This window comes from Streptomyces sp. NPDC048565 (genome assembly GCF_040650935.1).
Classification (GTDB): domain Bacteria; phylum Actinomycetota; class Actinomycetes; order Streptomycetales; family Streptomycetaceae; genus Streptomyces.
In genome coordinates this window covers 115,343-173,013 of record NZ_JBEZIH010000004.1, presented here as the reverse complement: position 1 = coordinate 173,013, position 57,671 = coordinate 115,343, and the positions used below count along the sequence as shown (strand labels likewise).

The 57,671-nt window shown below is 69.1% G+C and carries 49 protein-coding genes and 3 tRNA genes (2 of these 52 running past the window's edge); 30 read left to right on the top strand and 22 right to left on the bottom strand.

All coding sequences use genetic code 11. The features are described from left to right. Positions 1-1,140 carry the 3' portion of a DUF6571 family protein gene (locus AB0C75_RS06995; protein WP_362887844.1) on the top strand. The gene continues 90 nt to the left of window position 1, outside the view, so 1,140 of the gene's 1,230 nt are visible here — the last part of the coding sequence; its start codon lies beyond the left edge, outside the window; the stop codon is at positions 1,138-1,140. A gap of 2 nt (positions 1,141-1,142) precedes the next feature. Then, the gene (locus AB0C75_RS06990; RefSeq protein ID WP_362887843.1) at positions 1,143-1,730 is read left to right on the top strand and encodes a hypothetical protein; all 588 of its coding nucleotides are present in this window, start codon (positions 1,143-1,145) and stop codon (positions 1,728-1,730) included. A 430-nt stretch (positions 1,731-2,160) separates the two neighbouring features. On the opposite strand, the gene AB0C75_RS06985 is transcribed toward AB0C75_RS06990, so the two are convergent. The 3 genes from AB0C75_RS06985 to AB0C75_RS06975 form a co-directional block, all read right to left on the bottom strand. Continuing rightward, on the bottom strand, positions 2,161-2,613 hold the full coding sequence (locus AB0C75_RS06985) for a hypothetical protein (RefSeq protein WP_362887842.1): 453 nt from the start codon (positions 2,611-2,613) through the stop codon (positions 2,161-2,163). Positions 2,614-4,636: 2,023 nt separating this feature from the next. Beyond that, entirely contained in the window at positions 4,637-4,909 is a 273-nt protein-coding gene (locus AB0C75_RS06980) for a PH domain-containing protein (protein WP_362888104.1), read from the bottom strand. Positions 4,910-6,142: 1,233 nt separating this feature from the next. Then, on the bottom strand, positions 6,143-7,177 hold the full coding sequence (locus AB0C75_RS06975) for an RHS repeat-associated core domain-containing protein (RefSeq protein ID WP_362887841.1): 1,035 nt from the start codon (positions 7,175-7,177) through the stop codon (positions 6,143-6,145). Positions 7,178-7,936: 759 nt separating this feature from the next. Here AB0C75_RS06975 and AB0C75_RS06970 point away from each other — a divergent pair. Then, positions 7,937-8,257, top strand: a complete 321-nt coding sequence (locus tag AB0C75_RS06970; protein ID WP_362887839.1) for a transposase — start codon at positions 7,937-7,939, stop codon at positions 8,255-8,257. 871 nt (positions 8,258-9,128) lie between these two features. On the opposite strand, the gene AB0C75_RS06965 is transcribed toward AB0C75_RS06970, so the two are convergent. The 5 genes from AB0C75_RS06965 to AB0C75_RS06945 form a co-directional block, all read right to left on the bottom strand. Then, positions 9,129-11,540: a glycoside hydrolase family 3 C-terminal domain-containing protein gene (locus tag AB0C75_RS06965; RefSeq protein ID WP_362887838.1), complete on the bottom strand. Its 2,412-nt coding sequence runs from the start codon at positions 11,538-11,540 to the stop codon at positions 9,129-9,131. 574 nt (positions 11,541-12,114) lie between these two features. Further along, complete coding sequence (locus AB0C75_RS06960) at positions 12,115-14,685, bottom strand: family 78 glycoside hydrolase catalytic domain (protein WP_329228596.1); 2,571 nt, start codon at positions 14,683-14,685, stop codon at positions 12,115-12,117. Positions 14,686-14,755: 70 nt separating this feature from the next. Further along, a complete protein-coding gene (locus tag AB0C75_RS06955; RefSeq protein ID WP_329228598.1) occupies positions 14,756-15,664 on the bottom strand; it encodes a carbohydrate ABC transporter permease in 909 nt (302 codons plus the stop codon). Between the two features lie 5 nt (positions 15,665-15,669). Beyond that, positions 15,670-16,554, bottom strand: a complete 885-nt coding sequence (locus tag AB0C75_RS06950) for a sugar ABC transporter permease (RefSeq protein WP_362887835.1) — start codon at positions 16,552-16,554, stop codon at positions 15,670-15,672. 109 nt (positions 16,555-16,663) lie between these two features. Next, the gene (locus tag AB0C75_RS06945; protein ID WP_329228602.1) at positions 16,664-17,980 is read right to left on the bottom strand and encodes an extracellular solute-binding protein; all 1,317 of its coding nucleotides are present in this window, start codon (positions 17,978-17,980) and stop codon (positions 16,664-16,666) included. A 251-nt stretch (positions 17,981-18,231) separates the two neighbouring features. Here AB0C75_RS06945 and AB0C75_RS06940 point away from each other — a divergent pair, with 251 nt between their 5' ends. Then, a complete protein-coding gene (locus AB0C75_RS06940; RefSeq protein WP_362887833.1) occupies positions 18,232-19,281 on the top strand; it encodes a LacI family DNA-binding transcriptional regulator in 1,050 nt (349 codons plus the stop codon). 87 nt (positions 19,282-19,368) lie between these two features. Continuing rightward, entirely contained in the window at positions 19,369-20,394 is a 1,026-nt protein-coding gene (locus tag AB0C75_RS06935) for a LacI family DNA-binding transcriptional regulator (protein WP_329228606.1), read from the top strand. Positions 20,395-20,403: 9 nt separating this feature from the next. On the opposite strand, the gene AB0C75_RS06930 is transcribed toward AB0C75_RS06935, so the two are convergent. Next, positions 20,404-21,567 (bottom strand): MFS transporter, encoded by a 1,164-nt coding sequence (locus tag AB0C75_RS06930; RefSeq protein WP_329238590.1) that lies wholly within the window; start codon positions 21,565-21,567, stop codon positions 20,404-20,406. A gap of 282 nt (positions 21,568-21,849) precedes the next feature. Then, complete coding sequence (locus AB0C75_RS06925) at positions 21,850-22,779, bottom strand: LysR family transcriptional regulator (protein ID WP_329228608.1); 930 nt, start codon at positions 22,777-22,779, stop codon at positions 21,850-21,852. A 127-nt stretch (positions 22,780-22,906) separates the two neighbouring features. Between AB0C75_RS06925 and AB0C75_RS06920 the strand changes: the two genes are divergently transcribed. The 14 genes from AB0C75_RS06920 (at position 22,907) to AB0C75_RS06855 (ending at position 36,230) form a co-directional block, all read left to right on the top strand. Beyond that, a complete protein-coding gene (locus AB0C75_RS06920; RefSeq protein WP_329228610.1) occupies positions 22,907-23,908 on the top strand; it encodes a fumarylacetoacetate hydrolase family protein in 1,002 nt (333 codons plus the stop codon). Then, positions 23,905-24,867: a cyclase family protein gene (locus tag AB0C75_RS06915; RefSeq protein ID WP_329228612.1), complete on the top strand. Its 963-nt coding sequence runs from the start codon at positions 23,905-23,907 to the stop codon at positions 24,865-24,867. Before AB0C75_RS06920 ends, AB0C75_RS06915 begins: the two co-directional genes overlap by 4 nt. Positions 24,868-24,890: 23 nt before the next feature. Continuing rightward, positions 24,891-26,021, top strand: coding sequence for an FAD-dependent oxidoreductase (locus AB0C75_RS06910; protein ID WP_362887830.1), 1,131 nt, complete (start codon positions 24,891-24,893; stop codon positions 26,019-26,021). Then, positions 26,018-27,016 carry an amidohydrolase family protein gene (locus tag AB0C75_RS06905; RefSeq protein WP_329228615.1) on the top strand — a complete coding sequence of 333 codons (999 nt, stop codon included), beginning with the start codon at positions 26,018-26,020 and terminating at the stop codon, positions 27,014-27,016. Before AB0C75_RS06910 ends, AB0C75_RS06905 begins: the two co-directional genes overlap by 4 nt. Before the next feature lie 23 nt (positions 27,017-27,039). Further along, complete coding sequence (locus AB0C75_RS06900; protein WP_329228617.1) at positions 27,040-27,978, top strand: VOC family protein; 939 nt, start codon at positions 27,040-27,042, stop codon at positions 27,976-27,978. A 104-nt stretch (positions 27,979-28,082) separates the two neighbouring features. Continuing rightward, complete coding sequence (locus AB0C75_RS06895; protein ID WP_329228618.1) at positions 28,083-29,147, top strand: MBL fold metallo-hydrolase; 1,065 nt, start codon at positions 28,083-28,085, stop codon at positions 29,145-29,147. Between the two features lie 23 nt (positions 29,148-29,170). Next, positions 29,171-30,142, top strand: coding sequence for a fumarylacetoacetate hydrolase family protein (locus AB0C75_RS06890; protein WP_329228620.1), 972 nt, complete (start codon positions 29,171-29,173; stop codon positions 30,140-30,142). Then, positions 30,139-30,906, top strand: coding sequence for an SDR family oxidoreductase (locus AB0C75_RS06885; protein ID WP_329228621.1), 768 nt, complete (start codon positions 30,139-30,141; stop codon positions 30,904-30,906). The genes AB0C75_RS06890 and AB0C75_RS06885 overlap by 4 nt, the downstream gene beginning before the upstream one ends. Beyond that, on the top strand, positions 30,903-31,658 hold the full coding sequence (locus tag AB0C75_RS06880) for a CoA transferase subunit A (protein WP_329228623.1): 756 nt from the start codon (positions 30,903-30,905) through the stop codon (positions 31,656-31,658). The genes AB0C75_RS06885 and AB0C75_RS06880 overlap by 4 nt, the downstream gene beginning before the upstream one ends. After that, a complete protein-coding gene (locus AB0C75_RS06875; RefSeq protein ID WP_329228624.1) occupies positions 31,655-32,314 on the top strand; it encodes a CoA transferase subunit B in 660 nt (219 codons plus the stop codon). Before AB0C75_RS06880 ends, AB0C75_RS06875 begins: the two co-directional genes overlap by 4 nt. A gap of 185 nt (positions 32,315-32,499) precedes the next feature. Continuing rightward, positions 32,500-33,714: an FAD-dependent monooxygenase gene (locus AB0C75_RS06870; RefSeq protein ID WP_329228626.1), complete on the top strand. Its 1,215-nt coding sequence runs from the start codon at positions 32,500-32,502 to the stop codon at positions 33,712-33,714. A gap of 23 nt (positions 33,715-33,737) precedes the next feature. Continuing rightward, positions 33,738-34,778, top strand: a complete 1,041-nt coding sequence (locus AB0C75_RS06865) for a cupin domain-containing protein (protein ID WP_329228628.1) — start codon at positions 33,738-33,740, stop codon at positions 34,776-34,778. 36 nt (positions 34,779-34,814) lie between these two features. Further along, on the top strand, positions 34,815-35,681 hold the full coding sequence (locus AB0C75_RS06860) for a fumarylacetoacetate hydrolase family protein (protein WP_329228630.1): 867 nt from the start codon (positions 34,815-34,817) through the stop codon (positions 35,679-35,681). 99 nt (positions 35,682-35,780) lie between these two features. Beyond that, positions 35,781-36,230: a MarR family transcriptional regulator gene (locus AB0C75_RS06855; RefSeq protein WP_329228632.1), complete on the top strand. Its 450-nt coding sequence runs from the start codon at positions 35,781-35,783 to the stop codon at positions 36,228-36,230. A 437-nt stretch (positions 36,231-36,667) separates the two neighbouring features. Here AB0C75_RS06855 and AB0C75_RS06850 read toward each other — a convergent pair. The 3 genes from AB0C75_RS06850 to AB0C75_RS06840 all read right to left on the bottom strand — a co-directional run bounded on the left by AB0C75_RS06850 (position 36,668) and on the right by AB0C75_RS06840 (position 37,106). Beyond that, positions 36,668-36,744 (bottom strand) — tRNA-Ile (locus AB0C75_RS06850). Between the two features lie 211 nt (positions 36,745-36,955). Then, positions 36,956-37,028 (bottom strand) — tRNA-Asn (locus AB0C75_RS06845). A gap of 5 nt (positions 37,029-37,033) precedes the next feature. Beyond that, positions 37,034-37,106, bottom strand: a tRNA-Asn gene (locus AB0C75_RS06840). Between the two features lie 182 nt (positions 37,107-37,288). On the opposite strand from AB0C75_RS06840, the gene AB0C75_RS06835 reads away from it, so the two are divergent. The 5 genes from AB0C75_RS06835 (at position 37,289) to AB0C75_RS06815 (ending at position 43,228) form a co-directional block, all read left to right on the top strand. Beyond that, entirely contained in the window at positions 37,289-37,591 is a 303-nt protein-coding gene (locus tag AB0C75_RS06835) for a YtxH domain-containing protein (protein ID WP_362887825.1), read from the top strand. A gap of 94 nt (positions 37,592-37,685) precedes the next feature. Further along, positions 37,686-39,131 (top strand): FGGY family carbohydrate kinase, encoded by a 1,446-nt coding sequence (locus tag AB0C75_RS06830; RefSeq protein WP_362887823.1) that lies wholly within the window; start codon positions 37,686-37,688, stop codon positions 39,129-39,131. Between the two features lie 178 nt (positions 39,132-39,309). Beyond that, positions 39,310-41,043, top strand: a complete 1,734-nt coding sequence (locus AB0C75_RS06825; RefSeq protein ID WP_362887821.1) for an ABC transporter ATP-binding protein — start codon at positions 39,310-39,312, stop codon at positions 41,041-41,043. Next, positions 41,043-42,968, top strand: coding sequence for an ABC transporter ATP-binding protein (locus AB0C75_RS06820; protein ID WP_362887819.1), 1,926 nt, complete (start codon positions 41,043-41,045; stop codon positions 42,966-42,968). Before AB0C75_RS06825 ends, AB0C75_RS06820 begins: the two co-directional genes overlap by 1 nt. A 41-nt stretch (positions 42,969-43,009) precedes the next feature. Continuing rightward, entirely contained in the window at positions 43,010-43,228 is a 219-nt protein-coding gene (locus tag AB0C75_RS06815; protein ID WP_362887817.1) for a hypothetical protein, read from the top strand. Positions 43,229-43,250: 22 nt separating this feature from the next. Here AB0C75_RS06815 and AB0C75_RS06810 read toward each other — a convergent pair whose 3' ends face one another. The 5 genes from AB0C75_RS06810 to AB0C75_RS06790 all read right to left on the bottom strand — a co-directional run bounded on the left by AB0C75_RS06810 (position 43,251) and on the right by AB0C75_RS06790 (position 50,164). Further along, positions 43,251-44,327, bottom strand: a complete 1,077-nt coding sequence (locus tag AB0C75_RS06810; RefSeq protein ID WP_362887815.1) for an RNA polymerase sigma factor — start codon at positions 44,325-44,327, stop codon at positions 43,251-43,253. Between the two features lie 189 nt (positions 44,328-44,516). Next, positions 44,517-46,424 (bottom strand): DNA primase, encoded by a 1,908-nt coding sequence (gene dnaG, locus AB0C75_RS06805; protein WP_362887813.1) that lies wholly within the window; start codon positions 46,422-46,424, stop codon positions 44,517-44,519. A 97-nt stretch (positions 46,425-46,521) separates the two neighbouring features. Next, entirely contained in the window at positions 46,522-47,781 is a 1,260-nt protein-coding gene (locus AB0C75_RS06800; protein WP_362887811.1) for an FAD-dependent oxidoreductase, read from the bottom strand. A 118-nt stretch (positions 47,782-47,899) separates the two neighbouring features. Beyond that, positions 47,900-49,219 carry a deoxyguanosinetriphosphate triphosphohydrolase gene (locus AB0C75_RS06795; RefSeq protein ID WP_362887810.1) on the bottom strand — a complete coding sequence of 440 codons (1,320 nt, stop codon included), beginning with the start codon at positions 49,217-49,219 and terminating at the stop codon, positions 47,900-47,902. A 36-nt stretch (positions 49,220-49,255) separates the two neighbouring features. Then, a complete protein-coding gene (locus AB0C75_RS06790; protein WP_362887808.1) occupies positions 49,256-50,164 on the bottom strand; it encodes a sirohydrochlorin chelatase in 909 nt (302 codons plus the stop codon). Positions 50,165-50,367: 203 nt separating this feature from the next. On the opposite strand from AB0C75_RS06790, the gene AB0C75_RS06785 reads away from it, so the two are divergent. Beyond that, the gene (locus AB0C75_RS06785; protein ID WP_362887806.1) at positions 50,368-51,066 is read left to right on the top strand and encodes an ElyC/SanA/YdcF family protein; all 699 of its coding nucleotides are present in this window, start codon (positions 50,368-50,370) and stop codon (positions 51,064-51,066) included. Here AB0C75_RS06785 and AB0C75_RS06780 read toward each other — a convergent pair. Genes AB0C75_RS06780 through AB0C75_RS06770 form a run of 3 tightly spaced genes read right to left on the bottom strand, consistent with a single transcriptional unit; the run spans position 51,023 to position 52,532 of the window. Further along, positions 51,023-51,562: a gamma-glutamylcyclotransferase family protein gene (locus AB0C75_RS06780; RefSeq protein ID WP_362887804.1), complete on the bottom strand. Its 540-nt coding sequence runs from the start codon at positions 51,560-51,562 to the stop codon at positions 51,023-51,025. The genes AB0C75_RS06785 and AB0C75_RS06780 overlap by 44 nt on opposite strands. Beyond that, entirely contained in the window at positions 51,559-51,897 is a 339-nt protein-coding gene (gene cutA, locus AB0C75_RS06775; RefSeq protein ID WP_362887802.1) for a divalent-cation tolerance protein CutA, read from the bottom strand. Before cutA ends, AB0C75_RS06780 begins: the two co-directional genes overlap by 4 nt. Before the next feature lie 56 nt (positions 51,898-51,953). After that, the gene (locus AB0C75_RS06770; RefSeq protein ID WP_362887801.1) at positions 51,954-52,532 is read right to left on the bottom strand and encodes an NAD(P)H-dependent oxidoreductase; all 579 of its coding nucleotides are present in this window, start codon (positions 52,530-52,532) and stop codon (positions 51,954-51,956) included. Positions 52,533-52,600: 68 nt separating this feature from the next. On the opposite strand from AB0C75_RS06770, the gene AB0C75_RS06765 reads away from it, so the two are divergent. The 4 genes from AB0C75_RS06765 (at position 52,601) to AB0C75_RS06750 (ending at position 55,691) form a co-directional block, all read left to right on the top strand. Further along, entirely contained in the window at positions 52,601-53,395 is a 795-nt protein-coding gene (locus tag AB0C75_RS06765) for an aminotransferase class IV (RefSeq protein WP_362887799.1), read from the top strand. Between the two features lie 45 nt (positions 53,396-53,440). Then, positions 53,441-53,896 (top strand): DUF5990 family protein, encoded by a 456-nt coding sequence (locus tag AB0C75_RS06760; protein WP_362887797.1) that lies wholly within the window; start codon positions 53,441-53,443, stop codon positions 53,894-53,896. 363 nt (positions 53,897-54,259) lie between these two features. Further along, entirely contained in the window at positions 54,260-55,036 is a 777-nt protein-coding gene (locus AB0C75_RS06755; protein WP_362887795.1) for a hypothetical protein, read from the top strand. A gap of 22 nt (positions 55,037-55,058) precedes the next feature. Beyond that, complete coding sequence (locus tag AB0C75_RS06750) at positions 55,059-55,691, top strand: class F sortase (RefSeq protein ID WP_362887793.1); 633 nt, start codon at positions 55,059-55,061, stop codon at positions 55,689-55,691. A 77-nt stretch (positions 55,692-55,768) separates the two neighbouring features. Here AB0C75_RS06750 and AB0C75_RS06745 read toward each other — a convergent pair whose 3' ends face one another. Next, positions 55,769-56,560, bottom strand: a complete 792-nt coding sequence (locus AB0C75_RS06745; RefSeq protein WP_362887791.1) for a TSUP family transporter — start codon at positions 56,558-56,560, stop codon at positions 55,769-55,771. Between the two features lie 283 nt (positions 56,561-56,843). Here AB0C75_RS06745 and nirB point away from each other — a divergent pair, with 283 nt between their 5' ends. After that, positions 56,844-57,671: the beginning of a nitrite reductase large subunit NirB gene (gene nirB, locus AB0C75_RS06740; RefSeq protein ID WP_362887789.1), read on the top strand. It continues 1,761 nt past the right edge of the window; 828 of the gene's 2,589 nt are visible here — the first part of the coding sequence; the start codon lies at positions 56,844-56,846; its stop codon lies off the right edge, out of view.

Below are 57,671 nucleotides of genomic sequence, written 5' to 3'. Positions count from 1 at the left end.
CAGGCATTCCTGACCGAAGTCGGCGACACCATCCGTGAGTGGGAGACGGACAACGACGACGCCTACGACGGCGTCATGAAGAACTGGCAGGGCACACAGGAAGACCCGATGAAGGGTCTGATGAACGCGATGAGCCGCGACCCCTCCGCGGCCACCGGCTACTTCGACCCGAACACCACGGACAACCTCAAGTACTTCCTCGAGGACCGTGACTGGCCGGGCGGCGCTGTCGAGGACGAGACGCCCGACGAGCTGAAGCAGACCTCGGCCCGCACCGAGTTCGGCGCCGCTCTGGAGGCTGCCGCCACCGGCCGCGAGCCGGGCAGCCCGCTGCACGCCGTCCACACCCACCACGACGGCGCGGAGACCGCGGTCTTCGAGCGGATCCTCAAGGAATACAGTGGCGAGGACGCGCCGAAGAACCAGAGCTCCGTGCCCCTGCCCATGCGCACGAGCATGGGCAACATGATCGGTGACTACGCCTCGGACGTGCACCAGATCCTCGGCAAGAACATGGACGGGCCGACCGACTTCAACAACCTCACGATCGAGCGGGGCGACCTCACCCGTCTCATGCGCGGCGTCGCCGAGGACCCCAAGGCGTTCGGTGTCATGCACCACTCGCAGAGTGTGGTGATCGCCGAGGGGCTGAACGGCTTCCCGCCGGACTCGTACCGCAAGGAGGATCCCGAGATGCGCGCCTGGGTCAAGCAGTCGGCGTCGGTGCTCGGCCACCTCGACGGCGTGCGCGGCGACGTCATCTACGACCTCGGTCAGGCAGAGAAGGACACCAACGCCTGGAACCAGAGGATGAACTACCACGCCATCGGCGCACCCCTGACGGCCATCCCCATCGTAGGCGACGCGCTCCAGCGCACGGTCGACGCCGGCACGGCCGGGTACATGAACGAGCTCAACGCCAGGGTCGACGAGGAAACTCGTAAGAACATGGTCAACCACTTCGAGAACGGCGAGAACCAGATGAACGCCATGATGCGGGAGATGGCGACCGAGAAGGGCCTCACGAAGGAGGAGCTGGACGCGAGCCCGGGCGAGTACGAGGACGGTCTCCAGACGACTGCCGAGAACTGGTACCAGCAGGGCATCGAGGACGCCCAGAAGAAGATGGGACAGCCGTAGACATGGACAGGAAGTGGCTGCCGCTGACCATCGTGCTCGGCGCCGCCGGGGTGGCCGTCGTGACGGCGAGCTTCTGGCCTGACGGGGAGAAGCCGCCGCTGCCGCAGACGCTGTGTCATGGGGCGCTCAGCCGGCAGACGGCGGAACTGATCGACGACGGCAAGGGGGGCGAGGTCAGCGCGGAGGAGTGGGAGAGAAAGGGCAAGAGCAGCGATCACGCGGTGTTCAAGGGGTGCCAGGTGCTGCGCGCCAACGCGGACAGCGACCACCCCCGAGGGGTCTACACCCTGATCATCGAAGACAACCGGAACAACCCTCACTACAAGCCCAAGAACTCTGTCCTACTCGGCCCCGGCGTCACCGGCTGGGCGCTTCCCGACAAGGCCGAGGCCAACCTGCCCGCCGGCTGTGCCGCCCGCATGGGCTCGACGGCGCCGAACATCACGGTGGCGCTCATTGCGCCCTCGAAAAAGGGGGAAGAAGAGGAGAAGGACCTCGTCGACCGGGACGACCCCGCGATCCGCAACAATGCGGCCGTGGTGCGGGAGGCCGCCACCAAGCTCGCCAAGAAGTACGGCTGCGCCGCCTGACCGTCGCCCGACCGGTCCGCCCGCCTGCCGCCGCACCTCGCCGCCGCGGCAGGTAGGCCAGGCTCGCGGACGACACATACCGTTGACCCGATCGTCGGCGCCTGTACTGCCCCTCACGCCACCCGGAAGGCAGCGCCACCTGAAGGCCGGCGGCGACAACGGCACCGGCCCTGCCCCAGAGGGGGTGGACGGCAGTTCGAGCACGTGTCTCTTTATCGGAGCCACTGCTCCACCTCACCCAGGAGTCCTGGTCGAGGCTGAGGGGGTGTGCCCGGTAGGTGGGTGTGCCGCGGGCGCGGAAGCGGATACCAGGCAGAATCCGATTGTGACGCCGGCTCCAAGCACGGGCGATCCGGCGCGGCACCCGGAGCGCGTCCCTCCACTCTCCGCCGCAGCCGAAGCGGGCGGGCCCCGGCGCCAGCGTCTGTGATCAGATCCTTTCCACCCGGATGCGATGGCCCGCCAGGAACTTGTCCATGTCGTCGGCATCCGAGGTGAAGACGGTGACCTCGAAGCCGCGCTTCGCAGTCTTGACGGCTACGGCAGCCAGGACTGCGTCGATGGCGTCGTACTTGTGCCCATGCAGCCCAGCGGTCTTCAGAATGCCGCGGGCCAGGGAGATCACCTGATCATCAGTGTGCTCCACATCGATTCGGGACAACGCCCAGTCCCACAGCCCTTGGCGCGCACCCAGCTGAGGGTTCCACGCCTCCAGCGTGGTGAGCGCGCTGGTGACGACAGCGATGTCCAGGCGTGGAGCCGCCTTCACCAAGGCCGTCATCTGACGGTCGCCCTGGACCGTCTTCGACAGCGCTTGGGAGTCGAGGACGAAGGCGCGCCGACGCGCAGAGGGAACACCGGCGGCGCGCTTCGAACGGCTCACGCTGCGGCGCCGGGTGAGCGGTGCTCGTCATGCCAGTCCTCGATGGCCGCGATGCTTACTGGAAACATTCTCGACGCGCGAAGACCCACGTCCGCCACACCACCGTGAGGCGAACACCTAACGCAGGATGATCCCCGAAAACGCGTTTCCCCAGGTCAGATCGATTCTGCCCGGGGTCGCTCGGTGGGGCGGGTGGGACTCGAACCCAAAAGCGTGACGCCTCTCACCTGCGGAAACGCCACAGAGGCGGACATTCACATCCTGCTGGATCCCGCTGTATCCGCCTCGCCCCTTGGACACAGCACTGCCGTGCGGTACGTACCGCACGGCTACGTGGCGGCTCCTGCGCCTGTAGTGGGAGACGATCCACCCGGCGTATCTACTGCAAGGCAGGCAACCCGGCGGCTCACCCTCAGCGCATTCCGCAGACTCCGTTGCCACCCCTCCCCCTGACGGATGCAGTCACACTCCGTATCGACCGGGAGGCGCAGGCGTATCGACTCCGACTTCCCGGCCACGACGACGGCGATTCGCGCTGGCACCCGCCCCGCACTCCTCAGTGACCGGGATACGGACGTCACCGTACTGCTACTGCCAGCAGGCGGGGCATTCGAACCTGGCTCCCGTAGCTGCGTCACGCACTACCGGCGGCAGCTGGGACTGCCGCTTCTCAGTCTCGCTGACCGTGAAGGCAAAGGAGAGCGGCACTCTCAGCTCCCGGAACGGCGGTGCCGCGGGGAAGCCAGCACGACCGACAACCGAGGGGCGCCCCTTGCCCTGACCGGACGGCTGGGCATAGATCAAGCGTCTTCAGCGTGGCCACTGATCGAGGGAGGGGGCGGCGTGGGATCGGAGCGCCCAACGGGCAGGGCTTCCGTGCCGTTGAGGAAGATATTCGACGCCTCAACTTCACAACACAGAAGCCTTGTTGATTCTGCACTACCACACTCGACCTACCTCACACCCTGGTCGAGTGAGTCACGATGCTCATCGCCACCCGTGAAGGATCGAGGCCAACTACTACACCGAACTCACGAAACCCCAGGTCATCACCGCAATCCGAGATCTCACAGAACCCGGGGCGGGTCACCCTCCCGACCTTCACGCCTCCGCCTCTCCCTAACCACCCGTCCCCAAAACATCCCCACACCTATTACGACCAGAGGCCACACGGTTGCAAACCAGTCGGAACCTATTGCACCCGAAGTCACGGCAAGGGCCACCGTGAGGACCACGAGACCTACAGCAGGTCTAATCAAGTCTTTCTGAAGCCACTTCACGCGTCATCTCTTATTCACTGAATGATCTCCTCAACGATTCCCGAACCTTGCGACTCCTAGCCGGACAACTGCCAGTGCTACGCATGGAGAGCGGGACGCGCTGGCGGCGCCGGCCGGTCGGCCACCTCCGCATCACAACAATCCGGTTCTCACTTCAAGAACCAAACCGACCAGCGACAGAAACGCTACTACCCAGCCGGGGACGCGGAGCGATCTTGGTGAAGCCCGCTCAACCGGGCCCGGCAGAACAAGGAGCAAGAATTCATACACACGGTCTGCCGCGTGTCCAATATTCGCCCCTATTAGGACTCCTGCAGGGAGCATCAGACCGAAAATCACTATACTTATAAAACTCATCTCTTGGGGGCCACGACCGGCCAGCTCAAGGGCTTCCAGGTGATTCATTGCGCGCCCGCTACCACTTGAAGGGATTAAACGTTCCCACTATATCGCCTATTCGCACGAAGCACAGCGAGGCTGCCCCACCGAACCCGATACCAGCCGATCCACTGAGGCACACACCTACCGTGTCTCCGCTGGAGCTTTGCGCAACTTTCTTCCCCTTATCGGCGAACCAGCGAAGGTGCTGTCAATTAGACCAGGAGAGCTGCTCTGACTCCGAGAATTCCGGAACGCCTCTTCCAGTCGATTCAACTGCTGCTGATGCTTGAGCTCCCTTTCTTTACGGAGCGCCTCGGCCCGGCTGTACTCAGCATTAGAGCACCGGACCAACTCGCCTAATTCTACTTATATTCCATCCAATATTGATGCACGATGACAAATTTGACTTCGAACTTCGGATCAGACCTTCGGCTCGTAAATGCTCCTGGCACGACCAAAGTTCGCCCACTGGTGCGGACGATGCGCAAGTCCCACCACTCGTTACTTCGAGCCGTGTGGTGCCTCATTTCGACACCGGAAATATCTTTCCACGGAATCGACCTGCTTATCAGGAAGTAGCGAAATGATATGCCGTTCGGGGTTAGCTTGGATTGCCCCCTCCCTCGAACGGTCATGTAAGTAAAGGTGCCGAGCCACACAGCAAATATCGAGATGAGCCACCAGGTGGAATCTTCTCTCTCGATAAGAACAGCGGCAACTGCTACGCCTGCGAAAGCTGCTGTAAGCAGCCCGACCCTCTGCCGATTCCTGCGTCGCTCAGTGGAATCTAGGGAAATTACCGCATCAGTTGGCAAGATGATTCACCCTGTCTCCGGCGATAGTAGATATCCCCGTGTACATTACCGACGCACCGTCAGTCACTCGATCCACGCCCTGAGCCGCTCCAGACTGGGCCGCAGACCAAAGTTGTTGACCATAACTCCTCACTGGGGACACCGCAGCACCCCGCGTTACCCTCCAGGAATTACACGCCTCCGCAGGCCGGGCCGGCTTGACAAGGGCAGGGACAGACCTGCCTGCAAGGCTTCCACGCCAGGCCGTCCGCCTCCCATTGGGTGCACCGAAAACTATCCCTGTTTGTGTGCGCGATCACGTTTTTTGGTTCGTCGACTCTTCGGGCTTTGCAATATCCCGAGCGCAACAGCGGTCAAGACTGGCAGACTCGTGTTCCAGGGCGGGTTCAAGTCCGCGCACAACCAGAACGTCAGAGCGATTATTATGAGAGACGCAGCAACCCTAATCGCGGTCACACTCATGCCTTTCACGACTAAGCACAGAGAATCTAGCGTACCTGATCGAATTGAACCTGCCTTCTGTGACGCGATTCACCAAAATGAGTATCGCCCCCCATAGAACGACCCAGAGAATGGCTTTCCAAATGGCCCATTCATTTCTCCATGGATACATCACGAGGTAAACCAGAAAACAGGCACACAGCGCGCGAAGGAGGAGCGCCAAGTGTCTTTTTGTCGCCATCTTAAACTCGAACCTTTCAGTTCCTCCAAATGGTGGCGCGACGCACCTGCCCAGCCTCAGAGCCGTACAGGTACACGCCGCGCCTTGTCACTCAACGAGCGAGCACTCCCCTAAAGGGGGGCATGATCGGGCCGAGCAGCCCGCTCATCACACCACCGATCGTCGCCCCCTCCGTTCCGTCACCAACCAGTGCCGCGGCTCCCCCGCCTGCCGCGCCTCCCCAGAGAGCGGCCGTGATACCGCCGGCCACCAGACATCCGGCCCCTGCGGTGGCCCCACAAGCAGCGCCCACCACCATCGCCGCAGCGGAGATTGCGACGACAGTAGTTACTGTGACGATGGTCGTCTTCGCCCACTGCGGAAGGTTTCCATCAGGCAAGTCGGCCACAGTCGACACCCCTTTTCCTCCAGTGTTGTCCCATGCGTCCTCCCACCAAGGCTTGTCCTTGGGGGGGTGGGGGCGGATTCCTTAGGGCTTCGAGTTCCGCTTCGCGCTTGTTCAGGTACTGCTTGTGCTTGAGCTCCTTCTCCTGGCGAAGCTTTTCGGCCTGGCGGTACTCGTAGCCCGTGTACCGGGTGCTCGTCCCCTTGCTCTTGGTGTAGGTGTACTTCCGCCCGGTGGTCTGCTGGGCGTAGTAGTTCTTGGAGACTTTGCCACCTTGGGCGCGGGTTTCCTTTTCGTAGTTCTTGCCGAAGCTGACCTTCTTGACGTCTCCGGTGCTCTTGCCGTAGGTGCAGTTGTACTGCCCGCTGGCGCACTCTACATAGGCTTCGCCGGTGGGGTCGGCGAAAGTGGCGGGGTTGTTGTTGCCGTAGACGTACGGGTTCAGCTGTGTGGGGTCGTCGGGGATCAGGAGTGGGTCGACGGAGAGGAAGCGGCCCAGGGTGGGGTCGTATTCGCGGGCACCGAGGTGGGTGTAGCCGGTCGGGTCGCTCGTGCCGCCGACGAAGCCGCGGTCGCCCGGCCAGGAGCTGCTGCCTGTGGTGCCGCGCTGGCCGCCGAAGGGGAGCTGCTTGCGACGGGTGACCGTCTGGGCCGCGCCCATGGTTACGGCGATCAGCGCGGTGCCCTGCTGGTTGGCGAAGAGGAACTGGAAGCCGGCGCTGGTGCGGACAGCGACGGTTTCCCCACCGTGCGTGTAGTAGCGGGTGGCGGTCTTCGCCCCGGTGGAGGTCACCTTCAGCTCGTTGCCGCCGGGCAGGTAGGCGGTGGTGGAGCCGTCTGCGTTCTTCGCGAGCATCCGGTTGCCTGCCGAGTCGTAGAGGTACTCGGTGGTCTTGCCGTCCTGGACAATCTTGGCGAGCTGGCCTTCCGGGTCCCAGGTCAGGTCCTGGGCGCTCGTGCCGCCGCTGCGCTTGGCGGTGTTGCCGGCCTCGTCGTAGCTGAACGACTCCGTCCTGACCACTGTCCGGCCCGCCGGTGGTGGCGGCCGAGCGCAGCGCGTGCGGGCGGGTGTCGCCGGCCTTGCCGGTGGTGTAGGTGCGGGTGATGTCCGTGCCGCTGGCGATGGTGTGCTGGATTTCCTTGGTGCGGTTGCCTGCGTCATCGTAGGTGTAGGAGTGCCAGTACCCGTCCGGGCCACCCACCGTGTTCGCCGATGGGGCCGTGGCGCAGGTGTCGGTCGGGTTCTTGGCAGTCCAGGCTTCGGTCATGCGGCGCAGGGCGTCGAGGGCGAAGCACTGGGTGTCGGTGGTGGCGGCAGCGTCCTGGCCGGAGGTGCTGGAGATGCGGGTGGCGTTGCCGGCCGGGTCGTAGCCGTAGCGGGTGTCCTCCACGCGCAGGGCCTTGTCGCCGTCGATGGTGGAGCGGGTGAGCTGGCTGGTGTGTTCGTCGAACTCCTGGGTGCGGTACACCTTCTGCCCCAAGGTGCCGTACTCGGCGCGGATCTGGCGTCCGTAGACGTCGTAGCTGGTGTCGTTGACCAGCGTGACGGAGCCCGCGACAGTGGTGTCGGGCAGGTTGCCCTGGCCGGTCATGTGGTGCTCGGTCGGGGCGGGTGCACGGATATCACGTACGGACCGTCGCGGACGTTCCCGTTCACGCCCGTCAAGTAGTGGTCAAGGTGCTTGGTGTGTGTCCGACCCCGGGCTGCCGCCAGACGCCCCGATCACCCCAAGGAACACCAGCAGGAAGGATCGAGGCCACCACCACCGCCTGCGCGGAGATGTCTGCCCTCACCCAGCTGATCAGCGCCTTTGCCGCACTGCTGAGACCCGCCGAGGGGAACGCCGAGCAACTCAGCGCGTGGATCACCACCGCGCAAGCCGAGGAACTGCCCCACCTGCACGCCTTCGCCCGTGGTCTCGAACGAGACCGCGCCGCCGTGAACGCTGCTCTGACCAGGTCCTATCACAACGGCGGAACCGAAGGCGTCAACGACAAAACGAAACTGATCACGCGACAGGTGCACGGCCCGGCCGGATTCCTCTCCTCCGCCACCGCGTCCCACTGGGACGACTTCACCTTCCGTCACCACCGCAAGTGAGACAGAGCCGACTTCCGGACAGTCCCCCTACCTGTTCACGCGGGACGCCACAGTCACCATGGCTCGACTGCGGACGCTCCGTACGCCCGGAACCGGCCACGCGCCCCACAGAACGAGCCGCCGACACCCGCTCATCCTTGCGAGTCAGGAGGCATGAGTGACCAGGACATCTCGCCGCCCAGGCGGCCGTGGGAGCAACAACCACAACGCCCTCTCAGGCGATCGCCACAAAAGGCCAGGTCAGACGCATCTGAGGTGCGCCGGCACTCCGCGACAGCGGGTTAGTACCGCACGGCGCGCGGCCGGTACCGCACGGGAAAAAGCCCCCGAAAAACGCGTTTCCCCAGGTCAGATCGATTCTGCCCGGGGACGCTGGGTGGGGCGGGTGGGACTCGAACCCATAAGCGTGACGCCTCTCACCTGCGGCGATGCCGAAACAACGGACATAGCCACCCGTTTCCATCCGGCTGCATCCTTGTCGATCCGGCTCGACCGGGGATCGGTGCAGCGTTCGCTGCACCGCTGACACCGCGTCCCTCGCAAGCTCAGGCACCGGCCCGCAGGGGAGGCCCAGCCGCTCATCCCGGCTGCTTCTCCCCTGCCGGCCGGTGAGCTTTGCCGCTCTCGGCCGATTTCTACCCAGCCCGCAGAGTCACGATCGGTAGTCGGCGATCATGCTGTGCCTCCCCGGAGCAGGCGGATTCACTCTGGTGCATGGGGCCCACCGAGGTGTCGGCGACGGGCGCTTCGCCGCGGTGCACTTGATCTCACGCCACCGCGGGCGGCGACCGTTGTGCGCAGGCAACATATCGCGGGCCGTTCCCCGCCTGGTTCGACAGGGAACGGGCCGCGCAATCGGAACGGTCAACGCTCAGCGGATGGTCACGGTTCGCTGTGCCGTCAGGTCACGGGACGAACGTGCGGTGGCGAAGGTGTAGGAGCCCGGCACGAGGGCCCAGCCGCCCGACTTCCATACGGTCAGGTCCTGTGCCGGGATGGTGAAGGCCAACCGCTGTGAACCCGCCGTCTCCAGCGTGACCTTGCGGAAGGCGACCAGACGGCGTGGCTCCGCCGCTGCCGCTCCGGGCAGCGCGGCGTAGATCTGGACCACTTCGGTGCCCTTGCGCCGGCCCGTGTTGGTCACGTTGACGGAGAGAGTGACGTTCCTGGTCGCTTGGTCGTAGGCCGCTTCCGGCGAGCCGTGGGCGAAGGAGGTGTAGGACAGGCCGTGACCGAAGGGGAAACGGGGCTGCTGCCCCTTGGCGTCGTAGTACCGGTAGCCGATGGCGATGCCCTCGTCATGAGTGACGGCGCCGTTCGTGCCGGGGTAGGTCGCGGGCGTACTACCGGGCCCCTGGGTCGCGTCGGCGGGGAAGGTCACGGGGAGACGGCCGGTGGGATCCCTGTCGCCGAAGAGGACTGCGGCAAGGGCGGTGCCCGTGCCGCGGCCTCCGTACCATGTCTGGATCACGGCTTCCACGTCGTTGAGCCAAGGGGTGGCCACGGGGCCGTCGGTGTTGAGGACGACGATCGTGCGGGGGTTGGCTGCGGCCACGGCGGTGATGAGCTGGTTCTGGTCCCCGGGCAGGTCGAGGCCTGCGTGGTCCATGGCCTCGCCGGCGACCCGGTTGACGAAGACGACGGCGGCGTCGGCCGCCCCTGCCGCCTTGACCGCGGCGGGGATGAAGGAGTCGGGCTGCCAGCCCAGGGTCAGACCACAGGTGCCGGTCTCGGCGGTGGCGTTGGTGTAGGTCAGTTCGACGCTGACCGCGCGGCCCGCGGTCAGCTGCGTGGTGCCCTGGAGCGGGTAGTCGAACGGTCCGAGGAAGAACCTGCGCATCTGCCGGGTGCCGGAGACGACCGTGACGCCGTTGATCTTCAGTGTGGTCGTGCCGGCGGGCAGCAGGGAGAAGCGGTGCAGACCGGTGGTGGTCGGCACGAGGGTGCCGGTCCACTTCGCCGACCAGACGGCGGGCAGATCCGCCGCGGGCGCGGTGGTGAAGTCCACGGTCGCGTCGGTCTTCGTCACGACCGGGGTCCCGGTGGCATCTGCGCCCGCGAAGTACGTGGCCGCCAGGCCGGCCTTGTCCTTGCCGTCACGCAGCACGGCCGACGGCACCACAGCCAGAGGCAGGTCTCCCTTGGTCCCCTGGGAGTGAGTGACCTTGACGGAGCTTCCCGCACGGGTACGAACGGCCTGCAGAGGAGTGGTCCAGGCCCCGGGGTCGACGTAGGTCGATCCGGCAACACCGGTGAACACGTCAGTATCCGCCGGGCCGATGACGGCAAGCGACTTCACCGAGGCAGGCAAAGGCAGGGCCGCGGAGCGATTGGAGAGCAGGACCGTTGAGGCGATGGCCGCCTCGTGGGCGAGGTCCCGGTGTTCCTGGGTGCTGACGTTGTCGGCGGGAGCGGGGACAGGGGTGTCAAAGAGGCCGTTCGCGAACATCGTGACGAGGATGCGGCGCGCGGCGTCGTCCAGCCGCGCGCCCGGTATCGCTCCCCCCGTGAGTCCGCCCGGCGGAATCCTCACTGCGCCGGGGCCGAGTCCGGCCAGGTCCATACCGGCACGAAAGGCTGCGACCTGGTCATCGCCGGCCCAGAAGTCCGGCACCGTGTAGCCCTGGAGTCCGAGTCCCTCCTTCAGGTCGTCGAAGAGAGCCGGGTTCTGCGTCGCGAAAGTGCCGTTGATCTTCGGGTAGGCCATCATCACCGAGGTGGTCGGCGCGGCGACGACCACCCGGCGGAAAGGCGCCTCGTATATCTCGTGCAGGGCCCGGTCGGAGACCTTGGCGTCGATGAAGAACCGGTCGGACTCCTGGGTGTAGGCGGCGAAGTGCTTGACGGTGGCAGCCACCTGCTGGCTCTGCATCCCGACCGTGACGGCCGCTCCCAGGTACCCGGCGAGCAGCGGATCCTCCCCCATGCCCTCGGATTGACGGCCGAAGTGCCAGGTTCGCGTCAGGTCGACGGTGGGGCCGAGCATGTTGTTGAAGCCCTTCCCCCTGCCCTCCGCGCCGATGGCCCTGCCGATGCGGCCCGCCAGGCCCTCGTCGAAGGTCGCCGCCTGGGCGACGGGAACGGGGAAGGCCGTCACCCCCTTCTCGCCGCGGAGGCCGGCGGACGCGTCGACCATGGTCAGGGCCGGAATCCCCAGGTGGGCTACGGCCGCGAAGTCGCAGCGTACGAGTGCTTCCTTCTCCGTCGCCGTCATCGTGGCCAGCAGGGCGTCGGCGCGGTTCTGCGGGGCGGCGCCGGACGCGGCGGCTGCCTGTGTGGTCATGACCGGAGCCATGCTCACGGCCAATGCGGTGAGGGGGGCGGCAGAGAGAAATTTTCGTCTGTTCACAGCGGCTCTCCGAATACGTTCTGGCGGCTGCGTGACGCGCCGCCGCGGGGGGAATGGGGCCGGTCAGGAGGTCAGGTTCCTGGCCGGCCCCAACAGACGGGTAGCGCAATTGCGCATGCGTGGAACACATACAAGGTGTGCCTCATTTGCAGATTCCACCGAGATAGCTCTGCCGCATCCCACGACAGCGATACCCGATGCTCATCGACATCGACGCACGCAGCGCCTTACCCAACATGCGGAAAACTATTGCCTGTTCATACCCAGGTCAACCCTCCGACAGCACCTCTTCAAAGAAGCCTCTGACCAGCAAAGAAGCTCTCCATCCGGCTGAAATGGATTTGAAATTTTCAATCGGCGGCCAGACAAGACCACCTCCCCATCACTCCGCTGGATCCCGCCCATTCGCGAGGAAAATACAAAAACCCACGGAGGTAGCTAGATAACCTCGTGCGGCCCGACACAGGAAGTGCCTGTGTCGGGCCGCACGAGGTTATTCTTCAATAATTCAGAAGACCGCCCCAGGGATATCGGCGGTATCGAGGACGTGTTCCCCCGCGTGCAGGGTGATCGGCGCACAGCCGGGCAGTTCGGCGATGGCACGGCAGCCCTCGGGGACGGTGCAGCGCGCTGTGAGGCCGGTGGCGGTCACTTCCCAGGACAAGGACGCGGTCCCGTAAGGGGTTTCGTGCCGGGTGCGGGCCCATGTGAGGCCTCCTCCGGGCTGCGGTCGGAAGGAGATCTCCCGGTAGCCCGGGGCTGTGGCCGTGATGCCGCCGACGACCCGGTGCAGCCAGTCGGCGACGGCGCCCAGGGCGTAGTGGTTGAAGGAGGTCATGCCACCCGGGTTGAGGCTGCCGTCGGGCCGCAGGCTGTCCCAGCGTTCCCAGATGGTGGTGGCGCCCTGGGTCACGGTGTAGAGCCATGAGGGGCACTCGGTGTGGAGCAGTAGGCGGTAGGCGACGTCGAGGTGGCCGGTGTCGGTGAGTGCGTCGCAGATCAGTGGGGTGCCGACGAATCCGGTGGCGATCCGGGCGTCGTCTGCGAGGACGAGTTCGGCGAGCCGGTCGCCCGCGTGCTGCCGCTGCTGGGGGGTGAGCAGGCCGAAGACGATTCCCAGAGCGTAGGCAGTAGGGCTGTCGCTGGTCATGCGGCTGGATGGCAGGACGTACTGGCGGCGGAAGGCCTCGGTGACCTCGTCGGCCAGGGCGGCGTACCGCTCGGCGTCTGCGTCCTCTCCCAGCGCGGTCGCGGAGAGTGCGAGGTGGCGGGCGGAGTGGGCGAAGTATGCGGTGGCGACGAGATAGCGGTCGGTGATGCCGGCCGCCGGGTCCTCCGGTGGGGCGGCGGGGTCGAGCCAGTCCCCCAGCTGGAAGCCGGTGTCCCACAGACGGCTCGGCCCGGCGAGTCGTTCCATGAGGTCGACCCATGACGTGGCCATGGGGTAGTGGCGTCGGAGGAGATCGATGTCGCCGAAGCGCTGGTGGAGCGTCCAGGGGGTGAGCGTGGCGACGTCGCCCCAGGCGGCTCCGGGCTGGATCGGCGTCCACATCGGTTCGCCCGGTATGACGGGCACGTACCAGGGGATGGTGCCGTCGGGAAGCTGTTCGAGACCGACGTCGGTGAGCCAGGAGTCGAGCATGCCGGCGCAGTCGTAGAGGTAGCTCGCGGTGGGGGCGAAGACCTGGATGTCTCCGGTCCAGCCGAGGCGTTCGTCGCGCTGGGGGCAGTCGGTGGGGATGTCGACGAAGTTGCCGCGCATGCTCCAGAGGACGTTCTCGTGCAGCCGGTTGACCAGTTCGTCGCTGCACTCGAACCAGCCGGTTCGCCGCATATCGGTGTGGTAGACCCGGGCCTTCACCATGCTGGTACTCAAGTCGGCTGACCACCCGCTGACTTCGGCGTAGCGGAAGCCGTGGAGGGTGAAGCGGGGTTCCCAGGTGAGTGGGCCCCGGCCGGAGAGGATCAGGGTGTCGGTGGCGTACGCCTCGCGCAGTGGCCGCGTGGCGAGTTCGCCTTCCTGGAGGACCTCGGCATGCCGGAGGGTGACGGTGGTGCCGGCCGGTCCGTCGAGGGTGAGGCTGAGGCGGCCGACGAGGTTCTGGCCGAAGTCGAGGAGGTGGCGGCCATCGCCGGTGCGGGTGACAGAGACCGGGGGGATCTCCTCGGTGCAGCGCACCGGGGGTCCCATGGGTGCGACGAGGGTGTCGGGGTCTCGTTTGCCGGTCCGTACGGGCGTCCACGTGTCGGAGGAGGTGGGCGAGGGTGTGCACCAGTGCGGGTCGTGCAGTCGGGCGTCGAACGTCTCGCCCTCGTAGAGGCCGCTGGTCAGGATCGGGCCCGGGGCCGCTCTCCAGGTGCCGTCCGTGGCGACGACGACGGTGGTGCCGTCGTCGTACTCCACCTCCAGCTGGGCGAGCAGGGCCTGGTCGGTGCCGTAGATGTTGCGGGTGCCGCCGTCGAAGCCGTACTTGCCCCGGTACCAGCCGTCACCGAGCCAGGCGCCGATGGTGTTGGCGCCCTCGGTGAGCTGGGCGGTGACGTCGTGGGTGCGGTAGCGCAGGCGGTGCGGGTAGACCGTCCAGCCCGGGGCCAGTGTCTCGTCGCCGACGCGGTGGCCGTTGATCTCGGCTTCGTACAGGCCGTGCGCCGAGACGTACAGGCGGGCGCGCCTGAGGGGGCGGTCGAGCGCGAAGTCCTTTCGGACCCGGGCCGGGCATCGCTCGGCTTCCGGGTCCTCGTCCCATCCGGCGCCTACGGGGACCGCCTGCCAGTCGGTCGGGTCGAGGAGACCGGCTTCGACGACACGGGGTTCGCTCCACGCCGACGGCTCCCCGTCGTCCGGGGTCCAGACGCGGACCCGGACGGTCGCGCGTTCTCGCGAGGCCAGTGGCTCGCCGGGCCAGGGGGCCAGTATCTGGCCGGGGTCGTCGACGCGTCCCGTGTGGTGGAGGTTGCCGGCGCGCTCGATTTCCAGTTCGTACGCCTGCTGAACGCCGGCACCCAGTGGCAAAGTCCAGGTGAGACGGGGGGCGGCGACTCCGATGCCGAGTCCGTCCGGAAGGTGCTCGAAGAACACCGGTGAAGGCTGAGGGGGGAGCAAGAGGGGGACCTTTCATACACGTGCGGCAGCGGGGCGGGGGCGGGTCTCAGCCCTTGACCGCTCCCGAGGTGAGGCCCTTCATGACCTTCTGATTGAGGAAGAGATAGATCAGGAGGGTGCCGAACACGTTGATGCAGATGGCCGCGAACAGCGGACCGTACTGGGTTGCGCCGAAGTCGCCGGTGAAGTTGAGCAGGCCGACCTGGATGGTCCGTAGATCCTGGTTGTTGGTGAAGGTCAGCGCGATGAGCAGGTCGTTCCAGATGAAGAAGAACTGCACCAGACCGACCGTCAGCAGGGCGTTGCGGACCAGAGGCACGCTGATGGTCCAGAAGGCGCGCAGAATGCCGGCGCCGTCGATGGTGGCGGCCTCGAAAAGCTCACGAGGGACGGTGCGGTAGTACGTGGCCATCATGAAGACGGTCAGCGGCAGGCCGGTTCCGGTGTACGTGAGGATCAGTGGCCACAGGGTGCCGGACAGTCCCGTCTGGAAGTACACGGTGAACAGCGGCAGAAGGATCATCTGCGGGGGCACCATCATGCCCGCCAGGAAGACCAGCAGGGTGAGGCTGCGCCCCTTCCACACCATGACCTGCAGAGCAAATCCCGCGGCCGTTCCCAGGAGCAGCATGAGTGCCAGGGAGGGCAGGACGGCGAGGAGGCTGTTCTGGACGTAGAGGCCCAGGTGGCCGGTGGTCCAGGCCTCGGAGTAGTTGCCCCACTCCCATGTCGTCGGCAGACTCCAGGTGGAGTTGTTGAGGTAGTCGTCGTTGGACTTCAGGGACGTCAGGAACATCCAGATCAACGGGTAGATCTCGACGACCAGCAGCAGGGTGACAACGATCTTCACCCCCAGCCGGCGCGGTGCCCAGGCCCTGCGGACCGGCCCGGTGGTTCCGGAAGGAGCTCGGTGCCGGCGGCCCGCGGAGGTCTTCACAGGTGTGTCGATGGCCATGGCGCTCAGCCCTCCGTGAGGTCGCGCTGCGAGACGCGGTAGACGACCAGGCTCACCAGCAGGCAGACCACGGTCAGCAGCAGGGCGATGGTGCTGCCGTAGCCGTAGTCGCTGTAGGTGAACGACGTCTGGAACATGTACAGGGTCAGGGGCGTGGTGCCGCTGCCGGGGCCGCCGTTGGTGAGGGCGACGACGGAGTCGAAGACCTTCAGGGTGCCGTTGATGCTGAAGATGAGTGACGACATCAGCACCGGCAGGGACAGCGGCAGCACGATGTGCCGGATCAGCCGGAGCCCCGAGGCCCCGTCCAGGCGGGCCGATTCGAGGACCTCGTCGGGGATGTCGACCAGACCGGCGAAGAGCAGTACGGCGTAGAAGCCCATGGAGCGCCAGATGTCCATGCCGATCAGGACCCAGAACGCGCTTCCCGCGCTTCCGAAGAAGTCGATGGAGTCGATTCCGACCGCGTTGAGCAGCGAGTTGACCGGGCCTGTCTGCGGTGCGACCTGGAAGAACTTCTGGAACAGCAGACCCACCGCGACCGTGGGCAGCACGACGGGGAAGAAGGCCAGGGTGCGGATGAGCGCGGAGGACTTCTTGAGGAAGAAGACGTACAGCAGGGCCAGCAGATAGCCAGCGACGACCTGTCCCACCGTGACGACGGCGCCGTACTTGAGGGTGAACCAGAGCGCGTCCCGTACGGCTTCGTCGGTGAACAGGCGCTGGAAGTTGTCCAGTCCGTTGCCGGTGAAGCCGTCGATGGTGTTGCCCTTGGTGAAGGAGTAGCCGAGCGACCACACCATCGGGACGAGCATGATCAGGGAATACACGAGGAGTGCGGGACCGAGCAGGATCAGGATGGCCCTGCGGTCACCGAGGACGCGGTGCATGGGTGGTGTCCACTTCATTTCCGTTGAAGAGACCTGCCGTGCGGGACCGGGGGCGGCACACGCGGGGTGCGGGGCGTGCGAGGAGGCCGGTTGGGCCGCCCCCGGTCGGTCACTGGGCGGTCAGGGCGTCCTGCACGGTCTGCATGAACTTCTGCGGAGTCATGCTGCCGCTGACCAGGGACGCGGCGTTGGTCTGGCTGATCGTGGTGGCCTTGGTACTGAAGAGGGCCTCGAACCACAGCACGTTCTGCTTCGACCCGCCGATGGTCTCCCTGACCTGCGTGGTGACCTCGTTGGCGTCCTTGACGTCGCCGTTGACCTTGAAGCCGGAGATCGCTCCCTGGTCCTTCAGCACGGTCGCGCCGTAGTTCTTGGCGATACAGGCGGTCCAGTCGCCCGCCTTGTCGTCGAAGGACTTCCTCGCAAGGGTGATGCCCAGACCGACGTTGGACGGGTACTGGCCGATCGCGCCCTTGCCTCCGGCCACCGCGGGGAAGGGCATGAACCCGACGTTCTCGGCGCCGACCTTGTTCTGCTCGGCGTCGGAGATGTTGCTCAGTGCCCAGCTGCCCATGTAGAACATGGCAGCCTTGCCGCTGAGGAACTGGTTCATCGCCGTGTCGTAGTCGATGGAGCCGAGGCCCTTGCCGAAGTAGCCCTTCTTGCCGAGTTCGGCGACTTCCTCGGCGGCCTTGACGTACTCGGGATCGGTCAGCGCGGCCTTGCCTTCGGCGACCTTCTTGAGCGCGTCGGGACCGAGGCTGCGGTAGAGGTACCCGCTGATGAGGCGGGTGAGAGGCCAGCCCTGCTGTCCGGACGCGGAGAACGGCTGCACGCCCTTGCTCTCGAGCTTGGCAGAGGCGTCGACCAGCGCGTCCCACGTGGCGGGCTCGGATATGCCGTTCTCGGTGAAGAGCTTCTTGTTGTAGAAGATGCCCTCGATGTTGTACTCGTACGGCAGGACCGCCAGTTTGCCGTCGTAGAGCGCCTTGACCGTCGAGACGGCGGCGGGCTCGATCTGGTCCAGGACCCCGAGGTCCTTCAGTTCCTTCTCCAGGTCGGCGATCTTCCCGGATCCTTCGAGCTGGTTCGTGAGCGCCGGGGCGTTGCCTGCGGCGAACTGCACCGGAAGTGCGTCCTGACCGGCCAGGAGCTGGAGCTTCTGGTCGAGACTTGCCTGCGGAACCGTCTCCACCTTCAGCGGCAAGGCCTTGTTCTGGGCCTCGCACTCGCCCTTGGACAGGGTGGTCAACGCCGTCTTGACCGCGGTGTTCTCCGTGACGCTGAGGTAGCTGAAGTCCTTCGGTGCGGACGAGGAGCTGGCGCCGCTGCCGCCGCAGGCAGTGGCCAGGAGCGACAGTGAGGCGGCACCGGCGGTGAACAGGCTCAGGCGTGCACGGTGGGCACGGGACATACGAGGGGACACGGAAGACTCCCAAGAAGTATGGAGAGGAAGGCGAGGCTGCGGAGCGGCACGAAGGGCGACGTAGGCCCTGCCACGAGGAGAGCGTGTAAAACGTTCTCTACTAAGATTGGGCAACACCCTGCACCCCTCCATCCTTTTCCGTCAAGACACAGAGAAGTAACACTGCCGTGTTGCGGAAGACCACTTGACGGCCCACGGGGAACCTGGTGTAGACCGTTACACTCACCACTACGAGATCCGGAGCACTGACGATGGACCGGGCTGCGACACCCAGACAGAACAAGCGTGTAACCATCACCGATGTCGCCCGGCACGCGGGCGTGTCCACCGCCGCCGTCTCCAAGGTGATGCGCAACGCCTACGGTGTGAGCCCGGCTATGCAGGAGAAGGTCAGAGCGGCGATCGCCGAGCTCGGCTATCGCCCGCACGCGGCGGCGCGTGGCATGCGAGGCCGGACCTACACGATCGGTGTGCTGCTGGACAACGTGCGCAACGCGTTCTTCGCCGACATCCTCGACGGCGTCCAGGACGAACTCCGCGACAGCGAGTACACCGTGCTGATCGGCGCGGCAGGATTCTCGCCGGAGGAGCAGGCCAGGACCATCCGCTCCATGGTCGACCGACAGATGGACGGCCTGATCCTCATCGCCCCGGGGACGTCGCGCCACGAGGTGCTGGCGACGGCTGCGGACACGCCCACCGTGGTCCTCGGCCACCACGACGGATCCGACATCCACGACTCGGTCGTCGATGCCGACGACATCGGAGCCGGCCTGGTCGTCGACCATCTGGTCTCTCTGGGCCACCGCGACATCGCCCTGGTCTCGGCCCCGGGCACCAAGGCCAACCGGTGGAAGCGCACTCCCGAGATCGTGCTGACCGCCGGATACCTGGAGGCAATGGAACGGCACGGACTGTCCGAGCACGCGCAGGTGCTGCACGCCGCGTACTCGGACGAAGGCGGCTTCAAGGCGGGAATGACCCTGCTGACGGCCACACACCGGCCGACCGCCGTCATGACTGGCGCCGATGTCGCGGCTCTGGGCGTCTACCGCGCGGCCCACGAACTCGGCTTGCGTATCCCCGAGGACGTCTCTCTGGTGGGCTACAACGACACCGCTCTCGCCGCCTTGGCGACTGTTCAGCTCACCAGCGTCGACCAGGCCGGACACACCATGGGCTCCACCGCCGCCCGCATGCTCATCGAGCGGGTGGAAGGCAGACGGGACCGTGCCATGCAGACGACCATGACTCCGCGTCTCGTGCAACGCGGCAGCACCGCGGCCCTGGGGAGCCGTTGAACCATGCCTCGGCGGGCGCCCGCAACCGTTCCCACGGTGATCCCGGCACCGGGGCCCCGGCCGGATGCAGGGACGGTTCAAAAGGGCGTGGCGGCCCGCCGGACCGGCATCAAGGACGTCGCACGCGAGGCCGGCGTGTCGCTCGGCACCGTGTCGAACGTCCTCAACCGCCCGGAGATCGTCGCCGAGTCCACACGCAGGCGCGTTCTCGAAGTGATCGACTCGATCGGATACGTACGCACCGAAGGCGCACGGCAGTTGCACGGCCTGGCCTCCCGTGTGATCGCCGTCGTCGGGCTGGACTCGGCGGGCCCTTCCTTCACGGCGCTGACCACCGGCGTCGAGCAGGCCGCCCGCAAGGCGGACCTCGGCGTCATGGTGTGCACCGGCGCCCGTGACCTCGCGGAGGAAGCCCGGCACCTCGCGCTGATCACCTCGCACCAGCTTCGCGGGGCCGTGCTGATGTCCGGTGACGGAGTCGGCCGGACGGTGGCCGCGTTCCGTCGGCATGCGGTGCCCTTCGTCATGGCCGACCAGTGCGCGCCCGAACCGGGCAGGTGCTCTGTGGGTGTCGACGACGTCGCCGGTGGTCACGCGGCGGTCCGTCACCTGCTTGGGCAAGGACACCGATCCGTCGTCCACGTGGGCGGACCCGAGCGGCTCGCACCGATCCGGGACAGGCGCAGGGGTGCACGCAATGCCGTCAGCCGGTCCGGACTCCCCTCCGTCTCCCTGCACGAACTCTCGTGCCTGGACATGACGGTGAGCGCGGGCAAGGACGCCGGGCAGCGCATCCTCGGCATGCCGACGCGGCCGACCGCCGTCTTCTGCGCCGACGATCTGCTCGCTCTGGGGGTGATGCAGGCCCTGTACGAGGCCGGGCTGAGGGTGCCGGAGGACATCGCAGTGGTCGGCTACGACGATCTCGCGTTCGCCGCGTCCGCCGTCGTGCCGCTGACCACGGTACGGAGACCGACCGTCGCCATGGGACGACAGGCCGGCCGCCTCCTCATCGAGGACACCGCGCATGACGCCGCTCACGAGCATGCCCGCGTCGTACTGCAACCGGAACTGGTCGTGCGCCGGTCCACCTTGGCAGTGCCGGCGCGGTGACCTCGAAGGTCAGGGCTGCTCAGGAGCATGGCGCAGTGGGGCGGTCGGCGTCCGCCGGGCCAGGAGAAGCGGGGCAGCGGCGAGGAGCAGGGTGACCAGGCCGAGTGCTCCGACGGCCGAACCGAGGTCGCCGAGGGACTCCTTGCCGCCGAGAAGGATCAGCGGGCAGGCGAACTCGCCGAGGAAGAACGCCGAAGTCCACAGACCGGTACCGCGCCCCCGGTCTGCGAAATCGAGGCGGGACATGGCCAGCGTCAGCAGGGACGGCAACAGCAGACCCGTGCCCACGCAGTTCACCACAGCGCCCGCGATCAACAGGGGCAGGCTGTCACTCAGTCCCATCAGAAGGAAACCCGCGGCGCACAGTAGGAGGACGACGGGCAGACGGCGTTGTGGGTGGCTCGTGAGCCGGGTGAAGAGCACCGAGCCTAGGACGGTGGCCGCACTCGCGACCGCGGTGGCGGCACCTATACCTCCAGTGGAGTCGACGCCCAGGTCGTCGAGGAGGTACGACATCTCCACGGGGACGGTGTAGAAGACGACGGCACCGAATGCGGTCAACAGGCAGATCCCAGCCATCCGGCGCACCGGGAAGGGCCGCTTGTCCGCCGCGAAAGCGGCCGGCTCACGCTTCACCCCGGCTGAAGGCTGTGGCGTCGGCAGCGCGCGGGCCATGGCGGGGGCGAGCAGCAGCCCGATTCCGTACAGCCAGAACGGCGCCTGCCAGCCGGCCCCTCCAAGGGCTCCGCCGAGTGCGAAGAAGACGGTGGCGGATGCCGATGCGCACATGGTCTGAAGTGCGAGGTAGCGGTCGCGGACGCGCCCGGAGTAGTAGTCACCGATCAGCGTCGTGCACGCGGTCATGATCGCCGCCTCGGCCACCCCCACCAGCACACGGCTGACGAGAATGCCCTGCAACGAGTCCACGTACAGCGGGACCGTGCCGAACAGCGTGTACAGGAGCGTCGCCACGACCAGGAGGCGCTTGCGGCCGAGACGATCGACGATGACACCCGCGAAGGGAGCCAGCAGCGCCAACGACAGGGCGGGAACGGTCAGCACCAGGGGAACCAGCGCCGCGCTCCCGGCGACGTCTGCGAAGTGCTCCTGCATGCGGGGCAGGACCGGTGCGAGCAACACGGCGCCGAGGACTGGCAGGCAACTGCCGGCCATGAGCAGGGCGGCAGGGAGCTTTCCCTGCACGTCCGGGGAAGCGTAGGCAGGGGAAGGCGGGGCAGCGGGAGCGGACACAGCGGCACTCCAGAGCGCGAGGCGGGAAGGGGGTGTGCGTGGCGCCCGGTCCGTCCGGCGAGGACGTCGGTGCGCGGGGGCAGCGATGTGACACGACTATGCGGCCCCCTCGATGGCCTGCCCAGCCCTGCCGTGATCCGATTTTCTGATGCCATCGATCCACGCCGTGGATACCGGGATTCGGCCCTGCGCCACCGCCGCCCGTCAGGACGGCCCCGGCCTCTCCTGCGTGTCGGTCATGCGCCTGCCGACCCGGGCAGCCGTTTCACGGAGCCAGATGTGTGCGGCGTCGTGGGTGTGTACGGGGTGCCACCACATCGCCTCCTGCAGCGGCACCGCCTCGTACGGCGGCTCCACCACGCGTACGGGGGCGAGCGGTGCCAGCAGGCGGGCGAGGCGTTCCTGGATCAGGGCGATGCGCCGGGTCCCGGCCACCAGCAGCGGAAGCAGCTGGAAGCTGTCGACGGAGACCTCGACGCGCGGCTCGACGCCGAGCATGCCGAGCTGTCGCACGGCCGGGGCGTCGTACGTGCGCTGGTAGGTGACCCAGGGCAGCCGTGCCAGATCCTGGCGGGTCAGGCGGTCCTCCACGCTCGGGTGGTCGTCCGCGACGAGGAAGACCCAGCTGTCCTGGTAGAGGTCGGTGGCGGGGAAGTCGCTGACGACGCCGTGCGGCATGAGCAGGCCGTCGGTGGTGCTCAGCAGCGTGCCCGTGTCGTCGACGACGGACGTCGGGGGCTGGGTGAAGCGCAGGCGGATGCCGGGGGCCTCCTCGTGCATGACCCTGGCGAGCTCGGTGCCGAAGACGGCGACGGCGTAGTCGGACGCGATCAGCTTGAACTCCCGGCTCTCGCTCGTCGGGTCGAAGTCGGCCTGGCTGGCGAACAGGCGCTCCAGGACGTCGTAGGCGGTCGAGGTGCGGTCGAGCAGGACCTGCCCGAGGGCGGTGAGTTCGTAGTGGCCGCCGACCCGGGCGAGCAGGTCGTCGTCGAAGTGGCGGCGCAGTCGGGCCAGCGCGGCGCTCATGGCGGGCTGGCTGAGCCCGATGCGTTGTCCGGCGCGCGTGACGTTGCGCTCCTCCAGGAGAGAACGCAGCGCGACGACGAGGTTGAGGTCCAGACGGGACAGGTTCACGGGCTTTCCCCTTGCGATATGGCGCCTACCAGGGTGAATTAACACCGTGGATGGCTAGCATCCACACAATCTATTTCCATGATTGTGGGTGGCGGGTCCAGATTAGTCACATCGCAATCAGGAGGACATGTTCGTGAAACCTGCACCCGCATCCGCGCTCTTCGCCGGACCGTTCGCCCTCGCCACACTGTCGGCCCCGGAGGGACCCGCGTTCCCCGCTCTGGTCACCCCCGACGCCCAGGTGCTCGATCTGCGAGCCGCTCTCGGCGACGACCGACTTGCCGTCCGGAGTCTCCTGGAGGACTGGGAGGCCACCCTCCCTCGTCTGGAAGCACTGGCCGAGGACGGCGGACAGCAGCGGAAGCCGCTGGCGGACTTCCAGGTGCACGCTCCCGTCGAGCCGCGCCAGGTCTTCCAGTCGGGCGCGAACTACCGGCAGCACGTCATCGACCTGCACGTCGCGCACAAGGCCCCGGGCGACGAGCGTTCCGAGGAGGAGCGGCGTGCGGAGGCGGCGGAGATCATGGACCGCCGGGCGGCGGAGGACCTGCCTTACGTGTTCATCGGTCTGCCGAGCGCGATCACCGGCCCGTACGACGACGTGGTGCTCCCTGCCTGGGCCGGGAAGCCCGACTGGGAGCTGGAGCTGGCCGCGGTCATCGGCCGCCCCGCCTACCAGGTGTCCGCCGAGGAGGCGATCGATCACGTCGCCGGGTACACGATCGCCAACGACCTCACCGATCGCGCGACCGTCTTCCGCCGGGACATGCCCCAGATCGGCACCGACTGGCTGCGCAGCAAGAACGCTCCCGGTTTCACACCGCTCGGCCCCTGGATCGTGCCGGCCACGTCCGTCGCGGACACGGACGACCTGCAGGTGACGCTGAAGTTGAACGGCGAGACCATGCAGGACGAGTCCACCAAGGACATGATCTTCGATGTCGCCCGTGTAGTGGCCTACGCCTCGCAGACCGCGCAGCTCCTGCCCGGCGACGTGGTGCTGACGGGCAGTCCTGCCGGCAACGGGATGCACTGGGGCCGGCTGCTGCGCGACGGGGACGTCATGGAGGGTTCGGTCACCGGCCTCGGCGTCCAGCGCACCCGCTGTGTCGCGGAGGAGACCTCATGAGCCTCGACCGCACCGACCCCGAGCGCTCGATCGCCGAGGCCGCCACAGCCTGCTCCAACTGGGGGCGCTGGGGTGCGGACGACGTCCTGGGAACCCTGAATTTCCTGGATGAGGCCAAGCGCCGCGAGGGTGCGGCCCTCATCCGGCGGGGTGTCAGCTTCTCGCTCTCCCAGCGCTTCGACATGGACGGCCCGCAGAAGGGCTGGCGCCGGCGCACCAACCCGGTGCACACCATGCTCGACACCGGTACGGACGCCGTCGTCACGGGGCAGGGCTTCCCGCACGGGCTCGGCGGCGCCGACGACGTCATCGCGATGCCGCTGCAGTGCTCCACCCAGTGGGACGGGCTCGGGCACATCTTCGACCACGGCAAGGCCTGGAACGGGCGCCCGGCCGAGAAGGTCGTCACCTCCGAGGGCGACCTGGTCACCGGCATCGAGCACATGGCACCGCACGTCGCGGGACGGGGAGTGCTGCTGGACGTCGGCCGCGTGATGGGTGAGGACGGGGAGTTGCCCGACGGCTTCGCGATCACCACGGAACACCTGGTCGCCACGGCCGAGGCCCAAGGGGTGGGTGTCGGCCGTGGTGACATCGTGCTGGTGCGCACCGGGCAGCTCGCCCGGACCCGCCGCGACGGCTGGGGCGACTACGCCGGAGGCCCGGCCCCCGGCCTGTCCTTCACCACGGCCGGCTGGCTGCACGGCACGGAGATAGCCGCGATCGCCACCGACACGTGGGGCTTCGAGGTGCGGCCCAACGAGTTCGACCACGCCTTCCAGCCGCTGCACCAGGTCGCCATCCCCAACATCGGTCTTCTCATCGGTGAGATGTGGGACCTCGATGCACTCGCCGAGGACTGCGCGACGGACGGGGTCTACGCGTTCTGGCTCACCGCCGCGCCGCTGCCCATCACCGGCGCGGTCGGCAGCCCGGTCAACCCGATCGCCGTCAAGTAACACCAGGAACAAGGGAGTTCCCCATGAGTAGAACCCGTAAGGTCCTGGTGATCGGTGGCGGCGCGGCCGGCAACGCCATCACGGTCCTGCTGCGCCGGGCCGGCGTCGACGTCGATCTGATCGAAGCGAAGGACGACTGGAACGCCACGGCCGGGTCCGGCATCACCCTCCAGGGCAACGCCCTGCGCGTGCTGCGTGAGCTCGGCGTGTGGGAGCAGGTGGAGGCGTCGGGTTACGGATTCGGCTCGGTCGGCATCACCGCCCCGGACGGCACGGTCCTGCACGCACAGGACGACATCCGCAGCGGTGGCGACGACCTCCCTGCAACCGTCGGCATGCAGCGCCCCCAGCTCCAGCAGATCCTCATCGACGCCGTCCGCGCCAGCGGAGCCGACGTACGCCTCGGTGTCAGGGCCACCACCCTGGATCAGGACCGCGACGGCGTCGCCGTCCGCTTCACCGACGGCACCGACGGCCGTTACGACCTGGTGATCGCCGCGGACGGCCTCGGTTCCACGACCCGCGCCGCGATCGGCATCGCGGCGAAGCCGGAGCCGACCGGCATGGCCATCTGGCGCGTCGCCGCCCCACGGCCCATGGGACTGACCCGCACCGACCTCGCCTACGGCGGCCCGGCCCACATCGCCGGGTACTGCCCCACCAGCGAGACCACCCTCTACGCGTACGTGGTCGAGGCGAACCGCGACCGCGCCTCCATCCCGCCGGAGTCCTACGCCGACGAGATGCGCCGCCTGACCTCCGCCTACGGCGGCTTCTGGCCGGAGATCACCGAGACGATCACCGACCCGTCCAAGGTCAACTACACCTGGTTCGACCGCATGCTGATCGAGGGCTCGTGGCACCGCGGCCGGGTCGTCCTCGTCGGCGACGCCGCCCACTGCTGCCCTCCCACCCTCGCGCAGGGCGCCGCCCTGTCCCTGGAGGACGCCTGGGTCCTCGCGCAGATGCTGACCGGCTCCGACACCTGGGACGACTCCCTGTTCCAGGCGTACTACGAGCGCCGCATCACACGGGTCCGTCCCGTCGTGGAGGCCTCCGTACAGATCGGGCAGTGGCAGCTCGACGGGGTACGTGACGCCGATGTTCCCGGCCTGATGGGCCGCACCATGACCATGCTCCGGGAGCTGCCGTGACCACCCCGACAATCGACGTCCACGCCCACGTCCTTCTGCCCGAGGTCGAGGCACTCGTCGCCGGCCTGACCGGCCACGCCGAGGCCAAGCAGCTCGACGCCCGGCGCAACGGCCGCGCCGCTCTCGCCGTCAGCGGTCCCATGGTCGGCGAGCGGATCCCGAAGCTGACCGACGTCGCCGTACGTCTCGCGTCGATGGACGCGCAGGGTGTGGACGTCCAGCTGGTCAGCCCCTCCCCGTCGCACTACCACTACTGGGCCGACGAGGACACGGCGGAGAAGGTGTACCGGCTCGCCAACGAGGCCACCGCCGCACACTGTTCGGCGGCACCCGAGCGGCTCCACGGTCTCGGGCTCGTGCCCCTCCAGCACCCGGGTCTGGCGGTACACGCGCTCGACCACGCGCTGGAGCAGGGGCTGCTCGGGGTGGAAATCTCCAGCCACGCTCCAGGGCGCGAGCTGTCCGACCCGGCCTACGAGCCGTTCTGGGCCCGTGCGGAGGAGACGGGCGCAATCCTGTTCCTGCACCCCTTCGGCTGCACGCTCGACGAACGCCTCGACCAGTGGTACCTGTCCAACACCGTCGGCCAGCCCACCGAGAACGCCGCCGCCCTCTCCCACCTCATCTTCTCCGGGGTACTGGACCGGCACCCGGGACTGAAGCTGATCGCCGCCCACGGCGGGGGCTACCTGCCCACCCACATCGGCCGCTCCGACCACGCCTGGTCGACGCGCACCGACGCGGGCGCCGACTGCGCCCACCTGCCCAGCAGCTACCTGAAGCGGATCTACTTCGACTCCCTCGTGCACGACCCGCGTGTGCTGGGCTCGTTGATCGAGGTCGCAGGAGCGGACCGGGTCGTGCTCGGCTCCGACTTCCCCTTCGACATGGGGTCCGAGGACCCGGTCGGCGCCCTGCGCGCCGCGCGGCTGTCCGTGACCGACTTCGACGCGGTACGCGGCGGCAACGCCGCCGCCCTGCTGCGACTCGCCTGAACCTCAACGAGGAGGAAACCATCATGAGCGCACGCCTGCTCACCCACCTGCGCCACGTCGACCTGGCGGTGCCGGACTACGACAAACAGCTCGACTTCTACGCCGGCGTCTGGGGCCTCACCAAGGTCTCCGAGGACTCCGGGATCTCCTTTCTCGCCGCCGAGGGCTCCCCCGAGCAGTACGTCGTACGACTGCGCAAGGCCGAGCAGAAGCGGCTCGACCTCGTCTCCTACGGCGCCGCGAACCCGGCCGACGTGGACACCCTCGCCGAGAGGCTCCTCGCCGGCGGCGTGCAACTGATCTCGCGGCCCGGCACGGTGGACACCCCGGGCGGGGGGTACGGCTTCCGCTTCTTCGACGTCGACGGCCGCACGATCGAGGTCTCGGCCGACGTCGAGGTCCGGCAGCACCGGAAGATCGAGGAGAAGGAGGCCATCCCGGTCAAGCTCTCCCACGTCGTCCTCAACTCCCCCGACCTCAACCGCACCCGTCAGTGGTACGAGCGCCACCTCGGCTTCGCCCTTTCCGACACGCTCTCCTCACCGCACATGGGCGAGGTCATGCACTTCATGCGGATCAGCAACCAGCACCACTCCATGGCCATCGCCCAGGGTCCGCACACCGCCCTGCACCACGTCTCCTTCGAGATGCGCGGCATCGACGAGTACATGCGCGGCTCCGGCCGCGTCATGCGAGCCGGTTTCAAGAAGGTCTGGGGCCCCGGTAGGCACATGGCCGGCGACAACACCTTCACGTACTTCCTCGACCCCCACGGCAACACCGTCGAGTACACCACCGAGCTGGAGAACCTCGACGAGGACACCTGGCACCCCCACGTCTACGACTTCTCCCGGCCCGAAGTCACCGACCAGTGGGGCACCGCCAACGCCATGAACGAGATCGTCGCCAAGGAGTCCTTCAACGACCCCGACCGCGGCGTCTTCATCGCCCCGCCCGTCTGAGGCACGCCCCCGGGCGGTACGGCGGCCCGCCGTCCCGCCCGCAGGGCAAACTCCGATCCGTCTCCCCCCGCTTTCGCATCGGCGCCGATCGAAGGAACCAGCAGATGAGCCCTAGCACCACCCCGTTGTCCCGGCGCGGCCTCCTCGCCGGGGGCGCGGCAGCCACCGCTCTCGCGGTCACGCCGCAGACGGCCGCGGCCGCAGCCTCGCACCACGCGCCGGACCCGGGACGGCACCGCCTGGTGGTACATCTGCTGGGGACGGCGGGCGGCCCACCGCCGTACGGCGACCGGATGGGCATCGCCTCCGCCGTGACCGTCGGGTCGGACACCTATCTCGTGGACTGCGGCCGCGGAGCGGTGACACAGTACCTGCGGGCAGGCCTGTCGATGCCCTCCCTCAAGGGCATCTTCCTCACCCACCTGCACTCCGACCATCTCGTGGACTACTTCGACTTCCCCCTGTTGTGCGCCGGTGTGATGCCGCCCCAGCCCGGACTCGGCGGAACCGTTCGTGTCTGGGGCCCTGGACCGAGCGACACGGTGCACAGCGGCCCCGTCTCCCCCGAGCAGCCGGCGCCGGGCATCATCGAGACGACCCGACGTGCCAACGCCGCCTTCGCCGCCTCCACCAACGCTTTCGTCGCCGAGGGCTTCGGGGTCGATCCCCTGTCGATGCTCGACGTGAGGGAGCTGTCGGCCCGGCCCGGCACCGTGGTGACGGTGCTGGAGACGCCCGCGCTCAAGGTGACGGCCACCCGGGTGCCGCACGGCAACATGTCCCCTGCCTACGCCTACCGGTTCGACACCGAGCACGGCTCGGTGGTCTTCTCCGGCGACACCAGTCGCAGCGACGACCTCATCGCCCTGGCCCGGGACTGCGATCTGCTGGTTCACGAGACCATCCAGTCCGCCTGGTTCGAAGAGCAGAAGCTGCCCACGCCTGTGGTCGAGCACATGCGTCAGGTCCACACCGACATCGGTGAGATCGGAGGCATCGCTGCGGCCGCACGGGCGCGCCAGGTGGTCCTCACCCATCTCGCGCCGGCGGGCCCGCAGCAGTTCACCGACCGCCAGTGGTCCGCCGCGGCCCGGGACTCCGCCCGGGCGGCGGGCTACCGGGGCCGCATCACCGTGGGGCACGACCTTATGCGCATCCCGCTCGCCTGATCCCACCTCTCTGGAGCCGCACCATGCGTTTCGCCGCTTATGAACACCAGCACCGCCGGAGGGTCGCGGTCGTGGAGGAGGACGGCACCCTCCTCCCCCTCCCCGGGGTCACCGACCTCGCCGCGCTGGTCAGGGAGACCGGCGGACTGCCCGGCCTCCTGGAGGCCGGCGCGGCGGCCCTCGACGTACCACCGGGGCCTGACGTCTCCCAGGTGCGGCTGCTGCCCCCGCTCCAGCCCGCCTCCGTGCGGGACTTCGTCACCTTCGAGGAGCACGTCGAGGGGGTGCGCCGCGCCGTGGAGGGGACGGCCGGTGTGCCCGAACAGTGGTACGCGGCCCCGACCTTCTACTTCACCAACCCGCACGCGATCTACGGCCCGCAGGACGGCATCCCCGTGCCCCCGGGTTCGTCCGTGCTCGACTTCGAGCTGGAGGTGGGTGCCGTGATCGGCCGGGAGGGCCGCGACCTCACGCCCGCCCAGGCCCGTGACCACATCGTCGGTTACACGGTCTTCAACGACTGGTCCGCCCGTGACCTCCAGGGTGCGGAGATGAAGGTCGGTCTCGGCCCCTGCAAGGGCAAGGACACCGCCACCACCCTGGGGCCCTATCTGGTGACCGCCGACGAGCTGGAGCCGCACCGCGACGCCGAGGGCTTCCTGCGGCTCGCCATGAGGGCGGAGATCAACGGGCAGGTGGTCGGCGAGGACCTGCTGTCCAACATGAGCTGGACCTTCGAGGAGATGACCGCCTACGCCTCGCGCGGCACCCACGTGGTCCCCGGTGACGTGCTCGGTTCAGGCACCTGCGGCAACGGCGGCTGTCTGGCCGAGCTGTGGGGCATGCGCGGCGATCGGACCCCGCCGCCTCTGGTGCCGGGCGACACCGTCGCCCTCACCGTCGAGGGACTCGGCACCCTCACCAGCACCGTGGTCCCCGGTGTGGAGCCCCTCCCGCTCCCCGCAGGCCGGCGTCGCACCCGGGAACGGCCGTGAACGAGCCGCACCCCAAGAGGCTGATCGGCAAGGTCGTCGTCGTCACCGGTGCGGCCCAGGGCCAGGGCGCCGCCGAGGCTGCGGCCCTCACCCGTGAGGGCGCCCGGGTGATCACAACGGACGTCGTGGAGGCATCCGGCTGCCGGCGGCTGGACGTCACCAGCGAGGAGGACTGGGCCGAACTGGCCCGCGAACTGCGGGAGTCGTACGGTCAGGTGCACGGCCTGGTCAACAACGCGGGCATCACCTGGCGGGCCCGCGTGGGCGACGCCAGGCCGCAGGACATGGCACGCGTCCACGCGGTGAACGTCACCGGTCCGCTGCTCGGCATCCAGCACCTGGCACCGCTCATGCCGGCCGGCGCCTCCATCGTGAACGTCGGTTCCTCGGCCGCCCTCACGGGCCACTACCCGGTCGCCTACACCACCAGCAAGTGGGCGCTGCGGGGCCTGTCGAAGACCGCCGCGCTCGAACTCGGACCCCAGGGCATCCGTGTCAACACGATCCACCCCGGCTACATCGAGACCGAGATGACGGCCTCGACTGCCCCTGAGTTCCGTGAGTCCAACATCCGTGAGACACCGCTGGGCCGCACCGGGAGCGTCGAGGAGGTGACGCCCCTGGTGGTCTTCCTGCTCTCGGGCGAGTCCTCGTTCATCACCGGGGCGGAGATCCCCGTCGACGGTGGTCTCACCTCGCACGGCGGCGTCAAGTCCGTCTCCGACGCCCTGGGCCCATTCGGCCGAAAGGACATCCGCCCATGAACAAGGTCTGCGCCGGCGTCGCGGAGGCGGTCGCCGACATACCCGACGGGGCTTCGCTCGCTGTCGGAGGCTTCGGCCTGGCCGGCATCCCCGCCGTCCTCATCGACGCCGTCCACGCGCAGGGCGCGACCGCTCTGGAGGTCGTCTCCAACAACTGCGGAACGGATGACCGCGGTCTCGGCGTGCTGCTGGCCGCCGGCCGCATCACCCGCGTCACCGGCTCCTACGTCGGTGAGAACAAGGAGTTCGCCCGTCAGTACCTCTCCGGCGAACTGGAGGTGGAACTCACCCCACAGGGCACACTCGCCGAGCGGCTTCGCGCGGGCGGCGCGGGCATCCCCGCCTTCTACACCCCGGCCGGCGTCGGCACCCAGGTGGCCGAGGGTGGCCTGCCGTGGCGGTACGCACCCGACGGGACCGTCACGGTCGCATCGCCGCCCAAGGAGACCCGGCAGTTCCGTGGACGCCCCTACGTCCTGGAGCACGGCATCACCACCGACTTCGCCCTCGTACGGGCCTGGCGCGGCGACCGCCACGGCAACCTCGTCTTCCGCCGCGCGGCCGCGAACTTCAACCCGCTCGCCGCGATGGCCGGCCGCATCACCGTCGCCGAGGTCGAACAACTGGTCGAACCCGGCGAACTGGGCCCCGACGAGGTGCACCTGCCGGGCATCTACGTACAGCGGGTGGTGGAGCTGACCCCGGCCCAAGCGGGCGACAAGCATATCGAGAAGAGGACCGTACGCGCATGAGCACCACGGGCTGGAACCGCGACCAGATGGCCGCTCGCGCCGCCGCCGAACTCACCGACGGTTCCTACGTCAACCTGGGCATCGGCCTCCCCACCCTCGTCCCCGGCCACCTCCCACTTGGGGTGCACGTCGTGCTGCACTCCGAGAACGGCATCCTCGGCACCGGCCCCTACCCCACAGAAGAAGAGGCCGACCCCGACCTGATCAACGCCGGCAAGGAGACCGTGACCGTCCGGCCCGGGGCCTCATTCTTCGACTCGGCACTGTCCTTCGGGATGATCCGCGGCGGCCACATCGACACCGCTGTCCTCGGAGCCATGCAGGTGTCGGCTCAGGGAGATCTGGCGAACTGGATGATCCCCGGAAAGATGGTCAAGGGCATGGGCGGTGCCATGGACCTCGTCCACGGCGCCCGCCGCGTCATCGTCCTCATGGACCACACCGCCAAGGACGGCACGCCGAAGATCCTTCAGGAGTGCACCCTGCCCCTGACCGGCCAGAACTGCGTCCACCGGATCATCACCGACCTCGGTGTCCTCGATGTCACCGACGAGGGCCTCGCCCTCGTCGAAACCGCTCCGGGAGTGACCATCGAGGACATCACCGCGCGCACCGGCGCTCCCCTGCGCCTCGTCAGCAGCGCTGCCGTCTGCTGACCGCGGCACCGGACCGATACGCGGAGCAGCGGCTCGCGGCATGCGAGCCACCGGCCCCGTGGACCACCCATTGACATCAGGGAAACACCACCGCAATGTAATCAGTACACCAATGATTGGTGTACTGATTAAACACATCGACTCTCTCCGCAGCGTCCGCCGCTCCTTCCACGCCAGGAGGCCGTATGTCCAACACTCCAGAACCTCTCCGTATCGCCGTGGTCGGCGGCGGCATCGGTGGACTGGCCGCGGCGTTGGCAGTCGCCCGTTCCGGACACCACGTCACCCTTGTCGAACGATCGGCCCAGTTCGGCGAGCTCGGGGCCGGTCTGCAGCTCGCGCCGAACGCCTCCCTCGCCCTCGAACAACTCGGTGTCCTCCCGGCCGTTCAGGGCACGGCTGTCGCCCCGCCCCGGCTCGTCATGATGGACGCTCTCACCGGCGACCAGGTCACGTCACTGGACCTGCGCAGTGCGGCCTACACCGAGCGTTTCACCCACCCCTACCTCGTCACACACCGCACCGATCTCCACGCCGCGCTGCTGGCCGCCTGCCAGGAATACCCCTCGGTCACCCTGCGCACCGGTCACACCGTCACACACATCGACCAGAACGAATCAGGGGCCCAGCTCCACTTCGCCGAGGACCACGCAGTACTGGCGGCGGACGCGGTCGTGGCCGCGGACGGCCTGCACTCCCGCCTGCGCCAGACCCTGGTGGGCGACGGAAAGCCGGTCTGTTCCCGCTACGTGGCCTTCCGCGGAGCCCTGCCCACGGAGAAGATGACCGGCCGCATGTCGCAGCACGCCGCGTCGGAGGCCGTGATGGTGTGGGCCGGACCCCGCATGCACCTGGTGCAGTACCCCGTACGTCGCGGAGAGCTGTACAACCAGGTCGCCGTCTTCGAAAGTGACCACTACACGCCGGATTCCGACGACTGGGGCACCGAGGCCGAGCTCGAGGAACGCTTTGCCGGAACCTGCCTGACCGTGCGCGACGCGCTCCCCCTCATCTCGCGCGACCGGCGCTGGCCCCTCTACGACAGGCTGCCCATCGACAACTGGGTGCACGGCCGGATCGTCCTCCTCGGCGACGCCGCCCACCCGATGCTCCAGTACCTGGCCCAAGGCGCCTGCCAGGCCCTGGAGGACGCAGTGGCCCTGGGAGAGAGCCTCGGCCGGTTCGGCGATCCCGCGGACGCCTTCACCGCATACGCCGCGCAGCGCACGGAACGGGCGGCACGCATCCAGACCAACGCCCGCCGCTTCGGGGAAATCTGCCACCTGGAAGGCATGGGCGCCACCTTCCGCAACCAGCTCCTCGCATCCCGCAGGCCCGACGACTTCGACGACATCTCGTGGGTGTGGACCCCGGCCGCGACCACCGTTCCCACCACGTGATCCCGATACCGAAGGAGGACACCATGACGACCGACGAAACCGTCTACAAGGCCCTGGAGTCGGCGGGCGCCGCACCGCTGTGGCGCTTCTACGGCAACCTGTTCCCGGCCCAGCCGAAGAGCCGGGCGGTCCCCCACCGCTGGAGCTGGCAGGAACTGCGCCCGTACCTGCTGCACTTCTCCGAGACGCTGTCACTGCACGAGGCCGAACGGCGCGTCCTCATGCTGGTGAACCCCGGCCTGACCGATCCCCCAGCCACCGTCAACACCCTTTACGCAGGACTACAGATCATCCTGCCCGGCGAGACCGCCCAGGCCCACCGGCACACCTCCAACGCCTTCCGCTTCATCCTGGAGGGCAGCGGAGCCTGGACGACGGTCAACGGCGAGCGTGTCTTCATGTCGCCGGGCGACCTGCTGCTCACCCCCGGGTGGCACTGGCACGACCACACCCATGAGGGCGACGCGCCGATGATCTGGCTCGACGCGCTGGACTACCCACTCGTCAACACCCTGGAAGCCGGCTTCTACGAGAAGTACCCGCAGCGCCTCCAGCCCGTGACCCGCCCGGACGACGCGGGCAGCAGGCAGTTCCTGCACGGCCGGCTCAACCCGGTCTGGCTCACCCAGGACGGACCCAACTCCCCCGTGACGCGTTACACCTGGGAGGAGACCCGGCACGCCCTGGACAGCATCGCCGACACCGCCGAGGGAAGCGACGTCGACGGCATCGTCCTGGAGTACACCAACCCGTGGACCGGCGGCCCGGTCATGCCCACCATCGGCTGCCGCGTCCAGCGGCTGCGACCGGGCTTCCAGGGATCCGGCCGCCGGCACACCGCCTCCACCATCTTCAGCGTCGTCCGCGGCGAGGGCACCACGATCGTGGACGGCGAGCGGCTGGAGTGGTCGAAGAACGACACCTTCGCCGTGCCCGGCTGGGCCTCCTACCGGCACCTCAACGCCTCGGCCTCGGACGACGCCGTCCTGTTCTCCTACAGCAACGAGCCGGTCATGCGCTCCCTCGGCCTGTACCGCACGGAAGACGCCGACCCCGGCGCCTGATCCGCCACCCACCCGACACCTCACAAGGAGGCCCTGATGCGTCTGGTCCTGTTCAACAAGGGGCGGCTCGGCGTCGTCGATGGCCACGACCTCGTCGACGTCACCGAGCAGCTCGCCGGCTCCGGCACACCCGGCCCCGCCGGAGCCTTGCACCACTTCATCGAGACCACGGCCCGTGGCGGAACCGCTCAACTCGACCTCACCGGTCTCCCGCGCGTCCCGCTCACCGAGACGGCCCTGGAAGCACCGCTGCCCCGCCCTGGCAAGATCGTCGGCGCACCGGTCAACTACCTCGACCACAAAGCCGAGATGGAGTACACCACCTCCATCGCCGACCTCGGTGTCTTCCTCAAGGCCAACTCGTCGGTCATCGGACCGGGCCAGGACATCCTCCTGCCCTACACGGACAAGCGCACCGACCAGGAGGGCGAACTCGGCGTCGTCATCGGACGCACCGCCACCCACGTCAGCGCCGACGAGGCACTGGATCACGTCTTCGGCTACACCTGCGTACTGGACATCACCGTCCGCTCCGGCGAGGACCGCTCCACCCGCAAGTCGTTCGACACCTTCACCCCCCTCGGACCGTGGATCGTCACCGCCGACGAGATCCCCGATCCGGACACCCTCGACCTGCGCTGCGACGTCGCCGGTGAGACCCGGCAGCAAACCAACACCGCTGATCTGATCTTCGGTGTCCGTGAACTGATCGCCTACACGTCCTCCGTCATGACCCTCCATCCCGGTGACGTGATCGCGACCGGCACACCGGCCGGCGTGGGACCGCTCAGCCACGGCGACAGGATCGTCCTGGACATCGAGCGCGTCGGCCGTCTCGAAGTGGGCGTCGACGGCAACCGGGCCGTCCCCTACGAGCAGCGCCCCGGAGCTCGGTTCCGCTGACAGCGCCGCGGCCGAGAGGTGGTGCCGGGCACTCGTAGACTCCCAGGGCCTGCCGGCTCCCTGACCGGCACCACCTCAGAGCTCAACGAACGGAGCATCGTGGCGCGCGCACTGGAGCTGCACAACTACGTCGGACATCTCATCCGGCGCGCGGAACAGGTCCACACCGCCCTGTGGTTCCGCCACGTGTCCCGCGACATCACCTCACAGCAGTTCGCCGTCCTCAACGCCCTGCGCCAGGAACCGGGCATCGACCAGCGCACCCTCGCCCACCACACGTCCCTGGACCGCTCCACGATCAACCAGATGGTCCGGCGCCTGACGGGCCAGGGCTATCTGAGCCAGGTGCGGGACGAAGAAGACCGCAGGCGAACCCTGCTGCGCCTGACGGATGAGGGAGCCGCACTGCTCGACTCCCTCATCCCTGCCGCGAAACGCATCAACGAGCAGCTCCTGGAGTCACTGACGGAGAACGAGCGGGCGCTGGCCACGGACATTCTCCGCAAGATCGCGTCCCTGGACGACGAGCCGCTCGACGGCGCGGCGTAGCGGACCGGCACCAGCCCCGGCCTTCAGCCTGAGCCGTCCTGGGACCGGTGCCGTTCCCCTTTCCCGCACCATGCAGTCGATGACACGAGCATGGCCTGACCCACTTGGTAGAGGTCGGCACGCATCGGCCCGGAACCCTGCCGACGACACCCAGCTCACCCTCGCCGGCCTTCCAGCCGGCCCCGGTCGCCGTCGCCGCCGCGCCGATACGTCGCGGGCACGCAGCGCTCACCTCAGCGTCCGCTCGACGCAGCTACGGGTACAGAGGTGGGAGCAACCACCACGCATCCCACCGAGGAACGACCAAAATCCCAGTTCACAGACCTATGGCCTGCGCTGGGGCCTCAGAACGCTGCACGCCGCTGCACCCGATTTGAGGTTCCCGTGTCCGTGAAAACGACGTTCCCGCAGGTCAGAACGTTTCCGCAGGGTAAAACTGGTGGGGCGGGTGGGACTCGAACCCACGGCCGACGGATTATGAGTCCGCTGCTCTAACCGGCTGAGCTACCGCCCCGTTTCGGCGTGGCGCGTACAAGTGTGCGCGCCTTCTGCCGCAGCATAGCCGGTCATACGATCTCCTGCTGCGGATGGTCGGCTTCGCATGACCATGAAGACTGCGCTGCTCGCTGCCCGGTTCCCGGCCGTACGGAATCGCCCCGAAAGAGTCACGGGCACCCTCGCGCGGGCACACGAAAAAGGACCCCGAAGGGTCCTCTCCCGCATCGCTCCCCCGACTGGACTCGAACCAGTAACCCTCCGGTTAACAGCCGAATGCTCTGCCAATTGAGCTACAGGGGATCGCGCTCCCCCGACTGGACTCGAACCAGTAACCTGCCGGTTAACAGCCGGCTGCTCTGCCAATTGAGCTACAGGGGATTGCTGCGTTGCCTCGAATCGTACCTGCCTGGCGGCTGCCGAGCGGCGCACGTTCGCTGCGACACATACATTAGCGCAAGCAGGGGGGTGCTCCGCCAATCGGTATCGGCCGGGGTGATCTCCGGTGTCCTGGGGTAGGCGGGGCAGCACACGTCGGCAGGGTCGAAGGAAGGGTGACAGCCATGCGGTACCGGCTCACGTTCATCGCCGGAGTGGCGCTCGGTTACGTGCTCGGCACGCGAGCCGGGCGCGAGCGCTACGAACAGCTGAAGAAGGCCGCGCAGCAGCTGGCCGAGAATCCCGCCGTGCGGAACGCGGCGGAGTCCGCCGCGCACGGCGGCCGGGACTTCGCCGGCAAGGCGTACCACTCGGTGAGCGAGAAGGTGGGGGACAAGGTCCCCGTGTCCGTCTCCGACCGGGTGCGCTCGCTGCGGGAGCGCAACGGCCACACAGGCAGCGACGACTGGGGTACGACGAACACCTGACGAACACCTGAGACTCCTTCCGTGCCGGGCGCGCAGCCCGGCACGGGACGGTCCGGCGTACGGACCGGTCCTCGGGTGCGGCAGAATCGTGTCCATGGGCATAGTGGCCGGCTTGGACAGTTCATCCGCCTTCACGCACATCGTCGTCTGCGACACGGACACCGGTGCGGTACTGCGGCAGGGGTACGCAGCGCATCCCGTCGAGGCCAAGGCCTCCGAGGTGGATCCGCAGGCGTGGCTGCTCTCACTCGGTGAGGCGGCCTCCGGAGGGCTGCTCGAAGGTGTGCAGGCCATCGGTGTGTCCGCGCAGCAGCACGGGCTGCTGCCGCTGGACCACCAGGGCAATCTCGTGCGGCCGGCGTTGCTCGGCAACGACCGGCGGGCGCAGGCAGCCGCGGCCGATCTGGTCGACGGGCTCGGTGGGCGGCAGGCCTGGGCCGAGGCCGTGGGCGCCGTGCCGCAGGCCGCGCAGCCCGTGTCGAAGCTGCGCTGGCTGGCGCGCTCGGAGGCGGAGAACGCGCAGCGGGTCGCCGCCGTCCTCCAGCCGCACGACTGGCTGGTGTGGCAGCTGCTCGGCCGGCCCGCCCGCCGGACGACCGACCGGGGTGCCGCGTCAGGTACGGGCTACTGGTCGGCGAGCACCGGGTCCTACCGGCCGGATCTCGTGGAGCTGGCGCTCGGCCATCAGGCCGCTCTGCCCGAGGTGCTCGGCCCGGCCGACGCGGCGGGGACGACGCCGGAGGGGCTGCTGATCTCGGCGGGCACCGGCGAGACGATGGCCGCGGCCTTCGGGCTCGGTGTCGCCGTCGGAGACGCCGTGGTGTCGCTGGGGGCCTCGGGCTCGGTGATGGCCGTGCATCACGAGGCGCTGGCCGACCCCACGGGGATGATCACCTCCTTCGCCGACGCGACCGGGATGCATCTGCCGGTGGTCCACACCTCGAACGCGGTACGCGCCCTGCGCGGTACGGCCGAGATGCTGGGGGTGGACGGCCTCGACGAACTGTCCGCGCTGGCGCTGAAGTCGACGCCGGGTTCTTCGGGGCTCGTCCTGCTCCCCTATCTGGAGGGTGAGCGCACCCCGCAGCTCCCGCACACCGCAGGGACGCTGAGCGGGCTGCGGCGTGAGTCGATGAAGCCGGAGCATCTGGCGCGGGCCGCCTTCGAGGGGATGCTGTGCTCGCTGGCCGACGCCCTCGACGTGCTGCGGGACCGGGGTGTGGAGGTGAGGCGGGTGTTCCTGCTGGGCGCCGCCGCCGAACTCCCCGCCGTGCAGGCCATGGCACCCGGGGTGTTCGGCACCCAGGTCGTCGTGCCGCAGCCCGCCGAGTACGCGGCGCTGGGCGCCGCCCGGCAGGCGGCGTGGGCGCTCGGGGTCTCGCAGGGGACGCTCGACCCGCGCACTCCCCCGGCCTGGCAGGACGCCGCGGCGCAGGTGCTGGATCCGGGTGAGGAGCTCGCGGTGGGCCGCGCGGTGCGCCAGCAGTACGGCGCCACCCGCGACCAGATCCACCCCGGGGCGTTCGGCGAAACCGACTGAGGAGGCACCTGAGGAGGCGCCCGAGGAGAGCGGGGCACCGGCCGAGGAGGGCCGTGCCGGCCGAGGGGCGCGCGGCCCCGGACTTTTGACCGGGACTTGGAGAAAAGCGTTGGCAGTCGGGGTCCGGGGTGCCGGACTATGGACCGGCCTCTGCCCTTCGCCGACCCGAGAGACTCGCGTGCTCATAAAACTCCTGCGGACCTATCTGGGTCCGTACAGACGTCCCATCGTGCTGCTGGTGCTGCTCCAGCTCCTGCAGACCTGCGCAAGCCTCTATCTGCCCACCCTCAACGCGGACATCATCGACAACGGTGTCGTGCAGGGTGACACGGGCTACATCCTGGAATTCGGCGGCGTGATGATCGCCGTCAGCGTCATCCAGATCATCTGCAACGTCGGGGCGGTCTACTACGGCGCCCGTACGGCCTCCGCTCTCGGACGGGACGTGCGGGCGTCGATCTTCGACCGGGTGCAGTCGTTCTCCGCCCGTGAGGTGGGGCGGTTCGGGGCTCCTTCGCTGATCACCCGTACGACCAATGACGTGCAGCAGATCCAGATGCTCGTCCTGATGGCGTTCACCTTGATGGTTTCGGCGCCCATCATGTGTGTCGGCGGCGTCATCATGGCGCTCGGTCAGGACATCCCGCTGTCGGCGGTGCTGCTGGGCGTGCTGCCGGTTCTCGGTATCGCGGTGAGCCTCATCGTGCGCAGGATGCGGCCTCTGTTCCGCACGATGCAGGTGCGGCTGGACAAGGTGAACCGTGTGCTGCGGGAGCAGATCACCGGCAACCGCGTCATCCGTGCCTTCATCCGTGACGACTACGAGGAGAAACGCTTCCGCGGTGCCAACACGGAGCTGACGGCGGTGGCGCTGTCGACGGGGCGGCTGATGGCTCTCATGTTCCCGACGGTGATGACCGTGGTGAACCTGTCGTCCATCGCCGTGGTCTGGTTCGGCGCGCACCGCATCGACAGCGGCGGGATGCAGATCGGGGCACTGACCGCCTTCCTCGCGTATCTGATGCAGATCGTGATGTCGGTGATGATGGCCACCTTCATGTTCATCATGGTGCCGCGCGCGGAGGTCTGCGCCGAGCGCATCGAGGAGGTCCTGGGGACCGAGTCGAGCGTGGTCCCGCCCACCTCCCCGGTCACGAAGCTGCTCAAGCACGGCCATCTGGAGATACGGGACGCGGAGTTCCGCTTCCCGGGTGCCGAGGAACCGGTGCTGCGCTCGGTCGATCTCGTGGCGCGGCCCGGGGAGACGACCGCGATCATCGGGTCGACGGGCAGCGGGAAGTCGACGCTGCTCGGGCTCGTACCTCGGCTGTTCGACGCGACTGACGGCGATGTACTGGTCGACGGTACGGATGTGCGGACCCTGGATCCGGTGCTGCTGGCGAAGACCGTGAGCCTGGTCCCGCAGAAGCCGTATCTCTTCTCGGGGACGGTCGCGACGAATCTGCGCTACGGCAATCCGGACGCCACCGACGAGGAGCTGTGGCACGCGCTGGACGTGGCGCAGGCGAAGGGCTTCGTGGAGGGTCTCGAACACGGTCTGCACGCACCGATAGCTCAGGGCGGCACCAATGTCTCCGGTGGCCAGCGGCAACGGCTCGCCATCGCGCGGACGCTGGTGCAGCAGCCGGAGATCTATCTCTTCGACGACTCGTTCTCGGCCCTGGACTACGCGACGGACGCCGCGCTGCGCGCCGCGCTGTCCCGCGAGACGGAGGGGGCGACCGTGGTGATCGTGGCGCAGCGGGTGTCCACGATCCGTGACGCCGACCGGATCCTGGTGCTGGACGAGGGCCGGGTCGTCGGGACGGGCAGCCATCACGAGCTGATGGACGGCAATGAAACCTACCGGGAGATCGTGCTCTCCCAGCTGACGGAAGCGGAGGCCGCCTGATGGCTGGACCGGGCGGACGGATGATGGCCGGAGCGCCCACCGAGCGGTCCATGGACTTCAAGGGGTCCGGGAAGCGGCTTCTGCGGAGGTTCAGCAAGGAGAAGTCCTCGCTGTATCTGATGCTGGCGGCCGGCACGCTGAGCGTGGCGTTCTCCGTGGTGGGACCGAAGATCCTCGGTAAGGCGACGGACCTGATCTTCGCGGGTGTCGTCGGACGGCAGATACCGGGCGGCACGACGAAGGACCAGGCCGTCGACGGCCTGCGCGAGCAGGGCAACGGCGGGCTCGCCGACATGCTGAGCGGGGTGGACTTCACCCCGGGCGACGGCATCGACTTCGGCGCGGTGGGGCAGGTCCTGCTGGCGGCGCTGGTGGTGTACGTCGGCGCGGGGCTGCTGATGCTGGTGTCGACCCGGCTGTCGATCCGGGTGATCAACCGGGTCGTCTTCCAGCTGCGCGAGGACCTGCAGACCAAGCTGGCACGGCTCCCGCTCTCCTATTTCGACCGGCAGCAGCGCGGTGAGGTGCTGAGCCGGGCGACGAACGACATCGACAACATCTCGCAGACGATGCAGCAGACGATGGGCCAGCTCATCAACTCCCTGCTGACCATCGTCGGTGTGCTGATCATGATGTTCTGGATCTCGCCGCTGCTCGCCCTGGTCGCGCTGGTGACGATCCCGCTGTCCGTGTTCGTCGCGGCGCGCGTCGGCAAGCGCTCGCAGCCGCACTTCGTGGCGCAGTGGAAGGTGACGGGCAAGCTCAACGCCCACATCGAGGAGATGTACACCGGCCACAGCCTGGTGAAGGTCTTCGGTCGGCAGGAGGAGTCCGCGAAGGACTTCGCCGAGCAGAACGACGCGCTGTACGAGGCGGGCTTCAAGGCCCAGTTCAACAGCGGGATCATGCAGCCGCTGATGATGTTCGTGTCGAACCTGAACTATGTGCTGGTCGCGGTCGTCGGCGGGCTGCGGGTGGCGTCGGGTGCCCTGTCGATCGGTGATGTCCAGGCGTTCATCCAGTACTCGCGGCAGTTCTCGATGCCGCTGACGCAGGTCGCCTCGATGGCGAACCTGGTGCAGTCGGGCATCGCGTCCGCCGAGCGGGTCTTCGGCCTGCTGGACGCCGAGGAGCAGGCGCCCGACCCCGACCCGGCCGAGCGGCCGAAGGAGCTGCGCGGCAGTGTCGCGCTGGAGAACGTGTCCTTCAGGTACGACCCGGAGAAGCCGCTCATCGAGGATCTCTCGCTGAGCGTGGAGCCGGGTCACACGGTCGCGATCGTGGGCCCGACCGGCGCGGGCAAGACGACGCTGGTCAATCTGCTGATGCGGTTCTACGAGGTCACGGGCGGCCGGATCACCCTCGACGGGGTCGACGCGGCGAAGATGTCGCGGGACGAACTCCGGTCGGGCATAGGCATGGTGCTCCAGGACACCTGGCTGTTCGGCGGCACGATCGCGGAGAACATCGCCTACGGTGCCTCGCGCGATGTGACCCGTGAGGAGATCGAGGAGGCCGCGCGGGCGGCCCACGCCGACCGTTTCGTCCGTACGCTCCCCGACGGGTACGACTCGGTGATCGACGACGAGGGCGCCGGGGTCAGCGCGGGCGAGAAGCAGCTGATCACCATCGCGCGGGCGTTCCTGTCCGACCCGGTGATCCTGGTGCTCGACGAGGCCACCAGCTCGGTGGACACGCGTACCGAGGTGCTGATCCAGAAGGCGATGGCACGGCTGGCCCACGGCCGTACGAGCTTCGTGATCGCGCACCGGCTCTCGACGATCCGGGACGCGGATGTGATCCTCGTGATGGAGAACGGCTCGATCGTCGAGCAGGGCACGCACGACGAACTGCTGGCCGCCAAGGGCGCCTACGCCCGGCTGTACGCGGCGCAGTTCGCCGAGGCGCCGGCCGAGGTCGACTGACGGCGCCGTCCGGCAGCGGTACGAGGGGGAACGGGGCGAGGATGGCAGAGCGCGGCGGGGGAAAGAGGGCAGGCGGCGATCGCGGGACCGGCGTCGCGCTCGGAATGAGCGTGGGTACGGGGCTCGGGGTGGCGTTCGGTGCGCTGACCGGAAATCTGGCCCTGGGCGTCGGCGTCGGGATGGTCCTGGGCGTATCGGCCGGCGCTCTGCTGGGGGCAGCGGCGGAGAGGCGGAAGAAGGGCGGCGGAAGCGGTTCGTAGGGGGTTCACGAGCCGCCGCCGCTCAGTCCAGGTAGCCCCTGAGCTGGTCGGCGAAGGCGTGGCCCCGTAGCTTGTCGAGCGTCTTGGACTCGATCTGGCGGATGCGTTCGCGTGTCACGCCGAAGAGCCTGCCGATCTCCTCGAGCGTGCGGGGCCGCCCGTCGTCCAGCCCGTAGCGCAGCTGGACGACCTTCCTCTCCCGCTCCCCCAGGGTGGAGAGCACCGTCTCCAGGTGCCGGCGCAGCAGGAGGAAGGCCGCGGTCTCCACGGGTGAGGCGGCGTCGCCGTCCTCGATGAGGTCACCGAAGGCGACGTCGTCCTCCTCGCCCACGGGGGCGTGCAGGGACACGGGTTCCTGGGCGAGCCGCCGGACCTCGACGACGCGTTCGGGCGTCAGGTCGAGCTGGGCGGCGACCTCTTCGGCCGTCGGCTCGTAGCCGCGTTCCTGGAGCATGCGGCGCTGGACGCGGACGACCCGGTTGATCAGCTCGACGACGTGCACCGGGACTCTTATGGTCCTGGCCTGGTCGGCCAGTGCGCGGGACATCGCCTGGCGGATCCACCAGGTCGCGTACGTGGAGAACTTGTAGCCCCGCGCGTAGTCGAATTTCTCGACCGCTCTGATCAGCCCGAGGTTCCCCTCCTGGACCAGGTCGAGCATGGTCAGGCCCCGTCCCACGTAGCGCTTGGCCACGGAGACCACGAGGCGGAGGTTGGCCTCGATGAGCCGGCGCTTCGCCATCCGCCCCATGACCACGATCCGGTCCAGGTCGAGGGCGAGCCCGGCGTCGGGTTCCGGGGTGCCGGTCAGTCGTTCCTCGGCGAAGAGTCCCGCTTCGACCCGGCGGGCGAGGTCCACCTCGTCGGCGGCGCTGAGCAGCGGTATCCGGCCTATCTCCCGCAGGTACTGGCGGAAGAGATCGGATGTCGGGCCGCCTGTTTCCGGGCGGCCGCGCGACTCGGAGGACTCGGGAGGCTCCACCGGTTCCTCCAGCACCGGCTCGGGCGTGCCCGTCGTCTCCGGGTGACGCGTGACCCGGTTCTGCGCGGGAATCGCCGGGACATGCTCGGTCGTGGTCGGCACGGTCCGGGTCTGCACGGGGGCGACCTCCAGGTGATCGCTGCCGGATCGCGGGGGATGGAGGTCCGCCCCGGGCGGACCGGCCGCGCTCCGATGACTCAGGCACCGTCCCCCAGTGTGGGGTACGACACATCACTGCCACGAGGGGCGTGCGGTGACTTTCTGGGTCCGGAGCGTGGCGGGGCGGCCCGGGGGCCGTATATCGGGTCAGAGGGCGTCGGCGCCGTGGCTGCGCAGCGACTGGGCGTACTGCTGGAGGACCCAGACCTCGTTCTGCGCGGCCGCCAGATGATCCGGGGCGACATTGCTGCCGAGCCGGGCGAGGCTGCCCTGGACGTCGTCGATCCTGCGGTCGACGGCGCGCAGACGGACCTTGACCAGATGCTGGCCGGCGTACGACTCGTCGATGGACTTGCCGTGGAAGACCTCGACGGCGAGCTCGGTGACGAGCTTGCGCACCGTGTCGTCGGGGGTCGCGTCGAGCACCTGGACCAGATATTCGCGGGTCTCGGCGACGCCCAGCTCCGCGCCGCCGGCCTCCGCGATGCACTGGCGCACCGCCGCGTACGGCGGGGCGGTGAACTCGTCGACGCCGTACGCGTCGAACGCCGGGGAGACCAGGGCGGGCTTCTGCAGGGCGAGCTTGAGCAGCTCGCGCTCCGTGCGGTGGGCGGGGCTGCGGAGGTTGAGCGCGGGGCCCGGCGGTGCCTTCGGCGCCTGGATCTGCTCGCGCGGGGGGCCGCCCCGGGAGGGCCCGCCCCGCGAGGGGCCGCGCTCGCCCCGGTCGCGGGCCCAGCGGGCGAGCTGCCCGACGCGCTTGACCACGAACTGGGTGTCCAGGATGCCGAGCAGCCCGGCCAGCTGGACGGCGACCTCGTGCTGCGAGGAACTGTTCTTGATACGGGCGACCACGGGCCCGGCCTCGTCGAGCGCCGCGGCGCGGCCCGCCGGGGTCTCCAGGTCGTATCGGCCGACGATCTGGCGGAGCGCGAACTCGAAGAGCGGGGTGCGGGGCTCGACCAGGTCGCGGACGGCGTCGTCACCCTTGGCGAGCCGCAGGTCGCACGGGTCCATGTTGTCGGGGGCGATGGCGATGTACGTCTCGGCGGCGAACTTCTGGTCGTCCTCGAAGGCGCGCAGGGCGGCCTTCTGGCCCGCGGCGTCACCGTCGAAGGTGAAGATGACGCGGGCGCTGCCGTTGTCCATCAGGAGCCGTCGGAGGATCTTGATGTGGTCGTTGCCGAACGAGGTGCCGCAGGTGGCGATGGCGGTAGTGACCCCGGCGAGGTGGCAGGCCATGACATCGGTGTATCCCTCGACGACGACGGCTCTGCTCGCCTTGGCGATGTCCTTCTTGGCCAGGTCGATGCCGTACAGCACCTGGGACTTCTTGTAGATCGAGGTCTCGGGGGTGTTGAGGTACTTCGGGCCGTTGTCGTCGTCGCGGAGCTTGCGGGCACCGAAGCCGACGGTGTCGCCCGAGGTGTCGCTGATCGGCCACATCAGCCGGCCGCGGAAGCGGTCGATGGGGCCGCGGCGGCCGTCCTGGGAGAGACCGGAGCTGATGAGCTCCTTGTCGCTGAAGCCCTTGCCGCGCAGGAAGCGGGTGAGGTGGTCCCAGCCGGCGGGGCTGTAGCCGACGCCGAAGTGGGCCGCCGCGTCCTGGTCGAAGCCGCGTGCGGCGAGGAACGCCCGGCCGATCTCCGCTTCCGGGCCGTTCAGCTGCTCGCGGTAGAAGTCGGCGGCGATCTTGTGTGCCTCGACCAGGCGGATGCGCTCGCCGCGCTGGTGGGAGGGGTTGTAGCCACCCTCCTCGTACCGCAGGGTGATGCCCGCCTGGCCGGCGAGGCGCTCGACCGTCTCCGAGAAGGTGAGGTGATCGATCTTCATCACGAAGGCGATCGTGTCGCCGCCCTCCTGGCAGCCGAAGCAGTGGAACAGGCCCTTGCCCGGACTCACCTGGAAGGAGGGGGACTTCTCGTCGTGGAAGGGGCAGAGTCCCTTGAGGTTTCCGCCGCCCGCGTTGCGCAGCTGAAGGTACTCGGACACGACGGCGTCGATCGGGACCGCGTCCCGGACCGCCTTCACGTCGTCGTCATTGATCCTGCCTGCCACGTGTGAAGTCTACGGGTGGGGCCGGACGACCGGGACCGGCCGGCTGCGCGGGGCCCTCCCCGGGCGCCGGCCGGTCGTCCGATGCCCGGGCCGGCGCTCAGAGCAGCGAGTCCAGCGGCACCGTGGGGTCGCCCAGGGTGTCCGGATCGACCGGCTCCGCGGCCCTGATCAGCTTCTGGATGCTCTCGGTGACGTCCCACACATTGACGTTCATCCCGGCGAGCACCCGGTGGTCCTTCAGCCAGAAGGCGATGAACTCGCGCTTTCCGGCGTCGCCCCGGATGACGACCTGGTCGTACGAACCGGGCGGCGCCCAGCCGGAGTACTCCAGACCGAGGTCGTACTGGTCGGAGAAGAAGTACGGCACACGGTCGTACGGGACGTCCTGGCCGAGCATCGCCTTCGCGGCGGCGGGGCCGGTGTTCAGGGCGTTCGCCCAGTGCTCCACGCGCAGCCGGCCCCCGAAGAGCGGATGGTCCACGGACGCGATGTCCCCGGCGGCGTAGATGTGCGGGTCGGAGGTACGCAGCGAGGCGTCGACGACGACACCGCCGCCCTCGGCACGGCTCGCTGTGTCGAGCCCGGCGGCCTCGGCCAGCGAGGTGCGCGGGGCCGCGCCGATCGCGGCGAGCACGTCGTGGGCGGGGTGCTCCTCGCCGTCGTCGGTACGGGCGGCGAGGACCAGGCCGTCCTGCCCGGTGATCTCGGTGAGGCGGGCGCCGAAGTGGAAACGGACGCCGTGCTCGGCGTGCAGCTCGGTGAAGATCTGGCCGACCTCGGGGCCGACGACGTGGTGCAGCGGGGTCGCCGACGGGGCGACGACGGTGACCTCGGCGCCGTAGCCGCGGGCCGCCGCGGCGACCTCCAGGCCGATCCAGCCGGCTCCGGCGATCACCAGGTGGCCGTTGTCGCGGCCGAGGGCGGCGAGGACGTTACGCAGCCGGTCGGCGTGGGCGAGGCGGCGCAGGTGGTGGACGCCCACCAGGTCGGTGCCCGGGATGTCGAGGCGGCGGGGCTCGGCTCCGGTGGCCAGCAGCAGCTTGTCGTAGTGGACGACGGTGTTGTCGCCGAGCTGCACCGACCGGCCGTCCCGGTCGATGGAGGTGACCATCTGGCCGAGGTGCAGCTCGATGTCGGCGCCCGCGTACCAGGCGGTCTCGTGGACGAAGGTGGAGTCCCGCTCGTCCTTGCCCAGGAGGTAGCCCTTGGACAGGGGAGGCCGCTCGTAGGGATGGTCGCGCTCGTCGCCGATGAGGATCACCCGGCCGCTGAAGCCCTCCGCCCGGAGTGTCTCGGCCGCCTTCGCTCCGGCGAGCCCTCCGCCGATGATGACGAACGTCCGATGTGCGTCGACCACTTGATGCCTCCTCGGTACTGTGCTGCGCGGCGCCGCCACCTGCGAGCGTCCCGCACGCAGGGTGATGGCGAAAGAGGGTGTGCCCCGATCAGGTCACCGCCGCTGGCATGTGGCCCGGTCATGCCCCAGTCTGCCCAATGCTCGTGAGACTCCCGTGAAGGGACCGCGCGGAGGCGTCCGTCAGTGCGGCGATCTGGTCGACGAGTACCCTCTTGCGGGCCCGGTCGTCGGGGGCCGCCGTGTACAGCGCGTGGAACTGCGGCTCAAGACCTTCGGGCGCGCGGGCGGTCAGGGCGGCGGCCAGCTCGGCGATGACGATCCGCTGGTCCGCGCGGATGGCCTCCTGCTCGGCGCGCTGCATGACGTAACGGTCGGCGACGGCCTTGAGGACGGCGCATTCGTTGCGCACCTCACGCGGGACGATCAGCTCGGCGCCGTATCTGCCGAGCCGCCCAGGTCCGTACGCGGAGTGGGTCGCGGCCTCGGCCGCGAGGCAGAACCGGCCGATGAGCTGGCTCGTCGTGTCCTTCAGCCGGGCCTGGGCGACCGCCGTGCCGTCGTAGCCGTGTGGCCACCACTCCTGGGCGGTGAGCCGGTCGAGGGCGTCGGCGAGCTCCTGCGGGTCGGTGTCCGCCGGGACGTACCGTCCGATGGCGACGCCCCAGATCTCCGCGCGCTCCGGTTCGGAGAAGAGGCAGCCCGGGTCGATGTGTCCGGCGTGCAGTCCGTCCTCGAAGTCGTGCACGGAGTAGGCGACGTCGTCGGACCAGTCCATCACCTGGGCCTCGAAGCATCTGCCGTCCTGCGGCGCGCCCTTGCGGATCCAGGAGAAGACCGGCAGGTCGTCCTCGTACACCCCGAATTTCGGTGAGCCGGGGTCGGCGGGGTGCTCGCCCCGGGGCCAGGGGTATTTGGTGGCGGCGTCCAGGGCGGCCCGGGTCAGATTGAGTCCGACACTGACGAGCTCGCCGCTGCGCGGGTCGCGGACGAAGCGCTTGGGTTCGAGCCGGGTCAGCAGGCGCAGCGACTGGGCGTTCCCCTCGAAGCCGCCGCAGTCCGAGGCGAAGTCGTTGAGCGCCTGTTCGCCGTTGTGGCCGAAGGGCGGGTGGCCCATGTCGTGGGAGAGGCAGGCCGCTTCCACGAGGTCGGGGTCGCAGCCGAGCGCGGCGCCGAGCTCCCGGCCGACCTGGGCGCACTCCAGGGAGTGGGTGAGCCGGGTCCGGGGACTGGCGTCCCAGGCCAGACCGCGGGTGCCTGGCGTGACGACCTGGGTCTTGCCGGCGAGCCTGCGCAGGGCGGCGGAGTGGAGCACCCGGGCACGGTCACGCTGGAAGGCGGTGCGGCCTGGCCGCTTGTCGGGCTCGGTGTCCCAGCGCTCGGTGTCGGCGGCGCCGTAGGGCGTGTCGGGCGTGTCCCTGGGGTCGTGCGTACCGTCCATGTCTTTGACATTAGACCGGCGGGCTGACAGGAGGGGTCAGGCGGAGGCCAGGAGGGGCGGGTGCGTCAGGGCGCCGGCTGCGGGGGCCGGGCCGGTCAGGGCCTGGTCGTAGCGGTGGAGCAGGAGGCGTGCCAGGGCGGGGTGTGCGCCGATGGGAGCCGCGGCGATGCCCGGTGCGGCGGCGGCCGAGAGGGTCGCGAAGCGGCCGGGGGCCGTGAAGTACGACGCGAGGGCCACCCGGTGGCGGCCACGGGCGGCGAGCGCCCGCACGGCGGCCGGCACGTCGGGCGTGGCCGCCGATGCGTACGCGGGTATGACGGGCACTCCGCCGATGCGGTCGCTGAGCATCGCGGCGGTACGGCGCGCGTCGACGTCCGAGTCGGGGTCGCGCGACCCGGCGGCGGCCAGCACGACGGCGGTGTTGCCGCTCCTGGCGTCCTCGTCCCGCCAGCCCGCCTCCAGAAGGCGCTCGTACAGGGCTTCGACGAGCAGGGGGTGCGGTCCGAGCGGGGCCGCGATCCGGGTCCTGAGCCGGGGCGCGGACGCCGCGGCCCGGGGCAGGTCGTGCCGTACGTGGTGACCCCGGCCGAGCAGCAGCGGTACGAGCACGGCGTCGCCCCGCCCGACGGCGTCGAGTGTGTCCGGCAGCAGGGGCTCGTTGAGCTCGATGTGGCCGAGCCTGACGTCGAGGCACGGCCGCAGCTCCCGTACCCGGTCCAGCAGCTCCAGGACGGTGCGCAGGGCCTGCGGGTCCCGGCTGCCGTGCGCGACGGCGACCAGGGTGGGGGCGGAGCTGCGGGGGCTGCGGTGCATGGGCCTGCGGGTTCCGTTCAGGGAGACGAGGCTGAGCTGGGTGCCGAGCTGTGCGGTGATACGGGTCAGGAGCTGCGCTGCGCTGTCGAGGGGCTGGGGCTCACGGGGGTGTTCCGGTGCCGGCTCCGTCATGGACCGATGGTGCCGGGAGGACGTTGCCGGGCCGTTTCGCACCGGTGACGGGTGTTTGCGTCCGCCTCACAGGGCGGGGGTCCTCGGTGTCAGTGGCTGTTCACACCGGTCGCACTGGAGCGAACCGTTCGCCCTCGCCGTTCGTCCCCTCCCTGTGAGAGCCGGTCCACGAGTGATCCGGTACGAGCGCGGAGGGGCGCCGCATGTGGTTGAGGACCCGGCGGGGGCAGCGGCGGCTGGTGCAGGTGCTGATGCTGGCCTGCGCGGTGGCGCTGGCGCCCGCGGCCTGGCTGCACACCGCGGCCGACGCCCGGGTGCGCACGGTGGCGGACGCGCCGGCGCGGGAGGTCGCCGTGGTGTTCGGGGCGGGGCTGCGGGAGGGCCGGCCCTCGCCCTATCTCGCGCACCGGCTGGACGCCGCCGCCGAGCTGTACAGGGCGGGCAAGGTCCGGGTCGTGCTGGTCACCGGGGACAACAGCCGCGCGGAGTACGACGAACCGGACGCCATGCGTACGTATCTCACCGCGCGGGGCGTCCCGGACGGACGGATCGTCAGCGACTACGCGGGCTTCGACACCTGGGACTCCTGCGTCCGGGCCAAGAGGATATTCGGGGTCGACCGGGCCGTGCTGGTGAGCCAGGGCTTCCACATACGCCGGGCGATCGCCCTCTGCCGGTCCGCGGGGATCGAGGCGTACGGGGTGGGGGCCGACGACGTCCACGATGTCACCTGGTACTACGGCGGGACGCGGGAGGTGTTCGCGGCGGGCAAGGCACTCCTGGACGCCGTGTTCGAACCGGACCCGCACTTCCTCGGCCCGAAGGAGCCGGGGGTGACGGAGGCGCTCACGGATGACCTCACGGCGTCGGGCGGGGCGGACGGGGCCGGCGGGGCGGGCTGAGCCAGTCGCCGTTCGGTACGGGTGTGCCGCCGGCGCGCAGGGAGCGGGCGACAGGGGCGGCGGCGAGATAGACCCAGGCGCGGACGGACCCGCCCCGGCCGGAAGGGGCCTTCCCGGGACCGCCGGAAGCGCCTGTCCTGGGACCGCCGGAAAGGTCCGCCTCGGGACCGACAGGGGCGTCCGGCGTCACGGGGACGGCCCGCCGGGCCACCCGCTCGTACAGATTGCGCGGGTGGTCCGGGCCCAGGTACTGCTCCAGGCCGTCCAGCATCGCGAGCAGTTCCGCGTACGCGCCGGGCGCCGCTGTGACCAGCGCGCCACGGACGGTGCCGTGGCCCTCGATCGCGTACGGATAGCCCGGACCCTCGTAGAGGAGGGCGCCGGGCAGCAGGGCCGGGCGCTCCTCCTGGGTGCGGCCCCGGAGGAACCGGTCATGGTTCGGCTCACCGGGGAGCAGCGTGCCGTACACGAAGAAGGGCGGCTCGACTTCGGTCACAGCGTCGCGACGGGCGCCGTTTCCGCGGACACCCAGTCGAGATAGCGCCGGCTGCCGCGCACGACGGGCGTCGCGATGATCTCGGGCGTCGCGTAGTCGTGCGCGGCGACCAGGTGGGCCTCCAGCTCGTCGTACCGTCCGGCCGTCGTCTTGAACAGCACCTGCCACTCCTCACCGGACTCGATGGCTCCCTCCCACCGGTACACGGAGATGACGGGCGCGGAGATCTGGGCACAGGCGGCGAGTCGTGCGTCCACCGCGCCCCCGGCCAGGGCCTTGGCCTTCTCCTCACTGTCCGTCGTGGTCAGTACGGTCAGCCATGCGGGCTCGGTCATCCCCTGGTCTCCTCGCTGTCGGTGTCCGTGGCCCCTCGATTGTCGCTCCCGCGACCTCAGCCGCCGTACGGGTGCCGGGTCCTGGCCTCGCGCAGGGCGCGGCCCCACCAGACGAGCTGGTCGAGCAACCGCTTGGCCGCCCCGTCGACCTGGACCGGGTCCTTGGGCACGCCCCGGTCGTCGAAGAGTGCGCCCGCGTTGTGGAAGGAGACGGTGTCGCGGACGGTGACGGTGTGCAGTTCGGCGAAGACCTGGCGCAGGTGTTCGACGGCCCGCAGGCCGCCGGAGATTCCGCCGTACGACACGAAGGCGACGGGCTTGGCCTGCCATTCGGCGAAGTGCCGGTCGATGAGGTTCTTCAGCGGGGCCGGGTAGGAGTGGTTGTACTCGGGGGTCAGCACGACGAAGGCGTCGGCACGGGCCAGTCGGGGGGCCACCTCGACGGCGACGGTGGCGGGCGGCTCGGTCTCGGCGACATCGATCAGCTCGGTCTCGATGTCCGGGTGGCCGTCGGCCCGCCCGAGGAACCACTGGGCGACGACGGGGCCGAAGCGGCCCTCGCGGTTGCTGCCGAGGATCACGGCCACCTTCAGCGGGGCGTCGGTCGGGGCGGGAACTGCTGTGTTGAGGTCCATGCCGAGCAGACTCACACCTCAACCGTGATTGAGGTCAAGCGCGGCTCCGCGGCACTACGCTGAGGGCCATGACATCCCCCGCACCGGACCTCTACGTCGAGTTCGACGGCCACCCCGCCACCGGGGAGGATCTGCGGATCCCCGCGTTCTCCGGGTTCGGCCATTTCACCGCGATGCAGGTCAGGGAGCGCACGGTGCGCGGCCTCGCCCTGCATCTGGACCGGCTGGAATCCGCGAACCGGGAGCTGTTCGAACTGCCCCTGGAACGGGAGTACTTGCGTGGGCTGATCGGGCACGCGCTCGACGGCGCCGGGGCACGGGACGCGTCGGTGCGGGTGCACGGCTTCCTGCCGCCCGGCAGCACGCGGACGGCGCTGATGGTGACGGTGCGGGGGCCGGCCAGGGCGGACGGCGCACCGCGGAGCCTGATGTCGGTCCCGTACGCGCGCTCCGTGCCGCACATCAAGCGTCCCGGTGAGTTCAGCCAGACCTACTACGGGCAGCAGGCGAGGCAGGCGGGCTTCGACGAGGCACTGCTGACCTTGCCCGGCGGTACGGTGGCCGAGGGGTCGATCACCAACATCGGCTTCTGGGACGGCACTTCGGTCGTCTGGCCGGACGCGCCCGCACTGACCGGCATCACCATGGCACTGCTGGAGAGGGGACTCCCACAGGCCGGTCCGCCCTCGGTGCGGCGCGGGGTGACCCTGGACGGACTCGACGCGTACCGGGCGGCGTTCGTCACCAACTCGCAGGGCATCGCACCGGTCCACCGGATCGACGACACCCCCTTCGCCGTCGACGAGGACGTCATGAAGCTGCTCGGCCAGGTGTACGAGGACGCTCCGCGCGAGACCGTCTGACCTTCGACGCCGCCCGGCCACAGCGGCATGCGGGACCATGGGGCCATGCAGATCCACATCGAAGCCTCGGAACTCCCGGGCCGCACCTGCGGCCCCGACACCGACTTCGCCGACTACCGGAACATCCACGTCGGCGTGCAGCGCAAGGACCGCCCCGGCGAACTGCTCGGACTGCATCCCGGCGACGCGGAGCGCGCCTCCTGGACCCTGGACTGCACAGCCCTGTCCACCGAGGAGGGCATCGAGGTGTCGGGGCCGTACATCCAGAACCGGTTCGGGGGGCGCTTCGTCCATCTGTCCTGGGGCACCGTGGACGACTCCGGCACCTTCACCATGTTCCGCCGGGCCAAGCTGATGATGAGCGACATCGCCCCGCAGGTCCTGGAGGCCGCCACCCGCACCGGGCACCTCACCGCCACGCTCCGTCTGACCGACGACAGGGGCCGGCCGCGGTGCGCCCGCGTACGCCCGCCGGACGTCGGCTGGTCAGCGACGAGCTGAGATCGAGGAGAGAAAGGACGACGCCGCTCCCACCGGTTCCAAGGGGGGATGAACCGGTGGGGGCGGCTGCCGCGGGGCCGGCGGGGGGCTGCCGTCCCGTGGGGGGGGGTAGAGACCGTGTGCCCGGCCCACCGGCACCCATACATGTGAGCTGCGTCACACATTTTCGGGGTACTGGCCTCACCCGATCGGCACCGGCGAACCGGGCGACCTCGCTCACCGCCGCGACCTGCACCGGGTCCGCCCCGGCGGGCGCGTTCCCGGCTCCGTACGGGTGAAAACTGACGCCATGTCAGCATGCGGCCGAAGGCCCGGGCGCCTTGCATCGAGGGCAGGACACATCCGTCTGCCCGGAGGATTCCCATGCACAGCCCTGCCCGCCTCGTGACCGGAACCGCCGCCGCGGCACTCACCGCCGCCGCGCTCGGCCTCGCCATCCCGTCCGCGCACGCGGACAGCCTCGGCAGACCGGGGTTCAGCGCGGCCGCGGACTGCGGGGCCCAGGACACGGCGGGCACCGAAGCGGCGGCCCCCTGCGACGACGGCGGGGCGGCCGGGGGCCTGGGCCGGTCCGGCAGCGTGGCCGGAAACCTCGTGGCGGGAAACCTCGGGGCCGAAAGCCCGGCAGCCGATGACGCCGGAGCCGACGCCCCAGGAGCCGATGCCCCAGGACCGGCCGACGGTCAGGACCTGGGCGGGGGGCTGGACGCGGCCGATGATCCGGCAGCGGTTTCGGGTTCCTCCTGGCCGGATGCGGAGGCGGAGGAAGAGGGCGACACGGGGATCGGGGACGGGTCCGGCGCCGGAACGCTCCAGCAGCCCGGGACCGGAACCGGAACGGCTCCCGGCACGAAGCCGGGAGATCGCCCGGAGACCCCGCCCTCGCGCGGGACCGACCCCGCCACAGACCCGGGGACCGACCCCGGCGCCGCGAAGCCTCCCGTGTCCCCCGGGCACAGGCCCACGACCGCGCCCAGTCCCAGCCCCAGCCGCCCCTCCGGCCATGTCGGGACGGGTGTGGGCGGCAGCGCCGCCCCCGACACCGCCCAGCTCGCCGCGGGCGCCGGCCTGGTCGGGGCGGCGTCCATCAGCGGTCTGCTGCTCATGCGCCGCCGCCGCGCCGACGGCCCCCGCCACTGAGGCGGCCGGCGGAGGACGGGACGTGGACAGGACGGCACTCAGAGCCAGGGCCTGGCTGGTGGGCGTAGCCGCGCTGTGCGGCACCTGGCTGGTCCACAACGGCGCGGCCCCCCGGACCGTCGCCCCCCAGCCGTCCACCGCCGAGGCCTTCGCGGCGGGCCCCGAGGTGCGGCCTGGCGCCCGGGCCGCCGAACCGCTGCGCGCCTCAGGACCTGTCAGGATCCGCATCCCGGGCATCGGGGTGGACGCGCCCATGACGGGCCTCGCGCTGGGCGCGGACGGCAGCCTCGACGCTCCACCCGCCGCCGACCGGAATCTCGCGGGCTGGTTCGAGGGGGGCACACCGCCCGGCGCCAAGGGCACCGCCGTCGTGGCCGGCCACGTCGACAACGCTGAGGGGCCGTCCGTGTTCTACGCACTCGGCTCCCTGAAGAAGGGCGCGGAGGTCGAGATCGACCGCCGGGACGGCCGCACCGCCGTCTTCTCGGTCGACGCGGTCGAGGTGTACGAGAACGACGCGTTCCCCGACAAGCGGGTCTACGGCCCCACCCCGCACGCTTCCCTGCGGTTGATCACCTGCGGCGGCGGTTTCACCCGCGAGACGGGCTACCAGGGCAATGTAGTGGCGTACGCCCACCTCACGGGGGAGCACTGAACCGGAGAACACCGAACCGGGCAGCACCGGACCGGCGGGCCCGCCCGACGAGCACCGCCCGACGAGCACCGCCCGGGTCAGGCGGTCCACTGGTCGAAGCCGAGCTTGGCGACCAGCGAGAACACCACGATCAGCAGGACCCCGCGGACGAAGTCGCTGCCCTTGCGGAGAGCCATCCGCGCCCCGAGCATCCCGCCCGCCAGATTGAATACGGCCATCAGCGCGGCCAGCTGCCACAGGACGGTGCCCTGGTAGGCGAACATCGCCAGCGCACCGCCATTGGTGCAGACGTTCACGATCTTGGCGGTGGCGGATGCGGTGACCAGGTCGAGGTGGAGCACCGCGGTCAGCGCCAGCACCAGGAAGGTGCCCGTGCCGGGCCCGAACAGCCCGTCGTAGAAGCCGATGCCACCGCCGACCAGCACCACCGCGGTGACCGCGCGGGCCCGCGTGACCTTCCGGTCGGTGCCGTCGCCTGCCGCCGCCGTGCCGAAGGACGGCCGCAGCATCACGAAGGCCGCGACGGCCAGCAGCACCACCATGATCACCGGACGCAGCAGATCGCTGCTGATGCCCGCGGCGAAGAAGGCACCGGTCATCGACCCGGCGAGCGCCATGAGCCCGATCCGCACGGCGGCCCCCACCTGCACCGGCGCCTTCCGTACGTAGGTCACGGCGGCGCCCGAGGTCCCGACGATCGCGACGGCCTTGTTGGTGCCCAGGACGTGCGCGGCCGGGACGTGCGGGAGACCCAGCAGCAGGGCGGGCAGGAGGAGCAGGCCGCCGCCGCCCACCACCGCGTCGATCCAGCCGGCCACGGCGGCGGCCAGACAGAGCAGAACGAGGGTGGTCAGCGTGATCTCGGGCATATCCGCGAGCTTAGAGGGTCCGTCCAACCAGTTGCCGACCATCCATCCCGCCATCCGTCCCGCCGTCCGTCCGGCCCTCACAGAGGCCGTCCGCGCGCGCTGAGCGCAAGGTTCCCGCCGGGAAACAGGAGGGATGCGGTCGGGTAACACCCGCCGCGCACGCTCGTCGGCATGAGGACACGGGCGGCGAACCCGGCACGTGGACCTGGCAGTACGACGACGCCGACGCCCTCCCCACCGACATGTCCCCGCTCCACCTGCTCACCAACGACGGAGGCTCCTGATGCCGGTGTCCACTCCCCCGACCGCTCCCACCGCAGGCGTGCCGACGATCGTGGTCGTCGGGCACGGCATGGTCGGACAGCGGTTCCTGGAAGCGCTCGCCGACCGCGGACTGACCGCGGCCGCCGGCACCGCCAGGGTCGTCGTGCTCTGCGAGGAGCCCCGCCCCGCGTACGACAGGGTGCAGCTGACCTCGTACTTCTCCGGCAGGACGCCCGAGGATCTGTCGCTCGTCGAGCCGGACTTCATGGCGCGCCACGGCATCGAGCTGCGCGTCGGTGATCCGGCGGAGAGCATCGACCGTGAGGGGCGCACGGTCACCGCACGCTCCGGGGAGGTCCTCTCCTACGACACGCTGGTTCTGGCCACCGGCTCGTACCCCTTCGTCCCGCCCGTGCCCGGCAAGGACGCCGAGGGCTGCTTCGTCTACCGCACCATCGAGGACCTCCTCGCGATCGAGGAGTTCGCGAAGCACGCGAGGACCGGCGCGGTCGTCGGCGGCGGGCTTCTCGGTCTTGAGGCCGCCGGCGCGCTGAAGGGGCTCGGGCTCGACACGCACGTCGTGGAGTTCGCCCCCCGGCTGATGCCGGTCCAGGTCGACGACGGCGGCGGTGCCGCGCTGCTGCGCACCATCGAGAACATGGGCCTCTCCGTGCACACGGGTGTCGGCACCCAGGAGGTCACCGTGGGCGGGGACGGCCGGGTCGTCGGCATGTCCCTGTCGGACGGTTCCTCGCTGGAGACGGATCTCGTCGTCTTCTCCGCCGGCGTACGCCCCCGGGACCAGCTGGCCCGCGACTGCGGTCTGGCGGTCGGCCCGCGCGGCGGC

Bases quoted from the DNA above. Each gene is read 5' to 3' on its own strand.
- AB0C75_RS06915 (WP_329228612.1), top strand. From the start codon at position 23,905: ATGAGCCTCGACCGCACCGACCCCGAGCGCTCGATCGCCGAGGCCGCC.
- AB0C75_RS06920 (WP_329228610.1), top strand. From the start codon at position 22,907: ATGTTCGTGAAACCTGCACCCGCATCCGCGCTCTTCGCCGGACCGTTC.
- cutA (WP_362887802.1), bottom strand. From the start codon at position 51,897: ATGACCGAGCCCGCATGGCTGACCGTACTGACCACGACGGACAGTGAG.
- AB0C75_RS06815 (WP_362887817.1), top strand. From the start codon at position 43,010: ATGGCAGAGCGCGGCGGGGGAAAGAGGGCAGGCGGCGATCGCGGGACC.
- AB0C75_RS06940 (WP_362887833.1), top strand. From the start codon at position 18,232: ATGGACCGGGCTGCGACACCCAGACAGAACAAGCGTGTAACCATCACC.
- AB0C75_RS06990 (WP_362887843.1), top strand. From the start codon at position 1,143: ATGGACAGGAAGTGGCTGCCGCTGACCATCGTGCTCGGCGCCGCCGGG.
- AB0C75_RS06760 (WP_362887797.1), top strand. From the start codon at position 53,441: ATGCAGATCCACATCGAAGCCTCGGAACTCCCGGGCCGCACCTGCGGC.
- AB0C75_RS06970 (WP_362887839.1), top strand. From the start codon at position 7,937: ATGTCTGCCCTCACCCAGCTGATCAGCGCCTTTGCCGCACTGCTGAGA.
- AB0C75_RS06865 (WP_329228628.1), top strand. From the start codon at position 33,738: ATGACGACCGACGAAACCGTCTACAAGGCCCTGGAGTCGGCGGGCGCC.
- AB0C75_RS06875 (WP_329228624.1), top strand. From the start codon at position 31,655: ATGAGCACCACGGGCTGGAACCGCGACCAGATGGCCGCTCGCGCCGCC.
- AB0C75_RS06755 (WP_362887795.1), top strand. From the start codon at position 54,260: ATGCACAGCCCTGCCCGCCTCGTGACCGGAACCGCCGCCGCGGCACTC.
- AB0C75_RS06870 (WP_329228626.1), top strand. From the start codon at position 32,500: ATGTCCAACACTCCAGAACCTCTCCGTATCGCCGTGGTCGGCGGCGGC.
- AB0C75_RS06910 (WP_362887830.1), top strand. From the start codon at position 24,891: ATGAGTAGAACCCGTAAGGTCCTGGTGATCGGTGGCGGCGCGGCCGGC.
- AB0C75_RS06900 (WP_329228617.1), top strand. From the start codon at position 27,040: ATGAGCGCACGCCTGCTCACCCACCTGCGCCACGTCGACCTGGCGGTG.
- AB0C75_RS06745 (WP_362887791.1), bottom strand. From the start codon at position 56,560: ATGCCCGAGATCACGCTGACCACCCTCGTTCTGCTCTGTCTGGCCGCC.
- AB0C75_RS06890 (WP_329228620.1), top strand. From the start codon at position 29,171: ATGCGTTTCGCCGCTTATGAACACCAGCACCGCCGGAGGGTCGCGGTC.
- AB0C75_RS06950 (WP_362887835.1), bottom strand. From the start codon at position 16,554: ATGCACCGCGTCCTCGGTGACCGCAGGGCCATCCTGATCCTGCTCGGT.
- AB0C75_RS06765 (WP_362887799.1), top strand. From the start codon at position 52,601: ATGACATCCCCCGCACCGGACCTCTACGTCGAGTTCGACGGCCACCCC.
- AB0C75_RS06980 (WP_362888104.1), bottom strand. From the start codon at position 4,909: ATGACCGTTCGAGGGAGGGGGCAATCCAAGCTAACCCCGAACGGCATA.
- AB0C75_RS06795 (WP_362887810.1), bottom strand. From the start codon at position 49,219: ATGGACGGTACGCACGACCCCAGGGACACGCCCGACACGCCCTACGGC.
- AB0C75_RS06860 (WP_329228630.1), top strand. From the start codon at position 34,815: ATGCGTCTGGTCCTGTTCAACAAGGGGCGGCTCGGCGTCGTCGATGGC.
- AB0C75_RS06820 (WP_362887819.1), top strand. From the start codon at position 41,043: ATGGCTGGACCGGGCGGACGGATGATGGCCGGAGCGCCCACCGAGCGG.
- AB0C75_RS06835 (WP_362887825.1), top strand. From the start codon at position 37,289: ATGCGGTACCGGCTCACGTTCATCGCCGGAGTGGCGCTCGGTTACGTG.
- AB0C75_RS06895 (WP_329228618.1), top strand. From the start codon at position 28,083: ATGAGCCCTAGCACCACCCCGTTGTCCCGGCGCGGCCTCCTCGCCGGG.
- AB0C75_RS06965 (WP_362887838.1), bottom strand. From the start codon at position 11,540: ATGACCACACAGGCAGCCGCCGCGTCCGGCGCCGCCCCGCAGAACCGC.
- AB0C75_RS06830 (WP_362887823.1), top strand. From the start codon at position 37,686: ATGGGCATAGTGGCCGGCTTGGACAGTTCATCCGCCTTCACGCACATC.
- AB0C75_RS06955 (WP_329228598.1), bottom strand. From the start codon at position 15,664: ATGGCCATCGACACACCTGTGAAGACCTCCGCGGGCCGCCGGCACCGA.
- AB0C75_RS06880 (WP_329228623.1), top strand. From the start codon at position 30,903: ATGAACAAGGTCTGCGCCGGCGTCGCGGAGGCGGTCGCCGACATACCC.
- AB0C75_RS06770 (WP_362887801.1), bottom strand. From the start codon at position 52,532: ATGGACCTCAACACAGCAGTTCCCGCCCCGACCGACGCCCCGCTGAAG.
- AB0C75_RS06930 (WP_329238590.1), bottom strand. From the start codon at position 21,567: ATGGCCGGCAGTTGCCTGCCAGTCCTCGGCGCCGTGTTGCTCGCACCG.
- AB0C75_RS06790 (WP_362887808.1), bottom strand. From the start codon at position 50,164: ATGACGGAGCCGGCACCGGAACACCCCCGTGAGCCCCAGCCCCTCGAC.
- AB0C75_RS06785 (WP_362887806.1), top strand. From the start codon at position 50,368: ATGTGGTTGAGGACCCGGCGGGGGCAGCGGCGGCTGGTGCAGGTGCTG.